We start from the raw sequence: 57,671 nt of genomic DNA, 5'->3' as shown, positions 1-57,671 counted from the left end.
CGGCTGGCCGTTCCGGTGCCGGTATTCGAGTACGTGAACAGAAAGGCGGGCGTTGTAAATTCTTTCCCCGGTGCCAGTGTATAGGCTGAGGCATACGGATTGATACCCGCCGTCATGCGCAGGTTATGAAGCGGATCTACCTCGAAAGCAATCTGATAATTACCCGACCAGGCCAGCGTACCCGCCATCACCTCGCCCTGAGTCTCCTGCGCGGGTTGATTCAGCGCCACCAGAAACGACGGGGGCTGAAACAGATCGGCGCGGGTCCCCAGCTTCGTATCCAGTATCTTGATTCCCTCCGTAAGCGGTACTGCGCTGGGGTTCATTTCGTTGGCCCAGTCACCGTGGAAGTGCGTCAGGTAGTAATTCTGGGCTGGTATGTACAAGTTAGCCGATGCGTACTTGTGCAGCGTAACGTTCTTTTTTTCGGTATGCCGAATGGTCGACCACTGCTCAATAACATCTTCGTTTTGATAGGCTTTGTAATACAGCGTCACCTCAAATGGGTACTGCGGGTCTTTCAGGTAAACCGTTGTCAGCACTGCCCCCTCCCCTGCCGGTTTAGCCTCATGCCGCACATACCGGAGGTCGAGCGACGGGTTCCCATCGGCGTGGGTGACCTGAATGGCGGGTTCCAGCAGGTTGCGGCTTCCGGCGGGCGTATAGACGGAATTGTAAATGCCGGTGTAATCTTCGCCCCGTTTGCCATTGCCCGGAATCCGGGCATACTCATCCGGGCGACCGAGCCGTTGCCCAAAGTGGACGATGGTTGGATTCTGATCGCTGTCTACCCGGATGACCAATGCCGTTTTCTTAGTTTCAATGGCAATGTGCCTGTCATTCGTTTTTGGCTGAGCAACAGCCAATGATACGCTGGCAACAGTCAGCAACAATAGGATATAATTATTCATGAAACGCACCGTCAGATTGAGCGGCAAATGTATCAAGAAACAAGTAAGCTGATTACACCAGCATAAAATACCGGCGTAATCAGCTTAAACACGTTTCTAATGGGCAATCAGGGTTTTTGATTGGGAGGAGTCGCTTCCAGTTCGGGCAGTCGGGCGTTGTGCATTACTTTGATAAGCCACTGACCATTAGTCTCTTTCGTCACCGTCCAGTTCAGCAAAAATTTCAGCAACGGAGACGCTTTACCATCGGGGGTTACACCGCCCGTAACTTCCGACCGCACATCCACGACAGCCACATCAGGTTTGATGAAACGAACGGTGCTGTCCACTATTTCCTGAACGCCATTTTTGTACATGACCGTTAGCACCGGCACATGAAATTCTTCAATTTTCGCCCGACCATGTGCCGATGTACCGCGCCAATTGGTGAAGTCGGCATCCTCGGCGAACACAGCCCCAAACGCCTTTGCATCATGCGCGTTGAAAGCCTTGTTAAACGCGGTGATTACGCCCCGAACAGCGGCTTCATCGGTTGGCGTTTGGGCATTGACATTTGCCAGCCAGACTACTGACAGAAGGGAGATGGCTACTAATTTTTTCATAAACTACTGACAATACGTTAATTAAAAGCAATTTAGGAAGGCTATTATCAATCAGGTTTAAGGGGCGGGCCTACGACCCGCGTTCCGTGTTTTTCAGCCAGGGTTCGCAGGCTTTCTATACTCTGATCGGTTAATTGGCCAAATGCACGTAAGTACTCCTCTATTGTTCTGGCGGGCTGGTGCATAATCGTCAGGTGGGCGGTACCCTCGCTGGTTTTCACGAAGGCGTGGGGAGTGCCCTGAGGCACCAGCAGTGAGTCGCCCGCTTTCAGCCGCATGGTTTCGTCGCCCGCCTGAAATTTGAATTCACCCTCTCTCACAAAGAACCATTCGTCGGTGTCCGTGTGAAGGTGCAGGGGCGGGCCAGCTTTGAGGGACCGGGTTGTATCAAAAATGACGCAACGCCCCTCCGTATCTTTGCCCGACACCTTCACCTGAAAGGTAGCATCCGGAAGTTGGAAAGGCTGATTAGTACGATCCTGGCCAGCCCGAACCAGAATTCCTTTTTTAGGAATTTTCTGATCTGGTGAACGGCCGTCAGTCAGTGGTGGCAGGGCAAAAGCGAACAGGGGGGCAACAATGGGTAGCTGTAAAAATGAGCGTCGTTGCATGGTTGTTTAAAGATTTTAAAGTCAATGGTTAAATCTACAAGACTGCTTAGAGCGGTCTTTCATTGCTTTAGTTATCGGTATAAATTTTCACAGTGGGCAGCTACGCCTTGAACGTATAGTGTGCAAAGGCCCGCGCAACAATGGTTACACGGGCCTCTTTCTACATAAACTCCATTACTAACGTATTCAATGCCTCAGCTACGTCATTGCTTCTTCTCCGGTAGCAGCACTAACCGGATGTAGTTGCTGCCGAAATACGTATTAGCCGCTTCCTTCGTACTCTCCGGGGTTACTTTCTTTAGCAAGTCGGCTTCGCGCAGGACCTCGGTTGGGTCGTCGCCGTTGTAGTACTGACTTTGCAGGTAGCCGAGCCAGAACTGATTATCTTTGAGTTGCAGTTCGGTTTCGCGTCCGGTTTCGGCTTTGAACTTGGCGATGTCGCCCGGCAAGGCTCCCTTTTGTTTGAGATCACCGATTAACTCCTGCGTTTTGGCAATGAGTTTTTCGACGTTCTCGGGCGCACAGCCAAAGCCGATGCGGAAGGTGTAGCGCGGCACGGGAAATTTGCTGTATGCCCCGCTGGCCGACACGCCATAAACACTGCTTTCTTCCTCACGCAGTTTCTCAATGAGCTTAATTTCGAGCACTTCGGACAGCGCGTCGATTTGGGTCGTCGTTTCGGGCGACCACTTCAGATCGCCACTGTACACTAATTGCACTGATGCCTTCGGATCAAGCCCCCGGTACACCGTCTTGCTCACCTGGCCCGTTGGGGCACGGATACCGAGGTCAACGAACTTCTCTTTCTTATCCGTCGCGGGCAACCCACCAAGATACTTTTCGGCCAGCGGCTTCAGCGTTGCCTCCGTGAAATTGCCAACGAAATAAAACGTAAAATCGCCCGCGTTGGCAAACCGTTCCTGGTAAATGGCCACCGCCCGGTCTAAGTCGATCTTGTCCAGATCAGCGGGTTTGAGAGGCTGCCGACGTGGGTTGTTATTGCCGAGCGTTACGGCGACCGTGTCCTGAAACACGCGCTGGGGCGTCGGCGTGTCAATCTGGTTCTGCAACGCGCTCCGCTGATTCGAGAGCGCACCGGCCACCACGTCGGCGTCTTTGCGGGGCTGCGTGAAATAGCTGTAAAGCAGTTGCAGGGCCGTTTCGAGATCCTTGGGAGCCGCGCTGCCGTTGATGCCTTCGCTTAACTCGCTTACGTACGGATTCACGTTCACCTGCTTACCCGACAAAAATTTGCCGAGCTGAACCTGGCTGTAAGCGCCAGTGCCCCCCAATGCGACCAGCGATGACGAAAACCGTGCCGACTGAAAGTCTTTCAAGTTATAGAGCGACGTGCCGCCGAAGCTACTGCCCGCGAACAGAATCTGGTCGTTCTTGAAATTGGTTGGCTTCAGCACCACTCGAACGCCATTACGAAGCGTCCATTCCGTTACGCCTATTTCTTTGATCTCCCGCTCATTAGCCACCGGCGACGGCGTTGGCGGGGTTGACACTAAAGGCGCATCGAGGGTTTTATCTTCGTAAGCGGTCAGGCCTTTTCCCGTATTGTCTACGTAGCCAATAATCTGCTCGACAGTCGGCAGTTTGGCTTTGTCTTTTTCGGGAGCCATCACAATTACCGCCCGGTTTTCGTTGCGAATGAACTGATCTACGAGCGCGTTTACCTCTTCCAGCGTGATGCCCGCCTGCTGTTTTTTCAGAAAGTCGAAGTAAAAGTCGATGCTCGTGTACGGGTCTTTGTCGGTGAAGTTCTGCACATACTCGTTCACGAAGTTGGCCGACCGGGTTTTGTCGCGCTCACTGTAGCTCTGCTCCACATTCGTGTAAAACTCCTGCTTGGCGCGGGCCAGTTCGGTGGGTGTGAAGCCGAATTGCTTTACGCGGGCATTCTCGTCCAGCACGGCCCGAATGGCCCGCTCCACATTGCCTTCTTTGGCTACGGCAATGGACGTGAAGGCATCCAGATTACCCAGAAAATCGCTGTAGTTGCTGTAACCTCCTAAAAACGGCGGATTAGCCTGCTGCGTCAGTTCCTGAATCCGGTTGCCAAGCATTGTGTTGAACAGACCGCGCTTGATGCTCTCACGCAGGTCGTTCAGCGTTCGCTCCTTTATTTCGGGACGCTTGTAAATCACCTGCACTACCGTGTTGGGCTGCTCAGGATCGGTCACGATAATGACTTTAGTGTCTTTATGGGCTGGAATATCGAACTCCGCACGGGGCTTTGCGTTTTTTACGGCTGGAATGCGTCCGAATTTTTCGCGGATCGTGCTTTCTACCGCGTTTACGTTAAAATCGCCAACGGCAATTACCGCCATCAGGTCGGGCCGATACCAGTCTTTGTAAAACTGCCGCAACGTTTCGGGCGTAAAGGTTTTCAGTACGTCCTCCGTGCCGATGGGCAGGCGGCTGGCGTAGGTCGAATTGTTCAGCAGCACCGGAAAGTAGGCATCCCGCATCCTCTGACCGGCTCCGCGTCCCAGCCGCCGTTCTTCCAGCACAACGCCCCGCTCCTTCTCAATCTCGGCCGGGTCGATGGTCGCGTTGTGCGCCCAGTCTTCCAGAATTTGAAACGACCGCTCAAATAGCCGAGCCGAATCCGTCGGGACGGGGAGTTGATACACTGTCTCATCGAAACCCGTATAGGCGTTCAGGTCAGCCCCGAAGCGAACCCCCGCCGATTGCAGGAAGTTGACAAGTTCGTTTTTGGGGAAATTCTTCGTGCCATTAAATTCCATGTGCTCCATGAAGTGGGCCAGTCCCTGCTGTTTGTCGGTTTCCAACACCGACCCCGCCCGGATTACTAAGCGCAGTTCGGCGCGATTCTTCGGCTCCGTATTCTTGCGAATGTAGTACGTCAGGCCGTTAGCCAACTTACCCACTTTCACGTCGGGGTCGAGCGGAATAGGTTGGCTGAGATTAACCGGAGCAGTCTGTGAAGACACAGATCGGGGCGTTGGCTTAGACGGGCCATTTTTTGTTTGTTTAGGAGTGGCAGCGGGTTGCGCCAGCGCCAGCGAAGTACTGAGCAGCAAACTCAGCGCGAGGGGGAAACGTGACATTCGGTCGTTTGGATTACAGTTTCGCAACGTACTATCCCGATAATAACGCCGTGTTGGGCCGAAACGTTTGACGCGAACCCGCCAGTACATTCACCGCTTCCAGACCAGCAACACGCCCACGATTACCGACGCCAGCACCGACAGCCAGCAAATCACAGTAACCCACCGCATCGGGATCTCCCACATGGGCGCTTGGAGCGTTTTTGTTTCGTCATCGGCTTCGACAACGCCATAAAAATTTCGGGTGCAGAAATCAGTCCAGCCGTCGTAGTCAGCAAAGCGGGCGAGACAATCCAGTACATACGGCGATGGGGCAACCGACAAATGCCAGAACGTTTGCAGGTCACAGGCGTCTATGCGCTCACCGGTGTGCACCAGTACGTGCTGACTTAAATCAGCAAAATCCCGCAGCCGCCAGTGTTTCGACGGCCCCCAGTTCAGGATACGTTCGATTTGCTGTTTGAGGTCGCTGGTATATTGGGTCACACCCCAATATACCAATTTTCCCCCATATCGCGCAAGCAGTGAGCCGTCTATTGAACACCCGTCTCGTCCAGTTGAGCGACCCGTAGTTCATGCTTCGGGGCATCGCAGGTGGAGCACGTGTAGTCTATCGGCAGATCGGCAAACGCGGTTCCTGCCGCAACACCGTGCCGGGCATCGCCGTATTGCTCGTCATAAACCGTAAAGCAATGCGGGCACTGGTGCACCGTACCCAGTTCGCTCGGAGTCGACTCCGGTTTTTCGGTCTCCACCCGAACGGTTTCGACACGTTCCAGCAGCCGCCGGGCGTTAAATTTGCGGCACAGCCGATTCAATTGATTGGGCAAGTGCAATTTAAATAACCCTTTTTCGAACAGGTGATACGAGCGGCTGTTTGGATTGAAATTTTCGGTGAAGAAAATATCGTAGACGCTAAACAACGCTAACTGACCAATCCTGAGCAACGGGCGTTGCCGGACCAGTACCGAGCAAAACACCGGATCGCCGGACCGCTCCGATTCAGGGCGCGTCTGAATGCCGAAACACAAGCCGAACGTGCGGGTATCGTTTTTCTCGAAATACCGCAGGACGTAGTTTTTAAGGTGCGTTCCGTCGTCGTTGTTGTCTTCAGTTTGCCAGGCTAATTCGTTAGCCGCGTGGCGAACGTTGATGTTATGCTTGCCCAGCACATACGACCAGGCCGCCCGGTCTTTTTCCTCAATACCTTTGATGATGAGCGACTTCCAGGCGGTAACGCACAACTCACCAATGCGGGTTTTCAGACACAGGGCGCAAACATCCAGCAGAAATGCTATTGAAAATTGTTCGTCCCGGCGATAAAGACCCAGCCACGACCGCTGTCCATACCGGTTAAACCCTTCGTAGTAGGGCAACGAAAATTCGGGCAGGTCGACTTCCTGTGCAGCGGGTTGCGTAATGAACGTCTGGCCCGACGTAACGGCTCTGTACAGCGATTCGTCGTCGTGAGGGTCTCGGCCGTATCCACGGGGGCCGTCGCCACGGTGTTCCAGCATAGCCTCTTCAACAGCTTTGGCAAGTCGGCCAACATCGTTGGTATAAATTAACACGGGCCACCGGAACAGCGTATTCGTTTGTTTTGGGCGAACGTACAAATACCAGAAGTGCGGCTCGGGCGAGGCAATGAAGTTGAGGTTTCCGGTGAAAAACGGCGTGAAACTCTGGTTTGAATCGGACAGATTAACCTTCAACCGGGGTTCATAATCGAACTGGTCGAGAACGGTGTGGTACTCGCTTTCGCGCAGCCACGCCCCCGTCCGAAACACGTCTTCACCGCCATACGAACTGATAATGTTCGGGTACTGCTCCGTGTTAACCTCGTAGGCAATTGACTGCTGTTTAAGGTCCTTCTCCAAAAACCGCATCTCCTCATAATGCACTGTCATCAGTAACTGCTGCCGCGATCCAAACCGAACGTACCGAACACGCGCTTTATGGGCCAGTTCCAGCACCATCTGCAACGCGCCGGGCGCTACAATACCGCCGGGCAGATTGACTTTCAGGGTATAATAGTCGCGCATGACTTAAAGAGTGAAAGGGCGAATGAGTGAAAGAGTGAATCGCACCAGCGGATTGGAGTGAAAAAGCAGTTTACTGGGCGACTCTTTCGCTCATTCGCTCTTTCACGCTTTCAAGAATACTCCGTACTTCGGGGCGGCACGAACCACAACCCGTTCCGGCCCCGGTTTTCTCGCAAAGTTGTTTAAAATCAGTGCATCCGGCCTGAATGGCCCGCTCTAAGTTCCCCTGACCAACGGTGTTACACGAGCAGACCAACTTACCTTCTAAGGGATCAACCGTTTTGCTGGCCCGCAGGAGCTGAAGCCGCTTTTCGGATAGCTCAGTGCCATTGGCAATCAGGTCGCGGAACTCCGCAAATTCGTTCTTATCGCCAATTAAGATAGCCCCCACGAGTTTGTCGCCCTGCACGATACACTTTTTGTAATACCGTTTCGACTTATCGACAAAGATGATCTCCTCGTAGTCACTGCCGTCGTTGGCGGGAACTTCAGTCAGGCCCATGCTGCACAGGTGCAGGCCTTCCATTTTAAGGAGACTGATGGCTAAACTACCCCGGTACGGCCCGGAGATGTCACCAGCCATGAAATGGGCGGCCACTTCGGCCTGTTGCTCAGCGGCCAGCGTAATGCCCCACATCTGACCGTTCCACTGGGCCACTTCGCCAGCCGCAAAAATGGCAGGGTCGGAGGTTTGCAGGTAGTCATTTACCACCACGCCCCGATTGCAGGTAAGCCCGGCGTCGTGAGCAAGTTCAACGTTGGGCACGGTACCGATGGCAATAACGACGGCCTGGCAGGCGATTTTTTGTCCTGAATTCAACTGAACGCCCTCAATCCGGTTGGTGCCTATGAAGGTTTGCACCTCCTCATTAAAATACACTTCAATACCCCGGTCCAGTAGTTCCAGGTACAATAGTTCGCTGGCTAACGGGTCGAGTTGGCGTTCCATGAACCGGCCCACCCGCTGAATGACCGTTACCCGAACGCCAATTTGCCGTAAGGATGCCGCCAGTTCCAGTCCCAACAAACCCCCACCAACAAGTACGGCGTGTGGGGCATCGTGCTGAAGAAACGGCAGGAGCGAATCGGCATCGAGCCGTGACCGCATGTTGAATATACCCGGCAACTGAGGTATGCCTTTGGGCATAAATGCCCGGCTCCCCGTGCCAAGCAGAATTTTATCGTAGCCGTGTTCAACCCCGTTGGTATCCGTCACCACCTTCGCCCTGCGGTCGATATGCGCGATACCTATCCCTTTGTGAACGAGAATATTGGCTTCTTCAAATTGTTCTTCGCGCAGCTTTACCAGTTGCTCCCACGACTGCGCCCCGCTGATGTAATCAGGCAGCAGCACCCGATTGTAGAATGGATAAATTTCTTTGGAAAAAACATGAATCTCATCATCGGCATTTAAAACGCGATAGGCGTTAATAAAGCCTAACCCTGCCGAACCAGCGCCGATGATAATGATTTTCTCGACCGGTTTGCGGTAGGGTAGAACCTCAACCGCCGAAAACTTGAAATCCGGTTCCTTGGAGCGCGGGTCAACGAGGGCGTTGGTCAGGTTGTTGGCCCGGTTTAGGCTGCTGGTCAGAATTTTTCCCCAGTGCATTGGCAGAAAGCACAAACCGGGCCTCACATCGGTGGTGAGTTGTGCTTTCACGCGTACCTCTCCCCGCCGACCGCGTACTTCGACTAATTGCCCATCCTGAATACTGCGGGCGCGGGCATCGTCGGGGTGAATTTGCAGAAATGGCTGCGGGCTGTGCTGATTGAGTTTGGCAACCCGACCCGTTTTGGTCATGGTGTGCCATTGGTCACGGATGCGGCCGGTGGTCAGTACCAGCGGAAAGTCAGCGTCGGTTGGTTCAGACGTGTTTTCGTCCGGCAGCGCGTGAATCTGAGCGCGGCCATTGGGCGTGTAAAACCGATGATCCGTAAATAGCCGCTTTGTTCCCATTACAGATCCGTCACTGCTGGCTGTTAACGGCTCCCTGTTCGCTGCAAATGGCCACTGTATCGTTCGATTTCTTTTCAGCAGTTCATAGCTTACGCCCGTAATATCGACGTTCGTTCCAGCCGTAGTTTGGGCGTATTCATCGTAAATCTGTGAGGCATTGGTGTAGTTGAACGCGTCACCGAAACCCATCTTCTGCGCAAATCGCCAGATAATTTCCACGTCGGGCAGGGCCTCGCCGGGGGCTTCGAGCACGTTGGGCAAGTATGCAATCCGGCGTTCGGCGTTGGTCATGGTCCCCTCTTTTTCGAGCCAGGCAGCAGCGGGCAGCACCACATCGGCAAATTGCACCGTGTCGGCCCGGTTCGATACATCCTGCACAACCACAAACCGGGCGTTTTTCAACGCTTTTTCGGTCGCGTTAACATCCGGCATACTCACCAGCGGATTGGTGTTGATAATCCAGATGGCTTTCAAACGGTCATCGGCCAGCGCATCGAACATTTCGGTAGCGGTCAGGCCGGGTTTATGGGCAATCTTGACCGGGCCGTTCCAGAACGCTTCAACTTCGGCACGGTGAGTCGCATTGGTCACGTCGCGGTGGGCGGGCAGCGCGTTGGCTAATCCGCCCACCTCGCGGCCACCCATCGCGTTGGGTTGCCCCGTGAGCGAAAACGGGCCACTACCCGGTTTACCAATTTGCCCCGTAATCAAGTGTAGGTTAATCAGCGACAGGTTTTTATTGACGCCAATCGCCGACTGATTCAGGCCCATCGTCCAGAGGGACAGAAACCCTTTCGCGCGGCCAATCCAATCGGCCGTTTGCCGAATGTCCTCCGGCGGGATGCCACATAGGTCGGCGGCTTCGGCAATCGTGCGCTGCATCACCTGCTCGCAGTAAGCCGTGAATCCGTCAGCGTGGTTTGTGATGAAGGCAACGTCGATGGCGCCGTTCTCGATCAGCAGTCGACCAATGGCGTTATTGAGTACAATGTCGGTGCCGGGCCGGATGGGCAAATGCAAGTCTGAGGAGCGGGCGGTATCGGTCCGGCGGGGATCAACACAAATGATTTTAACGTGCGGGTTAGCCGCTTTGTGCGCTTCGATCCGTCGCCAGAGAATAGGATGGCACCAGGCCGGGTTGGCACCCTGCACCAGAAAAACGTCGGCTTCCTCAATGTCGTCGTAACAAACCGGTACTGAATCCTCCCCCAGCGAGAGTTTGTAGCCCACCACCGCCGAACTCATGCACAGTCGGGAGTTGGTGTCGATGTTATTGGAGCCGATAAACCCTTTGATCAGCTTATTGACCAAATAATATTCTTCGGTCAGGCACTGCCCCGACACGTAAAACGCAACCGAATCGGGACCGTACTTTTGAATAAACGTCTTGAAAACGGCGGCTGTGCGCTCCAGCGCAGCATCCCAACTAACCCGCTGCATGGGCATGTTCCGGTTGAGCCGCATCTGCGGGTAGAGCAGCCGGTCCGACTGATCCATGACTGTATAATGCAGATTCATCCCCTTTGAGCAAAGCATTCCCCGACTCGACGGATGCTGCGTGTCACCGGCAACGGTCAATCGACCATTCGGCTCCTGTTTGACCACGATTCCACAGCCAACACCACAATAACAGCAAGTCGTTTGATGAGTCATAAGTTGAAGGGAATTATGAATGATAAATGATGAATGAGTTGCGTTGTATATTCATCATTTATCATTCATAATTAATTACGCGGTTTGCAATTCGGCTTCGCTGGCTTCTATGACAACGGCCCTGTTGAAATTTACCAGGAACAGCAGCACGGCAACAACCGCCACGATACCGCCGATGTAGAAAAAGGCCTGACTGTAGCTGATCGACTCTGCTTTAAAGAGGAAGCCCATCAACATGCCGCCGACGTTACCGCCCGCCCCCACAACGCCCGAAATGACGCCCACCGCTTTAGGATTGACAAACGGCGTGATCGCATACGTAGTACCGTTCGACATTTTCAGGAACAGCGCAAAGACCAGCATCGACATAATGGCCATTGGCAGACTACCCGCCTGCGCAAACAGCATGATACCAAAACCTTCCATCAACAGCATACCCGCCAGCAGAATGCCTTTGCCCCGCATTCCGTACTTATTACCCACTTTGTCGGCCACGATACCGCCGAGTGCACGGGCAAAAATGTTCATGAAACCAAACAGCATCGCCCAGAAGCCTGCTTCGGTCTGCTCCATTTTGAAGTTATCGAAGAAATATAACGCAGCCACGCCATCGAAGGTGATTTCCATTCCGAAGCAGCAGGCATAGGCGAGTGCTAATGCCCACACCCGAATATCGGCGCAGGCTTTCCAAAAACTTACTTTCTCCCCCGTCACCACCGAACGTTCGGTGTCGTAGTTGCCGGTTGGGGTGTCTTTCGTAAAGCGAAAATAGACGTACGCCATAATAAGCATCAGCACACCCGGCACCACCATAGCCATCCGCCAGGCTTCGGGTTTCGTGTAGCCGAAACCCACGATAGCCGCCATAATGAGCGGCATGGCCAACTGCGTAATGCCACCGCCAAGATTGCCCCAGCCACCAGCTACAGCGTTGGCAGTACCTTTGATTTTCGGCGCAAACATAATCGACGTGTGAAACTGGGTAATCACGAACGACGCCCCGATAATGCCAATGGCCAGCCGAAACAGCAGAAACGTGGTGTAGTCGTGGGCCAGCCCAACGAGCATTACCGGCAGCGAACCAATCGCCAGCAGGGCCGTGTAGGTTTTGCGCGGTCCCCACGTGTCGCACAGCCGACCGATAATCAGCCGGGCCAGAATGGTGGCCGAAACAGCCGCAATGATGGTGTTTCCAACCTCTGATTTGCTCAGGCCAAGGTCGGCACGAATGGCGGGCATGAGCGGAGCCAGCCCGAACCAGCCGAAAAAGCAAACGAAAAAAGTGAGCCAGGTGATGTGAAACGTCCGCATCTGAATACCCTTAAAGCTGAGTACGTTAAGACGTTCGAGTGGTTTATTGGCGGTTAAGTTCATGGTTGTACGCGTTTAAAAATGAGTAAAGAGACAGGATAGTCAGTTAGGGCTATTTAGCAGCGAAGAAATCAGGACGGATGTTAATCATGAGGTAAGACCAGGTACCAATTTTATCCCGCTGATTCATGGTGCCCTGTTTGGCGTATTCTAAGCTGTTCGTGCCGTTCATGATGGCATAGCCAAATTCAACGCTGGTAAATTTGTTGAGCGCGTATGTGGCGATGAAGTCATATTCCATTCCCAGTTTGGCATTTAACCGCGCCCCAGCCGGTGCATCGGGCATCCGGTTATAGGTTGGTGCAGCGAGGGCGAAATAATGAATATCGAAGGTGGTAGTCAGGCGCGTTCGGGCGTATTTGAATTTCAGAAACGCATCCCGCAGGCCCCCGGCAGGTGACCCCGTTCCGACGTAGAAATAATCCATGTAGCCCCAATGCCGGTGTGGTGTGCCATAGAGCGGATCGAACCGGTTGGTTTCGCCCGCCTTGATGGTCGTTGCATCATTGCCCGATAGCACCTCGTAGCCAGGACCAACGCTCAGCAACCCTTTCTGGAACATAACGTTACCGCCGTAGTGGTACGCCTTTTTGATGGCCAGCCCGTCCCGGTCTTTACCGCCCTGCCCGTAAGCGAAAGCCTGCCACTGTACTTTACCCAATTTAGCCGAACCATTACCAATCTGACCCACCAGCATGGCACCATACGTTTTGCGGGAATTTGTACCGGCAACATCGTAACGTCTCCCATATACGTAACCCGCCGTAGTGCTACCGAGCGAGTCACTCCGGTATTTCTGAAAATCGTCCTTGAAGAACAGCGCCGAGAATTTAGTCTGGCCAAATTTGTGGGCCAAATATGCCATCTGAAACGATTTAAACTGCTGATTCTGACCATTCGTACCCAGTGGAGTGGCCAGGATTGGCGCACCGCCTTTGCCGACCGTCGGCAGAAAACCACCCGGCACCGCCAGCGTCACGTTCCTGGTCGAAAGGGCCGATGCGGGTGCGTTGCCGGGCGTGTAATTATCACCTACCACGCCAAATGCGTCGGTGTTTTGGTTGAAGCCCACACCCAAATCGAGTGCCCAGCCCATATGCTGCCCTTTGAGCAGAGCGGCATCGAACCGGCGGCCCTGCTGAAGCCAGTCGAGGTTTCCCAGCAGCCGGACATCATCGTAAACCAATTCCTGCCGCCCGATTTTGAGCGATAGATTCTGAATTGGTTTGAATTTAAGAGTCGTGTCGGCCCGGTTGGCGAGCGTAATGTCGGCCCAGGCTTCGTGAACCATGAGCTTAGCCCCATCGGCATTATTGATAGTAGCCGCATCCTGCCCCCACACGCGCACGTCCTGAATGGCCGTTTGGAACATGATGCGGTCCCACTTGTAGCCGAACGTGAGTCGGGTGCGCTGCGACGTGAAGAACGCGGCTGGCGCTCCTTTCGGAGCCAGGTTACCATGTCCATTGCGCAGCTCAGTGCGGGTGCGTAACTGGCCGGTCAATGAAAATTGTGCCCGCACTGAGCAATACGTTACTATCAGTAAACCACCTGTGAGCAGGAGATATTTAGCATATACTTTCATCAGTTAAGTGATCAATAGGGTGGAAAATGAGTGGCTTCGGCACAGGAAGCCTGTTTTACCCGGCAGCGGGTAAATGGGAAGTAACAACCTGAAGGAGACGAATGTCAGGCGTGGTTAGCGTGGGTCCGAGCGACCCACTACCACCCGAAGGAGAGACAGCAGATTTGCTTTATCTGTTTTTTTTCATTTTCTTTGAATCGTTTGTGTTTTTCGCATAAACAAACCCTGTTTAGCCGATCCAAAGGTGCCCCCACACCGGATCGGCTTTTTTGTGCCCCCTACCCCTGACGGGGAGATCAGCAAGCCATTGACACACTGCGCAGGCACTCCGCCACGTAGGACGGGTGCAGGGCAACGACCTCGCCGATAATCAGCACAGCGGGCGCCCCCACGCCCTGCTCGGCCACCAACTGCGGTATATTCCAGACCTGACCAACTACACACTGCTCATCGGCCCGCGTCCCGTTCTGCACGACGGCCATCGGTACGTGGCTCCGCCCGGCCTGACTATATAACGCGCATATCTCGCTCACTTTATTCAAACCCATCAGTACCACCACGGTCGCCTTCGACTGAACTGCCAGCCGCAGATCGTCGGAGAGTTCGCCCGTGCGGGTGGTGCCGGTAATCACCCAGAAGCTCTCGCTGACGCCCCGGCACGTAACTGGAATTCCCTGCGACGCCGGTACGGCGATGCTGCTCGACACGCCCGGAACAACCTCGCACCGAATGCCGTATTGCCGAACGTACGTACACTCCTCAAACCCACGCCCAAACACATAGGGGTCACCTCCTTTGAGCCGAACTACGTGGCCGTGTCCCTGCGCCAGTTGAACGATCAGGGCGTTGATCTCCTGTTGCGGAAACGACGGTTGTCCTGCCCGTTTACCCACATACATTTTTAGCGCACGCTCGGGTGCAAACTCCAATAAGGTATGATTGGCAAGGTCGTCGTACAAAACAACGGCGGCCTGCTGAAGCGCCCTGATTCCTTTTAAGGTAATCAATTCGTCGTCGCCGGGACCCGCCCCCACGAGTGTTAGCTTTGGCTTCATCGGACTATTCGGTTAATAATTAAATAGTGGTATTGTACTATTTATAGCTACATACCGCATTTTGCTATCTTGCTTCAAAAGTATAGACTATATTCGTACAAACAAGCATTTTTCGAAAATATATCTTTCAAATTATGCTTATTACAGAATATTAAGATAGTAATTTACAGAATCACCTCTTATTTTTGACAAGTCTTATATGGGAGGAATAAGGCTAATTTCTTGAATTAATACAATGATTAAACAGGGTTTTCATAATGCTATAGTTACAATTAACTATGAATACAAACACAAATCAACGTGTCGTCGTCATTGGCAACGGCATGGTAGGCTACAAGTTCTGTGAGAAATTGATAGCGAAAGAAAAGAGTGAACGACGATTCACGCTTACGGTTTTTGGGGAAGAGCCGCGCGTAGCCTACGACCGCGTTCACCTAAGTTCTTATTTCGACGGCAAAACTGCCGACGACCTGACGCTGGCTCCCGTTGAATGGTATGCCGACAACGGCATTGACCTGTACCTCACCGATCCGGTGGTGGACATTGACCGCGAGCGAAAACAAGTTCGTTCGCATCATGGAATCGTTGTGCCTTACGATTATTTAGTATTGGCTACGGGGTCGGGCGCGTTCGTGCCGCCGGTGGCTGGTGTCGAAAAAGACGGGGTGTTCGTTTACCGCACCATCGAAGACCTTGACCTGATTCTATCGTACGCGCGTAAAATCCGGAACGGTTCCAAATCACGGGGAGCCGTACTGGGTGGGGGTCTGCTGGGCCTGGAAGCCGCCAAAGCGCTGCTCGACCTGGGGTTGGACGAAGCGCACGTCGTGGAGTTTGCCCCCCGGCTGATGCCCCGGCAAATTGACGACGCGGGTTCGGGTGTGTTGCAACGCCAGTTAGAGTCGCTGGGGCTGAACATTCACCTGTCCAAAAGCACCCAAGAAATCACCGGCGACGAAGCAATTACCGGGATGCAGTTTGCCGATGGCTCGCGGCTGGATGTGGACATGCTGGTGATTTCAGCCGGGATTCGCCCGCGCGATGAGTTGGCCAAATCGTCTGGTCTGGACACGCACCCGCGCGGGGGCATTCTCGTTGACAATTCCCTGCAAACCTCCGACCCGGCCATTTTTGCCATTGGCGAGTGTGCCGTGGCCCACCACATGATTTATGGGCTGGTGGCTCCCGGCTACGAAATGGCCGACGTCGTGGCCTCCCGCCTGATGGGCGACGAGAAGGAGTTTAAACCCTACGACATGTCCACAAAGCTCAAACTGATTGGCACCGACGTTGGCTCTTTCGGCGATCCGTTTGCCAGTGAAGCGGATGACCGCACCCCAGCTTGTCGGACTATCGTGTATGAGAACCGGGCCAAGGGCGTTTACAAGCGAATCAACGTGTCGGCGGATGGTAAAGAACTGCTGGGCGGGATACTGGTGGGCGATGCGGATCAGTACAACATGCTGCTGCAAACCTGCAAGAATAAGACTATTCTGCCCCCCGACCCCGAAGACCTTATCTTAGGGTCGCGCGGGGGCGAAGAAGCCGGTGCTGGCATTATGAGCCTGCCCGACGACGCGCTGATCTGCTCCTGCGAAGCCATTACCAAAGCTATGCTCTGCCACGAGATCGGCGAAAACGGGCATACGACGGTCGATGCGCTCAAGAAAGCAACTAAGGCCTGCACGGGCTGCGGGGGTTGTACGCCGATGGTGAAAGACCTGATTCAGGCCGTTCAGAAGCAACAGGGCGTGTACGTGCGCAACATTCTCTGCGAACATTTCGATTACACCCGTCAGGAACTGTTTGACTTAGTCAAAATTAACGGCCTGAAAACGTACGGCCTCGTGCTGAATCAGTTCGGGCACGGCGATGGCTGCGAAGTATGTAAACCGGCGGTAGCGTCGATTCTCGCCGGCCTTTGGAACGAGAATATTCTGGCCAAAGACCGGGCACCAATTCAGGACTCGAACGACCGCTTTCTGGCCAACATTCAGCGGGGTGGTACGTATTCGGTGATGCCGCGCGTGGCTGGTGGCGAAATATCGCCTGCCAAACTGATCGTGCTGGGTCAGGTAGCCCAAAAATATGGGCTATACACCAAGATTACGGGTGGCCAGCGGATTGATCTGTTTGGTGCGCACGTCGGTGATTTACCCAAAATTTGGGAGGAGTTGATCGACGCTGGTTTCGAGAGTGGTCATGCCTACGGCAAATCGCTGCGGACGGTGAAAAGCTGCGTCGGCACAACCTGGTGCCGGTATGGGGTGCAAGACTCCGTCACGTTCGCGATTGAGTTGGAAAACCGCTACAAAGGGCTGCGGTCGCCCCACAAGCTCAAATCGGGCGTGTCGGGTTGTACACGCGAATGCGCCGAAGCGCAGAGTAAGGATTTTGGTATTATCGCCACCGAGAAGGGCTGGAACGTGTACGTGTGCGGCAACGGCGGCACCAAACCCCAGCATGCTCAGCTATTAGCGGCCGATGTCGACAAAGAAACCTGCGTCAAATTGCTCGACCGGTTCCTGATGTTCTACGTTAAAACCGCCGATCCACTAACCCGCACGGCAACCTGGCTGAACAAGATGGAAGGCGGCATGACCTACCTCAAGGCCGTTGTTATTGACGACGTGCTGGGAATTGGCGCTGAACTGGAACGAGAAATGCAGCTCATTGTCGACACCTACGCCTGCGAGTGGAAAGAAGTTGTGGATAACCCCGAACTCCGCAAGCGGTTCACACACTTCGTGAATGCGCCCGAAATCAAAGACCCCACCGTCCAGTTTGAACCCCTGCGCGATCAGGTCCGCGCGAAGGAATGGGTTTGAGACAGTCTACGGCTACCCCACCCGCTCCCCTCCCTTTTCTTCAAGGGCGGTCCGCCGTTGAAGAAAAGGGAGGGGAGCGGGTGGGGCCGTTCTTTAGCCCCACAACGGCGTGCGCCGAGTCTTAGCCCCTCCCCTTTCTTTAAGGGGAGGGGGTGGGGTAGAATAATAACCAATTAACGCAATACAACCAATGGAATCTATACTCGTAGAACACCAAAACATGACCTGGCGCGCAGCCTGCCGGGTCGATGATATTCCCGAAGACGGTGGTGCCTGTGCCCTGATTGACGGACGGCAGATCGCTATTTTCAATTTTGCCCGCCGGGGTGAGTGGTACGCAACGGACAACCAGTGCCCGCACCGCCAGCAGATGGCCCTCGCGCGGGGTATGATTGGCAGCCAGGGCGATGAGCCAAAGGTGGCCTGCCCGTTTCATAAAAAAACATTCTCGCTCAAAACCGGGCAGTGTCTGAACGACGACGGATACCAGATTACTACTTTCCCCATTAAAATAGCAGACGGAATGGTGTACATTGGAGTATGATGAACCAACTTGATGAGCAGGTAGCCCGCCGATTAACCCGATTTTACGTAATGGCCCTCACGGTCATTGCCGTATTGTCGATCAGTGGGCTGCTTCTCATCCGGCAAACCATCAGTACGCACTACGACGACAGCCGGGTGGTTAATGTGGCGGGGCGGCAGCGGATGCTCAGTCAGCGACTGACGAAGCTGGCCCTGCTGCGCATTGGGGGGCTATCGGCAGCCGATACGGTTTCATTCGACTCATTGCTGCATTCCTGGAGCCAGAGCCATATTCAGTTCCGAAATGGCACGTTGCGGATGGAAAAAGTATATACCGTTCGGAAAAGTAGTCGGTTAGATAGCATGTTTACCCGCATTGAACCCGTGTTCCAATCTATTTATACCGGTTTTACGCGCGTAAATAGGCAGGAAACGACGCTTGCCGACAAGAAAGACGCGCTTCAAGATATTCTTCGGAATGAGTTTTCGTATCTCCAGCAGATGAATGACATTGTCTTTCAGGTTGATACGGAGAGCTTTGAACGGGTAAAATCGCTGGAACGCATCGAATGGTTGCTCACGCTGGCAACGCTTTTTACGGTGCTCATTGAGGGGTTGTTCATCTTCCGGCCCGTGGTCAGGCATACGAAGCAGGTGATTCGCAGGCTGGCCCGGTCACAAAAGGCCCTGCAACTGGCGAACAACCACCAGGAAATTGCCAACCGGGAGTTGGAAGCCACCAATGAGAACTTAGCCGCATCGAATCGAAAACTTGTTGACACCCAGCAGGATTTGCTCCAAACAACCGAAGAAAAGTATCAACTCCAACTAACGGAAGACAACGTACGGTCGGCAGCGTTGCTGGAAGGGCAGGAAGAAGAACGGCGACGGTTTGCCCGTGAGCTGCACGATGGCATCGGCCAGATGCTGACCGGACTGAAACTACACGCTGAGAAGTTAAAATCCGGCTCGTTTGCCGATGAGAAACAACGGCTGCGGTTTGCTGAACTCTGCGACCTGATTGCCGACACCATTCAAACGACCCGGCAGGTAGCCTACAACCTTATGCCGTCGACGCTGAGTGATTTTGGCCTGGGCGCTACCCTCCAGTTACTGGCCGAGCAGACGACCCGGTCGGCGGGTATTCCAGTTGTTTTTAGCGGTCCCCGCGAAGCCCAGCGATTAAGCCCCGCCATGGAAATTGGCTTGTACCGTATTGCGCAGGAAGCGCTCCATAACGCCGTCAAATACGCCGATGCTCAGGCCATAAGCATTACCCTAAAGCAGAGTAGCCATAAACTATCGCTGTCAGTAGACGATGATGGGAAAGGTTTCTCGCTGAAAACCACCCACCACAATCAGAATCCGTTGCCGGTAGTAAGTGGTCTCGACAACATGCGGACCCGTGCGCGGTTGCTCAACGGTCGCCTAACGATTCGGTCGAAACCCACGAAAGGCACAACCATTCAGGTAAGTATCCAGTTGTCAGATAACGCGCAATAGCCATGTCAATACAGATTCTTGTTGCCGACGACCATTCTGTGGTGAGAAAAGGAATTCGGATGTTGCTGGAGGATGAAGCCGATATGCACATCATGGGTGAAGCCGCTGATGGTGACGAAGCGATTGCGTTGCTTTCCAACCTGCAGCCCGACGTTTTGCTACTGGACATAACCATGCCCCGTATGTCGGGGATTGACGCGCTGAAAGTAGTGTCGGAACAATACCCATCGGTACATACGCTGATGTTCAGTATGCACAACAACCCGGACTACATCCTGAAAGCCGTGCAGAACGGGGCTGCCGGATACTTGCTGAAGGATACCAACCAGGAAGAAATACTACGGGCGGTACGGGCCGTGGCCAGCGGAGAATTGTACTACCCGCCCACTGTTTCTTCGGTTATTATCCGGCATTTCGTTTCATCCAACACCAACCAGCAGAAGGCCGAGCCAGCACCCGGCCCCAAAGCACCGGTATCGATCTGGAACCGAATAACCGCGCGGGAGACCCAGATCCTGACCTGCCTGATCGAGGGCATGAGCAGTGCCGAAATCGCCAGCCAGTTCGGAATCAGTCCCAATACCGTAGCCAATCAACGAGCGAGCATTATCCGCAAAGCAGGCGTAAAAAACACGGTTGATCTAATTCGGATGGCGCTGGAAGACAGAAACCGGTAAACGTTACACCTTAATGATAACGTTCTTCCGGTACATGAGCCACAAAACCACAAACCAGATCAGTACGAACGTCAGCGCCCCGGCGAGCGACGCGTTTCGGGGATCGGTGAAGGGCGGGGCAATGAGCGTCTGATACAAATATTCTTTCAACCCCACCGGCGACCCCCCAGCCCCGGCCACTTTCAGCAAACTCATCACACGGGGAATCAATCCCGACAGAAAAAAAACCGTAATGGCATTTACGCCAAATGCCACGAACGGTAGTACACCACGCCGGTAGTGGCGCACATCAATGAGCCAGTAGCAAAGGGCCAGTCCGAGCATGGCTAAGCCGCCCGCCAGCAGGACGTATGACGAGGTCCAAAGGGCTTTGTTGATTGGGAAGAATCCGTTCCAGATCAATCCACCGAACACCAGCAGGCAACCCACCGTGAACAGCCAGGCCGCTTTATCCGCACCAGGTCGGTTGCTCCGCAGCCACGTTCCGGTTAGTAGTCCCAGCATGCCCGTACCAATGGCCGGAAGTGTGCTGAGCAATCCTTCGGGGTCCCACACTTTAGCCGGTTTGTAGACGTGCGCGGGCGTCAAAATTGTTCGGTCGAGCCAGGCTGCGAAGTTGGTGGTTGGTTCGAGATTCGCGTAGCCGACGCCCGGCACCGGTACGACCGTCATCAATAACCAATAACCCACCAGCAGCCCGGATAGGATGTAGAGTTGCTGACGGGGTGTCGTTTTTAGAAAAAGCAGCGAACAGGCCAGATACACCAGTGCAATGCGTTGCAACACACCCTGAATCCGCACTATGCCGATGTCAAATTTGGGAAAGAGATTCAGGAACAGTCCCAGCAGAAACAGCGTCAGGCTACGCTTAAGAATTTTACCGATAGCGCCTTGCTGAGTTCCTGCACCCAGCGCGAACGTGATGGAAACGCCAACGATGAACAGGAAGGACGGGAAAATCAGGTCGGTGGGTGTCCAGCCGTTCCAGGGTGCGTGTTCGAGGGGCGCGTAGATATGGCCCCAGTCGCCGGGGTTATTGACCAGTATCATACCCGCCACGGTCAGGCCGCGAAAGGCATCGAGGGAAAGCAGTCGACCGGGCATCAAGGGCTTCAGTCCGTCCTGAGCAGGAGCAGAAACAGATTGCATACAATTGAGATTGAGCAATCGCGAAGGTACAATAATCTTTTCTCCCTACTCGAACTCACGCTCATCCAAACACTTTCACCAGCTTTTTCTCCAGATCCTTCTCCAGTTTGGCTAAACCCTCGGCGTTCGGCAGGTACGTCAACGCCCGGTGATGGCGCAGATCGAACGGAATATCGTTCACCGACTGCGTAATTGGAATAACGAGTTTGCCGAGAGTATGGGCTACACCCGTTTCGTAAAACACGTTTGGATTCCGGTCGGTGAAGTCGGTGATAACGGCGCGGGACGTGAAAATCAGCTCAAACACGTCCTGAATCAAAATGCTGTTATCCCAGATGTCATCGGCCCGGCGGCACTCGATCCGCAATTTGGCACACACTGTTCGGATGGCCGCGTACGTACCCGAAAACTTGCTCTCGAACGGCATCATTACCGACAGCACGTTGGTTTCGACCGGCTTATCGGGCACCCGGAACACGTCGGGCGCGAACGTAACGACGCGTTCGGGCTGCCGGGTCTGCACAGTTGAGATAAACTCCCGAATCGGCTTGATCGGGTTCGCCTTCTTTGCTTCGACAAAACGCTCGATTTCAAGCAGATTACTGTTGCTTTCGCTGATTAACTTCGACAACACCTGCAGGCTGTTGCCTTCGTAGTCATCATCGTCGAAGTCCAGACTGCGCAACAGGCGGGGATGATCCTCAATTAGCTCAAGACTGTCGGTTAAGTAGCCAATCTTGATCCAATCGGACTTGGTAAAATGCTCCCGGACGAATTCGTGGAGGAGAAAAAGCCGGGCAGTTCGTAGTTTATCCTGTTTAGTCATTCCGTTGACGAGGTGATGCTGGAAAAGCGCTTGTGTCGCTTTATAGTATAAGTATCATATAGCGACACAATTATATTCATATTTTATATTATAATAAATAGGGTTGCTAAAATTTATTGATACGCTCTTTTGTAAACTTCGTTGCTCATCTTCTCCGTCTGTCAATGGGCATAGGCCGAAACATTAGCCCGTGCGAGCGGTTCTTGCTATACACAATAAAGTTATTGATTCAACGATCCTAACGAATATGGCACACGCCCATCCGCAAGCAATGCTGCAAAGCACCCTCCAAACAATGGCACAACGTGACGTCGCGTTTGCTACTGGCACTGACGTAATAAAAGACTGGATTTCGGCCCTCAAGAACGTCGATGAAGCGGAGCCGGTGGCTAAGCAGTTGAGCGCTTTATACGACGAATTGATAAATCCTCAGCCCGACGCCGTTCGCGTGAAACAACTCCTCAACACCATTGCTGGTCACACGCAAACCCTGAGCCGCAGCCTCGACGGAACGGCGGCTGACGACCTTGGGCAATTAGCCGATTCGCTACGCTCGTTTGCTACCGATCTTGACCGGGGCAGCAGTGACGATGACCTGACCGCAAACCAACCCGACAGCACACCGATATACGCTAACGTCGGAGACCGAGCACAGGTAATGTTCAATGATACATTGGAAGTTCTTGGTGGTGGCGCAGCCCTGACAACGCCCGAAGCGGGCGTACTTATGGTAGAAGACTGGATTACGGTCGTTCGTTCTGACCCGAGTACACAGTGGATTGAGGCTCCACTGACGCAGCTCCGCGACGCGCTAAACGTAGGTGATATGCGCACGACCGAGCGGCTCATGCGCGATTTGGCCGGGCAGGCGCAGGATTACGCCAACAACTCTGAGGGACCCTTCAGCAAGGACCTGACCAATCTGGCCACGGCTCTAATCAGCTTTGCCCAGCCACTCTCTTAAAGAATGCAGAATGAATAATGGCGCTGCCAACTCGCAAACGAGTCCGGCAGCGCCATTATTCATTCTGCATTAACCATTCTACATTCTTTACCCCTTCCACCGGACGAAGGCTTCCATCGCTTCGTACTCAGCTAAGCCGAGCCGGTTATAAAGAGCGGCCGTAGCCCGGTTACGCTCTTCGGCCCGTTGCCAAAACTCCCGCGAATCGGTTCCCTGGTACACAACTCCGTCCTTCTGTGACTGGTGTTTGAAGATTCCCAGCCGCTTTTTCATTACCTGATCGGGTGACATCGGCACGGCCATTTCAATTTCGTGAATGTCCCACTCGGCCCAGGCACCCCGGTAAAGCCATACCCAGCAATCTTTCATAAAGTTTTTGTGACGCAAGCGCCGAACGGCTTCAAGCACGGCGTCTAAACATACCTTGTGCGTACCGTGTGGGTCAGCCAGATCACCGGCGGCATAAATCTGGTGCGGCTTAACTTCTTCAATCAGCGCCATCGTGATCTTGATGTCGGCCTCACTCAGCGGTTTTTTGGCAACCGTACCCGTTTCGTAAAACGGCATGTTCAGGAAGTGCGCGTGATCGACGGGAACGCCCACAAACCGACAGGTCGATTTGGCTTCACCCATCCGAATCAGGCCCTTCACGTAGCGCACCTCGGCGGTATCCATTTCGGAGTCTTTCTTCTCGCGCAAGGATACGGCCGCATCCCGGAAAATTCGGGTCGCTTCGGGGCTTTCGATGCCAAACTTCGTGTTGAAATCCACAACGTAATCCGCAAACCGCAGCGCTTCGTCATCGGCTACGGCAATGTTGCCGGATGTCTGGTAGCCAACGTGAACCTCGTGCCCCTGATCGCGAAGCCGCTGGAACGTGCCCCCCATCGAAATGATGTCATCATCGGGGTGCGGACTGAAAATCAGGCAGCGTTTCTGGGCAGGCAGGGCGCGTTCGGGCCGATTAGTGTCGTCGGCGTTGGGTTTGCCCCCTGGCCAGCCCGTGATCGTATGCTGTAGCTGGTTGAATACGTCGATGTTGATGTCGTAGGCCTGACCGTACTGTGCCAGCAGGTCGCTCATTCCATTATCGTTGTAGTCGCGGTCGGTCAGTTTCAGAATTGGCTTACCCAGCGTCAGTGACAGATAGGTGACGGCCTTCTTCTTCATTTTATTGTCCCACACCACCGAATCCACCAGCCAGGGCGTTTTCATGCGGGTCAACTCGGAGGCAGCCGCTTCGTCGATCACGAAGAGCGCATTCGGATGGGTTTGCAGATACGAAGCGGGATTTAATTCTGTCACCAGCCCCTCCACCGCTCCGCGAATAACGGGGGCTTTTCGCTCTCCCCAGGCCAGCAGCACCACGCGCCGGGCACCCAAAATACTGGAAACGCCCATCGTGATCGCTTTACGCGGGGTTTTGGGAAGTCCGCCAAAGTCGACCGACGCAGCCGCCCGCGTGGAGTTGTCGAGCATCATCAGGCGGGTATGCGAGTTAATGAGCGAACCCGGCTCATTGAAGCCAATGTGCCCATTACCGCCGATGCCCAGCAATTGGAAATCCAGTCCACCGGCTGCTTCGATTTCGGCTTCGTACTGTTTCGAAAACTCGCCTACTTTGTCCACCCGAACGGTGCCGTCGGGCACGTGGTAATTACCCGCCAGAATATCTACATGATCGAACAACTGCTCCCGCATAAACCGCCAGTAACTCTGTAACGAGTCCGATTCCATGGGGTAATATTCGTCTAAGTTGAACGAAACAACATTTCGGAAACTCAGATCCTCTTCGCGGTGCATTCGAATCAGTTCGGCATACACTGTTTTGGGCGACGAACCCGTAGCCAGGCCTAATATGCAGGGTTTACCCTCGCTTTGCTTTTGCCGGATCAGGTCGGCAATTTCGTGCGCCACAGCCCGCGACGCATCTTTGGCATCGGCGTAAATGTGCGTCGGAATTTTTTCATACGTGATGGCCGACTGAATGGGGCCACCCATGGTTGGTGCGCCTGGCACCTGCCCGTCCGGGTTATCGAGTAGTGGAGACTCCGTAATCATGCGTTGTGCGGAGAGTTGGTAAGACAGCGCAAATATCGGAGTTTTTAAAAGATTTTAGGAAAGTAAAGGCATATGTGTGTCGGTGTTTTCGTTGATCGTAGGGCACACCTGCACACTTATACTCCAACACACTTATAAACTACCTTCTCGCCATCCGGTCGGCTTCGGTGGCCGTTTCGAGCGAGCGCAACCCGTTTTCTTCCGTAATAATCCGGTGCGTATCGGGGTATTTAATGGCGCTGACCTGATCGCGGAACATCAGCCGCAGCAGTTCGCTGTACAAATGCTGCTTCTCCTGCTCAAATCCAAACTTGATTTCAAGTTGCTGGTAGGCATTAAATTCTTTGTGACGACCGCGCAGGGGCAGGTCCTTGCCCGAAATATTGGCCGTTACGTTTAACTGTGCACCCGGAAATAGCGTCATGAGTTCGCGGGTCGTTTCCTCGTCAGCCACGCACCGGAGCACCATTCGCGTCGGTACCCATTCGTGAAGCGTGACATCGCCCCGCTCGAAGACTAAGCGCATTTCCTGCCGGTCCATACGCCCGGTTTGGGTGAAGCCGTGATAGAAGTTGACGAGTTTACGACCAGTTTCATCATCACCGTATTCGACCGTCGCCTGCACCTGATCTTCCACATCGTTGCTGTTCGGACGCTTACTGAGTTGAGCCGCTTTTACCGTGCCGTCGCCAAACCAGCCCGCGAACATATCGAAGAAGTGAACACCGTGTTCAATGAAAATACCCCCGCTTTTAGTTCGGTCCCAAAACCAGTGTTCGGGCGAAAGGCCTTCGTCACCAGCGTAATTCTCGAAATAACCGTGTAGGAAATCGCCAAGCAAGTTTTTGTCAATGAGGTGTTTGATACGAGCGAACATCGGATTGTACCGCTGCATCAGGTTCGTCACCATCAGCAGGCCCTTTTCCTTCGCCAACGCCAGCATTTCTGCCCCTTCGTCGGGGTTCATGGCCAGCGGTTTTTCGCAGATCACGTGTTTGCCCGCATTCAGCGCCAGCATCGACTGCTCGTAGTGCATGAAGGGGGGCGTGGCAATGTAGATAATATCGACGTCGGGATGGTTGACCAGTTCGTCGAGACTACCAAGAATGTCAGCTCCGAATCGTTTGGCCGTGCGGTGGGCTTCGTCGCGGCTTGACCCCGCAATGGCCACTAATTTTACGTTTGGGTGCTGAACAAATTGTTGAACGGCAAACAGCCCAAAGCCGCCCATGCCGATAACCCCAATCCCAAGTTCGCGTTCTTTTGGTGTGTGTTCTGCCGCTGAGCGGTCAGTCGTTACGCGGTCCGTCGTTCCGGTTGTTTCCATATTTTGTGTGTAGTAGTCAATGGAACAACCGTGCGGCAATCGATTATGTTAGCTGGCGAGTCCTTGTCCGCTCAGTATCCCCGCTTTTTCAGCCACTCCGCCACGGCGGGACCCGTTCCGAACGGCCACGGCTTTAGCTTACTGACCGGCTCAATTTTGATGGCCTGCAACTCGGTTTCGTCCATAACAATCGTACCCGACGCCCGAACGTGGTAGGTGAAAATAATCTCGTTGCGCTGGTAGAACGTATATATGCCCAGAAACTCCACAATGCGGGCGTCGGTCAGGCCGATTTCCTCGTGGATTTCGCGCAGGATGGCGTCGGCGGGTTCTTCGTCTTTTTCCAAGAAGCCCGTCACGATGCCAAACCAGTCCGCGGGCCAGCCAATATTCTGGGTTAATACGACCGTATCATCGTCATACTCCACAATGGCCCCCACCACCGGCAGCGGATTATCGTAGAAAATGTAGCCACAGGGCTTTGAGCAAATAAGCCGCTCGCGGCCGCTGGCTTTGCCGGGTACTAACGGACTGGCGCATTGTGGACAAAAATTCATTTGGGGCATGGCCGATACTACGTTTTATGTTCCGAAGGTAGTGCGCGGGCGTTTGTGATTTTTCGTTTTAACCGCCTAACTTTCCCCTGTGTACTCCGCGTCTAACCGGCAGGTACATTATTATGCTCCTGAAACTAATAGGACTGTTGCATTGATTTACTAATACATTCCCGTCTTTATCGTTATTACAGCCACTGATAAGGGCCTTCATTCATGAAAGAGATTACCCGCATTCTGGAGGTTTACGAACAGGTTGACTTCGCCGAACGCAAAGCCGCGCTGGCTACCGTCGTTTGGGTTGAAGGGTCGTCGTATCGGCGGCCGGGCGCACGGATGCTCATCACCGACGATGGCCGCTGGGAAGGTGCCATTAGTGGCGGCTGTCTGGAAGGCGACGCGCTGCGCAAGGCCCGGCAGGTAATGCGTGACCGCTCGCCAATTGTGGTCACGTACGATACGATGGACGACGACGCCAACAGTTTCGGCGTAGGCCTGGGCTGCAACGGCATCATCGACGTATTGATTGAACCCATCGACCCCGCTGACGTACAAAACCCAGTTGAGCTGTTGCGCGAATTCGTGCAGCAGCGTGATGTGCGGGTGCTGGCCACCGTTTTGAAAGCCGACGATTCCACTCGCCTGACACCCGGCACCCGGTTCGTGCTGACCGAACAGGGCAACAATGCACCGGATTGGCTTTTTAACGAGATGCAGGCTGTACTCAACACGGGCAATCCGGCGACAAAATCGTTTTTATCGGCAACTGGCACTGCGGATGTATTCCTCGAACGCATCGACCCCGGTATTGAGCTAATTATTTTTGGGGCGGGTTATGACGTTGTGCCGGTGGCGAAATTAGCCCGTGAACTTGGCTGGCAGGTGACCGTAACGGACGATTGCGTGGCGCATCTCTCGCCCAAACGCTTTCCGGCAGCCACATGCGTACTGTTCGCCGACCGGGCCGCCGTAATCGACCAACTCACAATCACCGAACGCACATCCGCCGTGCTGATGTCGCACAATTTCAACTACGACCGGGCGGTGCTACAGGCGCTGCTCGCTACCGATGTACCCTACATTGGCATGCTCGGTCCGCGCAAACGTTTCGATAGGATGCGGGATGAGTTTGAGAAAACGGGTCATTTCTTCCCCGACGCTACCTTCAACCGCGTTCACTCGCCCATTGGCTTAGACCTCGGGGCCGAAACACCCGACGAAATTGCCCTGTCGATCATCGCCGAGGTGAAAACATTTTTCACTAAACGCTCCGGCGGCTTTTTGAAAGACAAGTCCGGTCCCATTCATGAGCGGCTTCCCGGGCGGAACACACTACATCAACCCGATCCGGTCGATACCGGCGTCTGATCCATGCGTGTAGCCACGATTATTCTGGCCGCTGGTAGTTCCACCCGCCTGGGTGAACCAAAGCAGTTATTACGTCAGAATGGCACAACCTTAGTCCGACGCATGACCGATATCGCGTTGTCGCTGCGGGCCGGGCCGGTTGTTGTCGTGCTGGGCGCGAACCAAGAGAAAGTGGAGACGGAATTAGTTGGTTTGCCCGTGATTATGCCGGTGAACACCGATTGGAAGGAAGGTCTCGCGTCTTCGTTGCGGGTTGGTTTGGCCGCTCTTCCCAACGAACCCATCAACGCGTTCCTGATTCTCCTGACCGACCAGCCCCACGTAACGGCTGAGTTACTCCGGCAACTCGTCGACACAGCGCAGGAAAGCGGACGGGGCATCGTGGCCAGCCGATACCGTGCCGGTATCGCTCCGGCGCACCGGCCGGAGCGGGCAGTCCGACCAGACGAACCGGCTCATCTGGGGGTACCAGCTCTGTTTGCCATTCGCTACAAAACTGAATTTATGGCGTTCACCGGTGATGTTGGTGCCCGGAAGTTAATTCGCCAATACCCTGACGACTGCACTGAGGTGGCCTTTCCACTGGGCGCTGTCGATCTGGACACTCCGCACGATGTTGAGCAGTGGCAATTATCGACCCGTTCGCGTCCCCCCGGATAAATCCGTGGGCTAATAGCTGGGCCACGCGCTGCTTACTGTTGGCTGTTCGCTGCTGACTGTTACGTACCTTTGTGGCATGGCCAGATTGGTAGCAATTGATTACGGAGCGAAGCGCACGGGCGTTGCCGTTACCGACCCACTTCAACTGATTGCGACGGCGCTGGAAACGGTTGCTTCCCACGAGATGCTGAAGTTTTTGAAAGCCTACGTAGCGCGGGAACCGGTCGAAGCGTTTATTGTTGGACTGCCGAAGGGATTAGATGGAAACGACACCGACAACACGCCCCGCGTCCGCAAGTTCGTAACCCATTTGCAGAACGCTTTACCCGATATTCCGGTTTACTGGCATGACGAACGCTTCACGTCCGTAATGGCGCTGCAAGCGATGATCGCAAATGGCAGCACCAAGAAAGACCGGCGGGTGAAGGGCAATATCGACAAAGTCAGTGCCGCCATTATTTTACAGTCATACATGGAAAGCAGAAGAGAATGATGAACGATGAATGATAAATGATTTCAGACCAGATCATTCATTATTCATCATTCATCGTTCATCATTCAAATTATGATTCTCCCAATTATTGCCTACGGCGACCCGGTTCTGCGAAAGCGGGCCAAAGACATTGAACCCGGCAGCATCGACGTAAGAGCGTTGAGCGAAAGCATGTACGAGACGATGTATGCCGCATCGGGTGTGGGGCTGGCGGCTCCGCAGATTGGTCAGAGCATCCGAATGTTTGTAGTCGATGGCGAGCCACTCAACGAAGACGAACCCGAGGAAGACATAGATCCCGGTCTGGTTGGCTTTAAAAAGGTATTTATCAATCCTGAAATCATTGAAGAAGCGGGCGACGACTGGGGCTTTGAAGAAGGATGCCTGAGCATTCCGGGCATCCGGGGCGAGGTAGTCCGGCCCGAAATCATTGTCATTCGCTATTTCGACACCGACTGGGTTGAGCACCAGGAAGAGTACGAAGGAATGGCCGCCCGCATTATCCAGCACGAATACGATCACCTCGACGGTAAACTCTTCACCGACTACCTCCCCACTCTCCGCCGTCAGCTCATCAAAAAGAAGCTGTCCGACATTACCAAGGGCAAAACCGATGCCGAGTATCGGATGAAGTTTCACGCGAAGTAATGCACCTCACCCTCATCCAACCCAGGCTGTACTGGCACGACCCCGTAGCGAACCGGGCCATGCTGGAGGAACGCATCTTTGCCGTGCCTGAACCAACAGATCTGATTGTGCTGCCCGAAATGTTTACGACGGGTTTCACGATGGATGCCCCCGCCGTAGCCGAACCCATGAACCTGACCACATTCCGGTGGCTGAAACAGATGGCGGCCCAGACAAAAGCCGTTGTCACGGGCAGCTACGTCGTGCGGGAAGGCAACGCGTTTTACAACCGGCTGATATGGATGCAGCCCGACGGCGAATTCGACGTGTACGACAAACGGCACCTGTTCCGCATGGCGGGCGAAGACGCTGTTTACACGGCTGGAACGCGCCGGATCGTTAAAGCATGGAAAGGCTGGCGCGTTTGCCCGCTTACCTGCTACGACCTTCGTTTCCCCGTCTGGAGCAGAAACGGCCAGACCAATCCCTCCAATTTTGACTATGATTTGCTGCTCTACGTTGCCAACTGGCCCGCGCCCCGGCGTAACGCGTGGAACATACTGTTGCAAGCCCGCGCCATAGAAAATTTGAGTTATGTGGTGGGTGTGAATCGGGTTGGGGAAGATAGCAACCAAAACGCATACAGTGGCGATTCTGCCGTGATTGACTATAAAGGCGACGTTCTGTTTCGGCAGGCCGACGCGGAGATGGTGCATCAGCAAACACTATCGTTAGACGACTTACGGGCTTTTCGGGAGCGGTTTCCGGCGAATTTAGACGCCGACGAATTCACAATTACGTAGTCTGGTAGCCTACGATAATTTCATTTGCGTCCTGTTGTTGAAATCCGCAATTTGCCGCCCGTTCCTAACGATTCACCCCCGTTCTACCCATGCAATTTACCGAGCAGGACCAGGCTCAGATTCTGGCACAGGGCATTTCTCCCGATCAGATCGACCAGCAGATAAAGCATTTCGTACAGGGGTTTCCGTACCTCAATGTCATCAAAGCAGCCACCATTGGCGATGGCATTGTGCGCGTTCCCGACGAGCAGTTAGTGAACTACATACGCCGGTTCGATGAAGCGGCTCACGAGCGCGACTTGGTCAAATTCGTACCGGCGTCGGGAGCCGCTACCCGGATGTTTAAATCGCTGTTTGCCGCGCTCGACGGCAAATTCGACAAAAGTACCGACGACGTGTTCGCCCGTCTGACCGATTTTGCTTTCTACGATGATTTAAAGGCGGCAATGGCGGCAAAAGACGCGGACCTCGACGCGGCCATAGCAGCTAATGACCGCGCCACGGTGCTCCGGTTCTTGCTGACGGAAGATGGTCTTGATTACGGGAGTTTGCCCAAAGGATTGCTCAAATTTCACCGCTACGTTGATGGCCCCCGGACGCCCGTTGAAGAGCATTTGGTGGAAGGAGCCGCCTACGCCAACTCCGACGGCACCGTGCGCATTCATTTCACGGTGTCGCCGGAACATCGGGAGCGGTTTGAAGCCTTGATTGAGCACGAAAAAGCCGATTATGAAGCGTGGCTCGGCGTTACGTTCGACGTAAGCTTTTCGGAGCAGAAGAAATCTACCGATACCATCTCGGTAGATATGAACAACGCACCCTTCCGTAACACCGACGGTGGATCGCTATTATTCCGCCCGGCCGGGCACGGGGCACTCATCGAAAACCTGAATGACATCGACGCGGACCTTGTCTTTATCAAAAATATTGACAACGTTGTACCCGATGAAATTAAGGAAACAACCGTCACCTACAAGAAAGTGCTGGCTGCCGTGCTGCTCGACGCGCAGCAGCAGATAACACGGTTGCAGGGTTTGCTGGAGGGACAATCGGACGATGTGAGCGATGGGTATCTGACCGAAGCGGACGAGCTGATGCGCCGGACGCTGTTTACGCTGCCACCCGATGGCTTTGAAAACCTATCGAAGGGCGAAAGGCTGGCGTATTTCCGTCGGAAATTAGACCGGCCGGTGCGGGCTTGCGGCATGGTACCAAACGTTGGCGAGCCGGGGGGCGGTCCGTTTTGGGCCAGAAATCAGGATGGATCCGTATCGTTGCAAGTGGTGGAGTCGGCTCAGATTGATTTAACGAACCAAGCACAAAAAGCTATTTTCGACGAGGCTACGCACTTCAACCCGGTGGATCTGGTCTGTGGACTGAAAGATCGCCACGGGCGCAAATACGACCTACCCACTTTTCGCGATCCGCAAACGGGCTTCATCACAGCTAAATCGAAGGATGGCAAAGACTTGAAAGCGCAGGAGTTGCCGGGCCTCTGGAATGGTGCCATGGCCGACTGGAACACAATTTTTGTTGAGGTCCCGCTGATTACGTTCAACCCGGTCAAAACGGTAAACGATTTGCTACGAAAGGAACATCAACCGGAATAAGTCAGTCGGAGAGTCAGTAAGTCGAAGAGTCGGTAAGTGGCTGACGCGAGTGGTGCTCTCGCGTCAGCCACTTACCGACTCTTCGACTTACTGACTCTCCGACTCTTTTTTACGCCGTCATGCGGCTCACCGTCGACTCCACCAATTCGGCAGCTTTGGAGCCGATGGGGATTTCCTTCGTTTCGAGCGACGATGGATTCTGGAAGGTCAGCAGGGTCGTATTTTCGTAGACGCCGAGGTTCGCGTCCCGTACGCGTTCCATGATGGGTTTCAGCATACAGGTAACCTCGTCGTTGCAATCGTCGCACTTGACATAAAAGTTGAATGACACGCAGGGCGTTGGTGCAATTGGACCGTCGATGACCCGTAATACCTGCGCCAAATTGACCCGGCCCGGATCGACCCGTAGTAAGTATCCCCCACCTTTCCCCTTTTGGCTTTGTAGAATACCGTGGTTGCGAAGCTCCAGCAGAATAGCCTCCAAAAATTTCTTTGGAATATTTTCTTTTGCCGAGATGTAAGAAATCAGCACAGGACCCTTTCCGTACTCTTCGGTTAGAACCTTCAGGGCTTTGATGGCGTATTTTGCTTTTTTGGAGATCATTATTACGGTGAATTGGGATTTAGATTAGTGTAGTGATTTAGATTAGTATAGTTGAGAAAACTTCAGGCAGGCTATACGCATACTAAAGGAACTAAATTACTGATCTCCTGATAATCAGCAAAATTTCCAAAAATATTTCACCCGAAATACGATAAACGGTTGCATACGTTTGATTCATGAAACCCAAGTTGCTTTACGGGTTACCAGTGGATAAGGCTATGTATGATTAAAGTTCATAGACTTACTTCCGTATTAGACGCTGGTTTTTATATTAAGTAACACAATTTATTTTATAGCAATGTTCATGCCCGACTTCGGCATGTTTCGCGCTCGCTGTTTTGCTTGTGTGGAGAAGAAGAAACTTGTACATATGATGAGCGTTCTCGTTGTAACGCGCGATCAGCTCTTTATCGCTTCCTGTGTTGAGCGGAGTTGTTAGTTGCAGCCGGGCGTCAGGCGGCATTTTCTGCTGATAATTTGGCTAACCACATTAAGCACGTTTCGCTGCTCTTAATTAGCTACGTACGTAGGTTGATTATTGAGCAAGAAAAAAGCCGGAGCAAAGCTCCGGCCCTTTCGTGCGACACCAATATGAAATTTAATTGTATTCTCTTTCAGACAACCGAATTAACGGCTGTAATTGGTATTCTGCGGATCAAAGTTGGTCCAACCCGCCAGCCAGTTATCCGTTCCGTTGAACGCCCCCCGGTAGGGAGCAGCCGTGAAGAATGGATCAGCTAATTTACCACCCGTAATTGCGCCGGTAGCAACCAGCAGCGACGAACCCGTAGGCGGCAAGAAATTAGGAGTTGCCAGGTTAAACGTTTGTGCATTGAGCAGAGCCGCTACATCCCCAGAAGCCACAACCGTATTGTTCTTTCCAGCCGTGTTGAAGAACGCCGTAGCCTGTTCGTTGGTGATACCACTTGTCCCCAAAACGGCGGTCAGTGAGTTAGCAACTGTGATACCACCCAGGTCAAGCCGACCGGCCGTTGTCTGCGCCAGCGTACCTGTAGCCGGACCTTCCAAACGAAGACCTTCCGGCCAGCCGCTGAACACCGAATTGTAGATGCTAATGGCGGTATTCCGACGCAGGTGCATCGCCGACTGATACGCACCGCTACCACCTGTCGTGTTGGTGGTATTTGGTGCGCTTTGGAAGGCAAAACCACTTACGTTGGCGAAAATAGGCTGCGTGTAAGGCAAACCGTTGTTAGCGGCCAATGGTCCTTGAGCGGCCGTATTTTCGCCCGAATTGAAGTTATCTGACTCGAAACAGTTTGATCTCGATTGGTCAGCCGCGTTTGGATCACGAAGCGAAACCGCAAACTGAACTTTACCGATAAAACCGTGGTCCGTATCAAAATCATCGTCGAAACCACGGTAAGCTACTAAGTATTTAGCATTCACCGTGCCCCCAAACCACTCGTACGAATCGTCACCACTGTACGACACTTGAATGTGGTCGATTGTCGTACCCGAGCCAACGCCGTATAACGTTAAGCCGTTGACCTCGCTGTTAGCCATCGCACTCAGGGCAATACCTGCAAACTCGATACGTACGTACTGCAACACACCCGAATTATCAGTTGGCTCATTAAATGTACCATACGTACCTTCAATACCACCCTCAATCGGTGTTGCACTGGGCCGGTTGGTTGGTGCTCTGCCGATCAGCACAAGACCACCCCAGTTGCCGTATGCTCGCTGACCAGCGGCCGCGTTTGACGTAAAGACAATCGGCTGAGTTGCCGTGCCCCGAGCTTCAATCCGGGCACCCGGTTGAACGATCAGCGTACCGCCACGAGCCTGGCCGGATGGGTCCGTACCAGCCGCGCCACCCCTGATTACTGTGCCAGGCTGAATAGTCAACACCGCTCCCGTACGCACGTAGATGAACCCACGAATCAGATAAACTTTGTCAGCTGTCCAATTGGTGTTTGCTGTAATACTGGTAACTACCTCCTCAATCGGCTTGTCAGCCGCGCTGAACGAGCCACTAAACTGAGCCGTTTGGCCATTGGCAACAACTGAAATGGTAGTACCGGGGTTTTGTGGCACTGTTACTACTAATTGCGTCGACGTTGCAGAAACAACCTGTGCAGGCACCGTACCAAAGGTGACACTGTTGCTGGCGGGGGTTGTGTTAAAGTTGGTACCCGTGATAACAATCGTTGAGCCGACCGGTGCCGATGTCGGGTTGATGCTTGTAATTGTCGTTACCGGGGCAGGTTGTTCAGTTTCGTTTTTACAAGCCGATACGACTGCGAACAGACCCACTATGAGAAGCAGGAGATAAGGCCAGCGTTTGATGAAATTCATAAACAGATTGGATTTGGTTTAACGTTTATTAGCTTATTTAACTTATCAGGGTATTATTAATTAAGGAACTATGATGCGTCGGCCGAAGGTATACACGCCAGTCAAAGTAATATATTGACCTCGCCGGAACACCCGCACATTCTGGTCAGCGGTGGCGTTTTGCGACGTAACATCGCTACCAATTTTGCTGTCGTCATTGTAATCCTGCGCGAAGCGAACCGGCGCGTTCAAAATATCCTGGATGCCCAATCGAACCTCAAATTGCTTTTTGAAGGTCCGGGCAACGTTCAAGTCAATCACGTTTCGAGGCAGCTCATACACGGTAGGCTGGTTCTGATTACCCACGGCAAAGATGCGCGGCCCAGCAACATTGTAGAGAATGTTAGCCTGCCAACCCGACTCCAAGTTTGCGTAGTAAGCACCGGCGTTGATCAGGTAGGGCGACTGACTGGCTAATGCCCGCTCCGAGGCCTGAATGTTAGTCAGGTCATACTGGCCGATCCGTCCGCTCAAATCCGGTCCAGTAACAGACTGGCCTAAATTGATCCGACTGTTGATAATTGACGCGTTACCGACTAACTGTAAATTTTGCAGGAAGATGCTGGACGACGTAGCGAAGCTTTTACGGAATTCAATTTCCACCCCATAGTTACGGGCCGACTGTGCATTAATAAACGTGTACCCCAAGCCATTAGCAGTCGGCAACAGGAATGTTTCGATTGGATTCTTAAATTGCTTGAAAAAGCCCGTCACTGAAATTACTTCATTAGGAGTCGGGTAAAACTCGTATTTGGCATCTATGTTTTGAATGGTTGCGGTTGTCAGGGACGGATTACCACGCACGTCGGCCAGTAGGTTAAAGTCAAAGTAGGTAAACGGGGCTAACTCCCGAAGTTCTGGCCGGTTCACGGTGGCAGAGTAAGCTAACCGGATGTTTTGCCGCTCATTCAGTTTGTAAATAAGGTTAAGTGATGGCAATGGGCTGAACAAGCTCCGGTCCACCAAATCTGTCGGCACCAAATTAATGTCAGAACGCAGCGTTTGGTTGTTGAACTCTCCCCGGAAACCCAGCGTCACGTTTACGCGGGAACCAAGATTAACGTCGCCCTGCACATAAGCGGCTCCGTATGTGTTAATACCCCGATATGAATCTAAGTCTTTCGTTCCGTCGAGCAGTGAGAAACCACCGGGCTGACCCGTTATGTTCCCCAGGCTGAAGATGGTGTTGATCGGTTGACCCGTGATAGAAGCTTGTACATTACCAACCCGCTCGTAGCCGTAGAAACGCGCCGAATACCCCCGGTTACGTTGCTCACCATAAAAACCTGCTTTGACCCGATTTGGCTCACGATCAGTTGGGTTACCAAACGTGTGCTCGTAGTTACCGATCAGCGACACTACGTTCTCGTTAAGGGTCGAGTAGAACCGGCCATTGTCAATTGGATTAGGCTGGTTTGGGATAACTGCCGAGAACGGGGCCAATTGTCCGTCCGGTCCGGTTGACCCGCTCACACGCTGGAACCGTGCCCGCTTCCAGTCTGGCTCCCAACGACCCGAATAACTGTAAGCACCAATCCAGTTGAATTTGGACAGTTCGCTGAACGAATGTTCGCCTGATACCTGCGTACTGACAATACTACGGTTTTCAAACCGCTCCGAAAACGCCTGAACGTCAACGCCATCAACCACACGCTGACCTAACCGGTTGAGCGTTTCAGTCGTGCTCAGGAGGTTAAACAGCGTTTTCCATTCCAGCGTAAAGCGGGGGGTGAAACGCAGCGTCCAGTTATGCAAAACGCCCAAACGCGTCTGACGTTGATAGTTGGCGTCGTCATACCGCTCGAACACGTCGTTGGCTAATGCTCCGTTCTGGTAAATACTGAGGTCGACATCAGCGTATTGATTCGTCAGGCTGTAATTGATACTGGTGAGGTTGCTAACACGTGTATTACCTACATCGAACCGACGACCGAGGTTGACGGCTAAACGCAGATCGGGGGCAACCGATATCTGGCGAAGTCCCCACGAATTTGGCAGTTGACGGGCGTAAGCGGCCCGTTGGGCTGCACTCAGCGCGTTAAAATCGTTGGCTCGGGCGGGGAAGCTGGTTGGAATTTGCTGATCTTTGTTCCACAAACCTACCGCACTCAAACCGCCCCGGTCGTGAGTCTGTACACTACGAAAGGTCGTGTTGGGCCGGTAGCCGATTGTGAAACCGGCATCAGTAAAATTCTGCTCAGGCCGACGTTTCGTGTAGATCTTGATAACACCACCCGCAAAATCACCCGGTAGCTCAGCCGAGCCAGATTTGAAGACAATCATCCGGTCGAGTATGTTACTTGGCACAATGTCGAACGAGAATGAGCGGGATTCTACTTCTGTTGATGGTGTAATGACGTCATTAATCAATACAGAGTTGTAACGCGTACCCAGTCCCCGAATCAATACAAAGCGGTTATCCACAATACTAATACCCGGTACCCGGCGGATGGCCGCTGCGGCATCGCGGTCTTGGGATTTCTGAATTTGCTGGGCTGAAATACCCACCGCCATGGGTTTGAGCTGCTTGATCTCGGTGATTACGGCAATTTCAGTATTAGTCGCCCGGTTAGCCCGCACAACCACTTCTTGCAAGGACTTGCCTTCTTCGTCCAGCTCGGTATCAATGGCGGTCGTGTTGCCCGACTCGACCCGAACGTTTGGAATGGTCTTCGTCTGGTAAGAAACGTAGGAGATAACGACGTTCTGTGTTCCGGCGGGTACGTTGGCGAGCGTGAAAGCGCCTTCAATGTCGGTGGTGGTACCGAGTTGAGTACCGCCTATCTGGACGGTGCAACCGATGAGAGCCTCTTTGGTTTTACCGTCTTTGATAATGCCCCGGACGGTGCCGGTTTGTGCCAGAAGGGCAAAGGGAAGCAGAGAGAATAGAGTAAGTAATACGTTCCGTTTCATATTGGATTAGTTGGTATCGCTTTCGCACCGCAAAGCTACCAGCCCAATATTACGCCAACGTTACCCAAGTGTTACGCCTGGATTATATTTAGACACAACGATAACATCCTATAAATCAATATGTTAACTCTACTAAATAAATGCCAATGATAATTCTGTGCATAACTTATGTATCTACTTTTTCTACCGTTTAATTAGCGCTTGCAGCTACTTTATTCGGTAATGCCATTTGAGGTTCCAATTGCACTTATCGGGTCTTCCTGCCAGAAACCATTGACGAAATTGTACAGAATCTGGTTTCCCCGCTTCAGGAGGAAGGTAGGAATCTGGCCCAGAAGCAGGGGACGGGCGGGAAGTTTACCATCGTAAAGCAGATGTACCGGTTGCGAAGGGTAGCTCTCTTTTTTAGATCTTTTGACCTTGAATACTGTTACTCCTTCGTTGCGTAGAGCCGCTAAATCCAACCGGCGCAGGTCTGCCACCGAGTCGATCATAGTAGTGTGAACGCGGGCAGCGGATAAGGTCAAACCGGTGGCGTCGATTTCTTCCAGACCGTGAAACGTTGATAGGTCGCCAATGTCTTCGACGACACTTTTATACCGGAACGTCCGGGCCGAGTCTGTGTTGACCTCCTGCCGGTTAATACCAATGTCCAGCACAACGGGCTTGCCGTTCCGCACAACCGTCGCGTTCCGAATCAGCACGTCGAACAGAGCGCGGCCATTTTCGGGAATAGCCTGATACTCGGCAATACGCTCCTGTTTATACGATTCATCGGCAAGAGCGATCAGAGCGGTTAGAATGGCGACGAAATTCAGCCGACGGATTGTCATTTTCTCTGCGTCGCCCGCGTAGCCACCCGATTCGATCAGAATCAGCGTGGTTCCCCACTTCTGAATGTTGTCGCCAAAGGCCCGTGGTTCAAACTCGTCGTCATAGCGGGCTATTTGCCCCGGCACGAACTGTTGCAGCACCCGGTTCATGCCCACTATAAGCTGCATGGACCGCTGCCGCACCTCGTTCACGCTCCGGGCGGGGTCATAGGCCGTGGCTAAAAACGAAATTACTGCCTGTTTACTAGTTCTGCCTACGTTATAAAGTGGATTTTGGTCGTGCAGGTTGAAACCCACGAGTGGTTTTAGCGTCTGCTGTAGGTTTTTGAGCAATCGACCTTCGGGGGTTTGGAGCCGGAGGGCATCGCGGTTCATGTCGATGTCGGTGGCGGTTCGGCGCTGAAACCGCTCGGCCCCGTCGGGGTTGAGCATCGGCACAGCGTAGAGCGTTGTACTGGCCAGAATCACCTGCCGCAGGCTGTCGAACCCGTCGTTTTCGGTTTTCAGAAAGTTGAATAGGTCGAACAGCGCCATTGTGGCGGTCGCTTCGTTACCGTGCATCTGGCTCCAGAGCAGAATTTTGGCCGGTCCTGTTCCGGCTGTCACCTGATAAATAGCCCGCTTTTCCTGCGACTCGCCCACCTGACTGACGGACAGCGGTCCCTGCCCGTTCAGGCTGTCCAATAGCGGAACAATGTCGCGGTGCTTGAACCGGCGGTGCGTAAACGCCTGCTCTTCATACGTACGGTGCGCATCGTGCAGCCGACGCGCCATCTCCTGTGCCTGAGTCATCGAAAAAAAGAGAGACACGAATACTATTGATGCAAGTTGCCCGATTCGTGTTTTCATCTGCTTACATTTTTTGTCCAAGAATTAACCCAACTGCCGAAGCGAGTAAGCACAATACTACGTTCAGGCCAATGTTGAGAAGTGCGGCTCCGGTGTGGCCGTTTTGCAGCAACGCAAGCGTGTCATAGCTAAAGCTGGAAAACGTGCTTAGTCCACCACAAAAACCCACCCCCATCAGTAACCGCGTTTCCTCGCCCATTGTCCTGCCCAGTGCCCACCCCATCACAACGCCCAGCAAGGCGCTGGCTGCCACATTGACGAGCAGAATAGCGGTCGGAAATGGCGTCCTTATAAGTGTAGCGGGCAGAAACCGTCCGATGTGATAACGCAGCAAACTGCCCACGCCCCCACCCATAAAAACCAGCAGATACGCTTTCATGCGGGCAATAATAGCGAAAAAGACGGTACTACAGAGCCGTTGGTCGCTCCTGTTCGGCCGGGGTGCTGTCTTTTTCGCTATCATTGCCAAACAGCCATTGATTCGATGGTATAAAGAAGCAAAACCAGTATATTATTCCAGCTCCATGGCTCAAAATCAACTTAAGAAACTGTTGGGCGTTGGCTTCGGCGTGGCGGTCACCATTGGCGGCACCATCGGCACCGGCATTTTGCGAAAACCCGGCCCCATTGCGCAGGACCTGGGCAACCCGGTGCTCATCATCGCCGTTTGGTTAGCCGTTGGGCTGTATGCGCTGGTGGGGGCACTCTCGGTAATTGAGTTAGGGACCATGTTACCCACGGTTGGAGCGTGGTACGTGTATGTCCGGCGAGCGTTTGGTAACTACGTGGGCTTCATCATCGGCATCAGCAGTTGGCTCGGCAGCGTGTCGGCTATGGCTTTTGGAGCTGCCGTTATGAGCGAATACATCGGCTTGCTGGTTCCTGCCCTGATCGACTATCAAAAGGGGGTTGCCATCAGCATTCTGCTGGCATTTGTGGGTTTCCACTGGCTTGGCGTTCGCTCGGCCAGCCGGGCGCAGGAGATAATGAGTGTGCTGAAAGCCGTGGGGCTGCTGGCGTTTGTCCTTGTTTGCTTCACGGCATCACCCGAGAAAACAGCGTTGGTGTCGCCCGCCGACGTCCGTCCGTTGGCCGAGGGAGGCATGTGGCTGGGTATATTAGCCGCGCTGCAATCTGTCTTTTATACGTATGACGGCTGGCAAACGGCAGCTTACTTTACCGAAGAGGACGTTGACCCAAGCCGCAACCTGCCCCGCTCCATGATTAGCGGTGTTTCGCTGATCATCGGCATTTATATCCTGGTTAACCTGGCGTTGCTCTACGTCCTGCCCGTGCAGACGCTGGCGGGTTCCAAACTTCCGGCCTCCGATGCCGTGCAGTTGCTCTTCGGGGCGCGCGGGGCACAGATTGTGACGTTTCTGCTGATGATTTCGATCATGGGCATCATCAACGCCCAGATCATGTTCAATCCCCGCGTAATCTTCGCGATGGCCCGCGACGGGCTGTTTTTCAAGTTCGCTACGGTAGTCAACGCGGGCGGCACCCCCGCCTATGCCACCTTGCTGACGGCGGTTGCGTCTATTGGTATGATTCTGACCAATACGTACAGCCAACTCTCCGACATCGCCACGTTTTTCTTCGTGCTCTGCTACGCAGCGAGTTTCGCAGCCCTGATCCGGCTTCGCCAAACTGAACCTGACCTCCCCCGGCCGGTGCGGGCGTGGGGCTATCCATTTACCACCTGGACGTTACTACTGATATCGCTGGCATTTTTAGCGGGCGTTGTCATCGGTGACTTTTCGAGCAGCCTTTACGCCATTGGATTCATTGCGGTGAGTTACCCGGTGTATTTGCTCATAAAAAAGTGAGTAGCGACTACTGGAAAGTCAAGATTTAGTTCATGCAATCGTCCCAATTAATTTCAATTATTTCTTTATTTCAGAAAAATAACTTTCATTTGACTTATCTACTGATAAAATATACCTATCAGCGGAAAAGGCTATATATCAAGCGTATAGCTCCTCCACAATTCACCCTTATTCCACCTCTCTCATGAAAAAGATTTTTACCACCCTGCTGTTCTTTCTGTCTCTTATTTCGGCTTTCAGCCAAAAGGCACCTTCCAACGAACCAGGTTCCAAAGAACCACCCCAAGCCGACACAACAGATATACGTGTATTGTCAATGCCTGCCGGGTTTATTCCTGCCGGTAACTCTACAAAAGCCATTCCGTTGGGTAGTTCAATGATTGCCAAGGAAGAAGGCCTTAATGAGTCGAATAACACAGCGGCTACGGCCATGCCACTGGGTTCTACTTCGGTGAGGCTACGTGGGAATCTTTTTCCAAATGGCGATATTGATTTCTATTCGTTTACGGCAAACGCGGGTGATCGCGTTCATGCGGCTGTGATGACGGCGTTCAGTGCGGGTAGTTCGACCGATAGCCAGCTCAGTCTGATTGCGTCAGATGGCACCACGGTGCTTGAATTTGATGACGATAATGGTTCGTTTGCCGCGCTTTCATCATCCATTGCCGGGGCTATTATTCCTGCGTCGGGTACGTACTACCTGAAAATAAATGACTTTACGGCCGCGACAACCAGCATACGGTCGTATGATCTGTACCTGAAGGTGCAAAGTGGTAGCCCTACGCCTGAAGTGGAAGGCAACGATACCCCCGCAACGGCTAATGATGCACCGGCCAGTGGCTGGATCAGCGGGTCGAGGAACCCGGCCGCAGCCACCGAACAGGACTGGTTTGCCTTAAACTTAGTGGCTGGCGAGACGGTGTTCCTGAGTCTGGATTTAGACCCGGAGCGGGATGGCGTTACCTGGAACGGCCGCTTGGGGTTTGCCCAGTTTGGCGATGCTGCTAATCAGATAGTGGTCGTGAATGATGCCGGAGCTACTGAAACACCTAATCCGACCATCCCGTCGGAAGCCTTCTTTTTTACCGTTAAAGAAACCGGAACGTATTACCTGTTTGTCGATTCAGCCACCCCAGCCACCGGCGGGCCAACGGCCACCTACACGCTTTCGGCTGCCAAACTCGATGCCATTCCCGGCTACGCGAATTACGCATCGGCAGATGTCCCAAAAACAATCGGTCCAGGCACGGGTAGTGTAACGTCGACCATCACGATTCCTGACACCAAACTAATCAAAGACTTAGCCGTACGCATTACGCTCAATCATGCCCTGATGGCGGATATAGACGCGATGCTCACCACGCCGGAAGGGAACCAGATTGCCTTGTTTACCGATATAGGCGCTACGGCAGCCGGTGGGGAAATCCAGATGGATGTACGGTTTGATGATTATAATGCGATACCACCGAGTTTCGTGGTGTTAAAACCCGTTGGACTAATGCCGGAGCTTGGTTCTAAACTGGACCAGTTGAAAGGCATGAAAACCAACGGAACCTGGACATTGACCCTGTACGATGATGGGGCCAATGCGTCCGGTGGAACACTTACCGCCTGGTCGCTGGACGTGCTGGAAGATACGACCCCGGCAAGCCTGTCTACCGCCACAACCATCTACAGCCAGAATTTTGAAAGCAGTGACGGTGGTTTTACGCACTCCGGCGCGGCCGACGAGTGGGCGCGGGGAACGCCTAATACCCCGGCGACTCCTGGGATTGCAGCTTTTACAACGGCTAACAGTGGGGTGAACTGCTGGAAAACTGATTTGACCGGGACGTACGAGATAAACAGTAATCAACTGTTGGAATCAGCAGACATTGACCTGACCGGTGTAACGTCCAATACCATTACGTTGAGCTGGGCTATGAAGTACCAGATGGAGAGTGCCACTTTCGACAATCTGGATGTGTACGTTGAGGAAGTGGGCGGCAGCGGTACGACACAAAACGTATTCACTTGGTTAGGTGCCACCCAAAACGTAGTGCTGGGCAATCCGACCGTAAACGTGGGGATGGCATCGGGTTGGGGGACTTATTTCGCGGACATCAGTGCGTTCAAAGGAAAAACCGTCAGAATCAAGATAAGACTCCGCTCCGACAATAGCGTTCAACTGGCAGGAGTTGCTATTGACGACGTCGCTATATACGCAGCCTGCACCACACCCACTGTTCCGGTATTAGCCGCAACGAATCAAACGACAATCTGCACGGGTAGTGTCACATCGCTGTCGGCCACGTGCAGCGTGGGAACGGTGAACTGGTATGATGCTGCGGGCACTGGGTTGCTGTTTACCGGCTCGCCCTTTACGACGACTGCGCTCACGGCCAACACCATCTACAACGTTCGGTGTGAGAATGGACCGTCGTGTCTGAGTCCTTTCGTTCAGACCACTATTACCGTTGATCCCCAAACCGTAGGCGGCACCGTCGCGGGCAGCACGACCGTATGCGCGGGAACCAACAGCACCACGCTGACCCTATCGGGCAATGTAGGAACCGTTCAGAAGTGGCAGTCGGCACCCAGCGCTGATTTCAGTAGCCCGACCGACATTGCCAACACCACTACGAGCCTGACGTTAAGTAACTTATCCCAAACCACGTACTACCGCGCCGTGGTCAAAAGTGGCGCGTGCAGCGTTGCCAATTCGGGTACTGCCGTCGTCACGGTTGATGCCTTAATCACAGCCACTATCAGCGGAGCCTCAACGGTGTGTTCAGGCCAGTCCACGGTGCTCACCGCATCGGGCGGCAGCAGCTTCCTGTGGAGCACGGGCGAAACGACGGCCACCATCTCGGCCACGGCGGGTACTTACTCGGTGACGGTGAGTTCGGGCAGTTGCTCGGCTACGGCTACGGCCACTGTGACGGGTGTCGCCAATCCCATTGCCACCATCGTTGGCACCCTGACCGTTTCTCCGGGCGGCAGCACAACACTGACCGCATCGGGGGGAACCAGTTTCACCTGGTCAACGGGCGAGACAACGGCCAGTATCTCGGCCACGGCGGGTCCCTACTCGGTGACCGTTGCCAACAGCAGTGGCTGCACCAGCACCACCAGCGTCACGGTGACAACAGTCAGCCCGGCTAACCAGCCACCCGTTGCCACGTCCAATGCCAACCAAACGGCTACGGTGGGCGTGGCCTTCACGTACACCGTCAACGCCTTCTCCGACGAGACGCCCAACTCGCTGAGCTACACCGCCAGCATCAGTCCCACGAACGGCTTCAACTTCGATCCGGCTACGCGTATCATATCCGGTACACCCAGTATGTCGGGGGTATCGAGTGTAACGGTGACGGCCACCGATCCGGGCAGTCTGTCGGCCAGTACGACATTTACCATCACGGTGAATCCGGCAGTGGTGACACCTACGGCCCCCTTCGCCATCACGGGCGTGACGACCATCGACTGTACGCCGGTGGCCAATCGGATCAACATCAATTTTAACCCCCGCTATGCAGGCCTGAATGGGCAGCCGATCAGCTTCTCGGTGGTCAATGAATTGTCACCGACGACGGCTCCCGGACCCTATACGCTGCAGCTTTACTCTGACAACCCGACCATTATCCTGAAGGCGGTTCAGAGCGGGACGGCAGGGGAAACCAGCTTTAGCTATAACTGGTTAGCGGCCTGCAACAGTCTGAGCATGGTGACCCCCAACAACACGGCTCCTACGGTAGCAAATGCCATCCCGCCCCAGAGTGCAACCGTGGGGCAAGGCTTTAGCTACCCCGTCCCGGCCAACACCTTTACCGATGCCGAAACGCCCAATCAGTTGACCTTATCGGCCAACGGGTTGCCGCCGGGCCTGACTTTCAGTGGCAGCACCATCAGCGGGACGCCCTCGACAACGGTGGGATCGCCTTTCTCGGTGACGATAACGGCCACTGATCCGGGCAGTTTGTCGGTCGCTACGAGCTTCACCATTACGGTGAGTCCAGCGGCCTCAATGACCCCCACGGGAGCCTTCAGTATCACAGGCGTAACGACCATCGACTGTACACCGGTGGCTAATCGTATCAACATCAACTTCACCCCCCGGTATGCGGGTCTGAATGGTCAGCCGATCAGCTTCTCGGTAGTCAACGAGTTGTCGCCGACGACGGCTCCGGGTCCTTACTCGCTCAGCCTGTACCCCGATAACCCGGTTATTACCCTCAAAGCGGTTCAGAGCGGTACGGTAGGGGAAGCCAGCTTTAGCTATAACTGGTTAGCGGCCTGCAACAGCCTAAGCATGGTGACGCCCAACAACACGGCCCCGACGGTGGCCAACGCCATCCCGCCCCAGAGTGCAACGGTAGGCCAAGGCTTCAGCTACCCCATTCCGGCCAACACTTTCACCGATGCCGAAACGCCTAACCAGTTGACCTTATCGGCCAACGGGTTGCCGCCGGGCCTGACCTTCAGCGGCAGCACCATCAGCGGGACGCCCTCGACAACGGTGGGATCGTCTTTCTCGGTGACGGTAACGGCCACTGATCCGGGCAGTTTGTCGGTAGCCACAAGCTTTGCCATCACGGTGAGTCCAGGAACCTCCATGACCAGCACCGCTCCCTTCGCTATCACGGGCGTAGCGACAGTGAGTTGCACGGTGATTAGCGCGGGGCAGCGGCAGGTGAGCTTTACGCCCCAATACGCGGGCACTACGGGCCAGCCGATCAGTTTCTCGGTGGTCAACGAATTGTCGCCAACAACGGCACCGGGACCTTACACGCTACGGCTCTATACCGACAATCCGGTCATCAACCTCAAAGCGACGCAGAGCGGGACAGCCGGTGAAGTTAGTTTTGCCTACAACTGGCTGACAGCCTGCAACAGCGGCAGTGGAGCGAGGGTCGGGGTTGAGCCAGTGGCTACACTAAGCGTTCGCGTGCTGGGTAACCCGACTCAAAACGGGCAGCTATCCGTAGAGGTAACGGGCACGGCCGGTCAGCCGTTGCGGCTGACCCTGACCGACTTGCGTGGGCAAGTCATCGGCTCGCATCAGGTGGAGCAGGCAACGTCGGTTGAGCGGCATAGCTTCCAGATTGGCCGACAGTCGGCGGGAATACTGTTGCTGCGGGCCAGTACCCCGACTCAGGTGCAGACGGTGAAAGTGCTGAAAACAGAGTAAACCAAAACCTGAAAACGAACGGCCACCGGCGTACTAATAGCCCTTAGCTGCTCGTCGTTTACCGAAGACCCCACTATCTTCTAATCCGATGATTAGAAGATAGTGGGGTCTTCTCGTTTAGAACCGCTCATGAATTTGCCGGAGCAACTCCGTCGTCTGCCGACGCACGGCGGCCACTGACCCCGTAAAATTATTGTTCATAACGCTGAAATAGAGCGTTTTACCCCGTTTAGTCACGATATAGCCGCTCAGGTTGTAGACCCCACTTAGCGAACCGGATTTGGCGAAAATATAAGGCTTACCTGTCATCGCCAGTCCCCGTAACGTACCTGACTGACCAGCCGCCGGGAGCAACGCAAACAGCCGTTGCTGCGGCACAATAGCCGCAATCTTCGTTAACAGGTCGATCAGGACGTTGGGCGTGAAGAGATTGTACCGCGATAACCCCGACCCGTCCACCCATTTTGCCGAAGCGGCCGGGTAGCGCAGCACCGAGTCGGCCATCCGACGTAACTCGGCCACCGGATGAAGCCGAGCCGAGCCGGGCGATATCAGACCGCGCTCAGCCGACACCATGAACAGAACCTGCTCGGCAAACTGGTTATCGCTCACGTGCAACATCCGTTTATAAAGCGAGTCGGTTGGCGAACCGCGCAACACCCGGACCGACGTGGGGGTGGACTGGTTGATAATTTCGACGGGACGGTGCAACGTATCGGCCAGCAACTGAGCCGTTAGGTGGGCTGACCATCGGAACGGCACGTCCTGACGGGTAATTGTGCCACGGGCGGGGCGCACAAACTGATTACTGAATTCGGCACGACGAATATCCTTCACTGGCTCCGCATCGGGCGCTGTTTGTAGGCTGTCCTTGAACCGATACGGGCTACTGTGTCCATCCGTAAACCGGACAACGTTCCCATAAATCGGCATCGGCGCTAATTCAGATGAGTAGTCATCATTATAATCGTCCCACGCCCAGCCCGGCCCATAGCGCGGGCCATCGTAATTAGCCGGGGAGAAAAACAATCGTTCAGGTCGGCTGCGCAGAAAAGATAGTGCGCTTGTGTCGGGCAGGTCGGGATGGAGCAGGAGCGGGTTACCCGTTCCCCAGAAAATCAGCGAATCGGGCTGAGCCACGCCTGGCCGGACGATATAAAGCAACGTCGGCAGCGAGTCGGGCAGGGTCAGTAGACCGGCGTAAAACGTAAACAGTTTTGTGTTCGACGCCGGGGTGAACGGCCGGTTGGCGTTGTGCTGAATTAGGTATTTGCCTGTGGCCGGATCATACAGTGCAACCCCGGCAGCATGGTTGGCATAGATGGAATTCGTGCGCAGGTCGCGGGCAATGCGCCGGGCTGGCGAACAACTAACTAATAAGCACCCGACTACAACAGCAAGAAAGAGGTGTTTCACGAAGAAGGTGTTTAAGTACGTGAGTGACTAAGTGCGTAAGTACCCTATAAACTTACACACTTAGTCACTCACGCACTCGAACACCCACCCATACTCACCGCGCAATAACGATCTTTTGCGTCATCACAGCATCACCCGCTTTCAGCCGGACGAAATACAAACCCGCCGGTAGCTGACTCAGGTCAAGTTGCTGGCTAAACGTCGTACCGCCCACTTTAACGGTCGATTGCCGGAGCGCCTGACCGGTGGGTCCGGTGACGGTTAATGCCGCTTCGGCAATCGGTCTGTTGAGATCGGCTTCAACTCGAATCAGGCCCGTACTAACCGGATTTGGATAGACCGTGAATCGACCGGCGCTCACTGGTTCGCTGGCGAGTATTGGCGGTGGGGGTGGCACCTGTATTTCCAGGTTATCAATGGCCCAGCCCCAACCATTCACTAATTGATCGGCAAAGAGCCGGAACCGAATCAAGATCGTTTGCCCCGCCCGAAAATTTCCCGTTTCTAACAACGATACGGTCCGCCGTTTGTAGAGCGATGGCGTTCCCACCGCCGTTGAATTCTGCTCGTTCGACTGGCCCGGCGCAAAACTACGGTTGAACGTCGTCAGCCAGTCGCTTTGAGCGCTGGAACTGTAACCGTCGAGCAGTGGCCGCCAGGTTCGCCCGTTGTTGCTGGAGCCTTCTACAATCACGTAATCAAAGAAACCTTCATCACCAAACCGGCTTCCCTGCTCATTCGGCTCCACCAGCACAATCTCATCGTAGCGCATGACTGCACTGTCGGGATCAGCCTTGAGCGTGATTGGCGCCAGCAGCACGTATTCATAGTTGCTTTGAAACTGGTAGCTGCTGCCACTGCGATAGGGGTGCTCTGAATGGACCGCCGGATTAGAAAAACTGGCCGGTGTGGTTACGCTGAAACCGTAACTAACAAAATCAGTGGAGGCTGTGGTACCCTGAAAGTTATTAGCATACTGGTTGCGCGGGGCTTGCGGGGCCACGACCGTTAAGTCATAAAAGCCCGTTGCGGGGTTAACGGTTTGGTTTCTGGCCCGCGACGAATCCCGCGCCACAATTCGGTATGTCAGTTTGTCACCCACTTTGAGCGAGTTCGCCGGGAGAATAATCTGGTTCACATACACACTATCGTACAAAATACCGTCAATGGGACTCCGGCTGTAGCGCAGCGGCAAGGCGGGCTGAGCTTGTCCGTTAAGTTGATACTCTACATAGGCCGTGTCGATACCCGTTGGCCGGTTGTCCGAAATACGGACGTAAATCGGCAAACTATCAGCCACGGCGGTCGTGAAAATGAAGTTCTTCGGCGGGCTGTAGCGAACGGTTGGTGGGACGTTGTCCGGTCCAACCAGAACGCGGTGATAAGACTGCTGACCGGCGGGCAGTTTACCGGGGTTCGTAAACGCCCGGCCCGACGCATCCTGCGCCTGAAAATAATACCAGATGTCGCCCTGCGCCTGAGCAGCCGGGAGTGTGTATCGGTACTCGTCGGTGGTGCCAACCCGGGCGGGCGTAACCGCCGTAACCGTCGAATCGGTGGCCATGGGCGGACCTTTGCGGTAGAACAGCCGCACCGACCCATTCGCGATGGTTGTGTCGCTGATGACGTGGGTACTGAACACCAAATCCCTGATATCTTCGCTGCTTTCCAGCGGCTCGTGCAGCACCGACGTTGTTTTCCATTCCATGTCCAGCAGCGCGTTCAATACCAGCGGCCCCGGCGAGTGAATAGCTTCGGCATTGGCCAACTGGGGCGTCATCAGTGAATTAGGGTCTCGGGCGGGGTAGGTATTTTCGTCAAGGTGATACAGACTCGATCCCCGGTCAAAGGTGGATGGCGCGTAGAGCTTGGCGCGTTGACCCGTATTGCGTCTCAGGATCGGCCCGTTGAAGAACAGGTTATTGCCCGTGAATTGCCGAAACAGGAGCGTCGAGTTGTCGGGAAAAGCGTCCGTCGACGACACTAAGCGCTGCCCCTGATTATTCTCAATGAAATGGTCGTACACCCCCGGGAAACCATTCGACAGGTATTGGCCGACGTTCCCGTTTTCGGGCGCAGTGAAGTACCCGATGAAGCCCAGGCCGTGGCATATCTCGTGCAACACAACGGAAACCAGGTCCGTTTGTCCGGCGGGTGGATTGGCATCTAAGCCGTAATACCAATTGTTGTTACGATTAAAATCAGCCTCTATATCTGGTTCGCCCGGATTGTTGAGCTGCCGCCGGGCAATTTTTTCGGCCAGCGCAATCGGATAAATGCCGTTTGCTTTCTGAGTGCCATCGGAGCCGACCTCTATCGTGGTCGGTCCGGCGGAACCCAGAACACCCCGGTCCTGCTGACTCCAGTTGGCCTGAATGCGGATGGGCACCGACGACACAATGATGTTTGCCCAGATGTCGACGGCGTATTGAAAAGCGGTTTGTGCCTCGGGCGAAAAACCGGAATAAGTGACAACAATCTGCGCTGTAGGCGCTTGCCGCGCCCTGGGATTTTGGCGTCCCCTCAAAAAAGCGTCGGGCGGCAGAATCCGGGTGAACACGTCCCGCTCAGTCTTGTAGCATATGGTTTTTTGAGGAGGCAGAACCGCGTGCAGTTGCCGGGCCAGTTGGCCGTAAGCCCCCGTGGGAGCCGATGGCGTCGATTTAACCGTTCCAGTTGGGGAAATAGGTTGGCCCTGCACCAGCAGGGGCAGCGTAAGTCCGGCTGCGATACGCCACACCAGCGCAAGCCCGGCCCGGATTGGCCGGGTCAGTCCAGGCCGGTCCAATCCGGGCCGGGCCGATAAATTCCGATAAAGCATGTAGATTTCGTAAACTTGGGTCAATACTTAACGTACGTTTAGTTGGGGCGGGGCGTTGCAGGCAACTGAACGATAACAAGTGGTTAATTTCAATTAGTTACCTCCCGTGTGGGCGTCGCTCAGGCCGGTTCTTCGGTGCGTTTCAGCACCAACGACACAGAGTTCAGGCAGTACCGCATTCCGGTTGGCTTCGGCCCATCATTGAACACATGACCAAGGTGCGCGTCGCAGACATTGCACAGTACTTCAACACGAAACATGCCGTGGCTGTAATCTTTCTCCTGGCGAATGCGATCTTCCTCAAGGGGTTCGGTGAAACTGGGCCAGCCCGTTCCCGACTCGAACTTAGTTGTCGACTCGAACAGCTCAGTGCCGCAGCACACGCAGGCGTATAAACCGGGATCGTGCGCTTCGCAGTACTCGCCTGAAAAAGCCCGCTCCGTGCCTTTACCACGAGCCACCCTGTATTGTTCCGGCGTCAACTGCTGCCGCCACTCCTCATCGGTTTTAATAACTTTCTGAATCATACTCATTCGGATAATTGTTGGATGCAACACTATAAACGTAAAACGGATAGTCGCCCGATTTGTGTTTTTCGAGTTGTAAATTCGCACAAAGAAATGAGTTTTTAGTTTGTGCGGTTCCCCGCCGGGATTTGTAGTTGGCTGACCCATTCTTTTGCTCTTGCGTCAGCCAACTACAAATCCCGGCGGGGAACCGCACAAACTAAAAATCACTAACTGAAAAGACCCTTTGACCGTCCGCCAGATTTTACAGCAGTTTTGGGGATATGACGCCTTCCGGCCCATGCAGGAAGACGTGGTCAATACTGTGCTGGCCCGGCAGGATGCGCTCGTGCTGATGCCCACCGGCGGGGGTAAATCCATCTGTTTCCAGATACCCGCTCTGGCCATGAAAGGCGTTTGCATCGTTGTTACGCCCCTCATTGCGCTCATGAAGGATCAGGTTGAGCAACTGCGTCGGCGGGGCATTCCGGCAGCGGCCATCTACTCGGGCATGAACTACCGCGAGATCGACACCACGCTCGACAACTGCATCTACGGCAATACTAAATTCCTGTATCTCTCACCCGAACGGCTCCGCACCGAACTTGTTATCGAACGCGCCAAGTTAATGACCGTTTGTCTGCTGGCCGTGGACGAAGCGCACTGCGTTTCGGCCTGGGGTTATGATTTCCGACCGCCTTACCTGCAAATTGCTGAGTTCCGCGCTCTAATTCCCGAAACGCCGGTTATTGCCCTGACGGCTTCGGCCACGCCCGAGGTGCAGACCGATATTCTGGACAAACTGGCGATGCGTTCGCCTGAGGTGTTTCGGCAGACATTCGCCCGCCCGAACCTGTCGTATTCGGTCAGGCTGGACGAAAATAAAGAAGACCGGCTATTGCGTATTTTGGAGCGCGTGCCGGGTTCTGCCATCGTTTACGTCCGAAGCCGCAAACAAACGCAACAGGTAGCGCAGATGCTCATCCGGCAGAATATTTCCGCCGATTTTTACCACGCGGGCCTGACGAATGAGCAACGATCCGCCAAACAGGACGCCTGGATTCAGAATAAAACGCGGGTAGTGGTGGCGACAAACGCCTTTGGGATGGGTATCGACAAACCCGACGTCCGCGTGGTAGTTCACCTCGACGTACCCGATTCATTGGAAGCCTATTACCAGGAAGCAGGCCGGGCCGGGCGCGACGGGCAGAAAGCGTACGCCGTAATGCTCTACACGACCGGTGATCTGGAGAATCTGCGGTTCCGTACCGAGCAGCTTTACCAACCCGTGGCCATGCTGCGCCGGGTGTATCAGGCCATTGCCAACTACACGGCCGTGCCGCTGGGCGGGGGCGAATTCAGCAGCTACGACTTCGACCTGAGCGCGTTTACGACGACGTTTAGTTTGCCCCCGCAGGAAACGCATTACGCGCTGAAGCAACTGCAATTAGAGGCCTTCATTCAACTGAGCGAGAACTATTACAGCCCATCTAAACTGACACTGACGATGGACAATCGGCAACTGTACGAGTTTCAGGTGCTGAATCCGCGCTTCGATTCGTTCCTTAAGCTGATTCTTCGGATGTATGGGGGTGAGGTGTTCAGCGAGTTTATCACCATTTCGGAAACGGCGCTGGCGCGGGCTTTTAAGATCGACCAGAGCGAGGTGGTGACGCTGCTGGAGCAGTTGCATCAGCGGACGGTCATCATCTACGAAAAGCAGAAAGACAAACCCCAGCTTACCTATCTGACGCCCCGCCACGACGCTCCCTCACTGCCCATCAACGTCGCCGAACTGAACCGGCGCAAGGAACTGGCGATGCGCAAGGTGCAGGCCGCCACTCTGTACACTGAACACCCAACGCAGTGCCGAACCCGCCTGTTGCAGGCTTATTTCGGAGAAAAGCCCGGTGATCGTTGCGGCATCTGCGACAACTGCCTCAAAAAAAAGAAGGCTGCTGAAGGATCGATGCCTTCGCCCGAAGTGCGGGAGCAGGTACGCGACTATGTGGCTCTGGCTAACGGCCCCGGCGTATCGCCCAAGCAACTATCCTACCACTTCGCCCAAACCGACGCCGATGCACTTGCTCAGACCGTGAAGCAAATGCTGGCCGAGGAAGAAATCAAGTACAACAAAAACGGGAACCTGACGCTGAATCAAGTATGAAACCAATGGTTGACGTAGCAATTATCGGTGCCGGATTCGCTGGACTAGGCGCGGCCGTGCGGCTACAGCAGCGGGGCGACACCTCGTTTGTTGTTTTTGAGCGGGCCGCCGAAGTGGGTGGCACGTGGCGCGATAATGTGTATCCCGGCTGCGCCTGCGACGTTCCCTCTCACCTGTATTCGCTCTCCTTTGCGCCCAATGCGAACTGGTCGCGCATGTATTCGGCGCAGCCTGAAATTCTGGCGTATTTGAAAAACGTCGTCGAAACGCGCAGTTTGAACGATCACATCCGCTACAATTCGGAGATTATACGGGTTGAGTTTTCGGAGCAACACGGCTACTGGACGCTCACCGACCGGACCGACCGACAAACCACAGCCCGCGTGGTGTTGGCGGGCATTGGCCCGCTCAACCACCCAAGCTTACCAAAAATCGCCGGGCTGGAGCGGTTCGGGGGGCGGCAGTTCCATTCGGGTAACTGGGACAGCAGCTATGACCTGATGGGCAAGCGCGTGGCCATTATTGGTACGGGTGCTTCGGCCATTCAAATCGTACCCGCCATTGCCCCGGTCGTGCAACAACTCACCGTGTTTCAGCGCACGGCTCCCTGGGTGGCTCCCCGGCTCGATTTCGCCATGTCGCCCCGGCGGCAACGGCTGTTTCGGCGGGTGCCCCTGCTGCGCCGGGCTTACCGGTCGTTCATCTACTGGCTGAACGAATTCAAAGGGCTATCTTTCTTTGGTAACGAGACACTCAATAAATTTGGCACTCAGGTATCGCTGCGGCATATCAACACGCAAATTCAGGATCCCGAACTCCGGCGTAAGGTAACACCAGACTACAAACTTGGCTGCAAGCGCGTTTTAGTGTCGGACGATTATTACCCGGCGCTAACCCAACCCAATGTGGCGTTAGTGACCGATGGCATTGCCGAAGTCAAGGAGCATAGTATCGTAGACAAGACGGGGGTTGAGCGGCCGGTGGACGCCCTTATTTTCGGCACCGGTTTCGTGGCGGCCGATATCTTTCGGGAACTGAATATTGTGGGTTTGGGGGGCCGCGACCTATTAGCGGAGTGGCGCGTGACGGGCGCTCAAGCTCACTATGGCATGACAGTTTCGGGTTACCCCAATTTGTTGTTTCTGCTGGGGCCAAACTCGGGTCTGGGCCACAACTCCATTATCCACATGATTGAGTCGCAGTTGACATACGTGATGAGCTACCTCGACTGGCTCAAGCGGGCCAGCCCGAACGCTTACATCGACCTCAAACCTGAAGCCCAGCAAACTTACAACGAGGACATTCAGCAAAAACTACAGACCACCGTCTGGGCATCGGGTTGCCAGAGTTGGTATCAGAACGCCGAAGGCCGCAACACTACCCTCTGGCCGGGCCTGACGGTTACCTACCGCCGAGCCACCCGACGCGTGAACCCCACTGAGTACACGCTGCGGCAACCCAACCAAGTTTCTACTTTTGAACCGGTGACTGATTAAACAGAACCTATCGAACCAAGAAGGCCACTGAGACTAATCTCAGTGGCCTTCTTGACTTAGTAGCGGGAGCTGGACTCGAACCAGCGACCTTTGGGTTATGAGCCCAACGAGCTACCAACTGCTCCATCCCGCGGTGTTTGGACTGCAAAAGTACGGCGACTTTTTAGAAATGCAAACACGGATGCGAAAAAGTTTTAGGAGACGATGGAAACGTTTTCACAAACGCGCCGGTTGTTTTGAAAGCCACTGGCAATCAGCCAGTGGGATCACCTACGTATGACTACAGAAGGAAGCATCGAATTTCCGGCCGATCATAAGGCCGGCTTCGTCAGTATTGTTGGTAAGCCCAACGTCGGCAAATCCACCCTGATGAACCAGCTCGTGGGCGAGCGGCTGTCCATTATCACGGCCAAAGCCCAGACTACCCGTCACCGCATTATGGGTATTCTGAACGGAACCCATAACGGCCAGGAATTTCAACTCGTTTACTCCGACACGCCCGGCATCATAAAGCCCGTTTATAAGCTCCATGAGTCGATGATGAGCTTTGTGCGCGGCTCCATCGAAGACGCCGACGTAGTGCTGTTTGTGACGGATATTTTTGAGCAACACGACGAAAACGACGTGATCGAGCGGCTGCAAAAATCCGAAGTGCCGGTTTTGTTGCTTATTAATAAGATTGACCAGGCCACACAGGAGCAGGTTGAGGAGAAAATGGCCTACTGGAAGGAGAAGTTTAACGCACAAGAAATCATACCCATCTCGGCGCTGAACGGCTTCAACATAGACCGGGTATTCGAGGAACTCATCAGCCGTCTGCCGCAGCACCCGCCTTATTTCCCCAAAGATGAACTGACTGACAAACCCGAGCGGTTTTTCGCGTCTGAAATTATCCGGGAGAAAATTTTTCTGAATTATAAAGCCGAAGTGCCGTATAGCAGCGAAGTTGTGGTAACGGGATTTAAGGAGAAGGACGACATCATCGTTATTCAGGCCGAAATTCTGGTCGAGCGGCCAACGCAGCGGGCGATTCTGCTCGGCGAAGGCGGCAAAATGATTAAAAAAACGGGCATTATGGCTCGCATGGAACTCGAACGGTTCTTCGGCAAAAAAGTATATCTCGAACAATTCGTCAAAGTAGAACCCGACTGGCGCCAGAAAGAGCGGATGCTCAAACGGCTGGGGTATGACGAATAATAGTTGGCAAGTCGTTGAGTCAGCCAATCAGTCAGTTTGCTGATGCGGTACTAACTCACCGACTGATTAACTAACCAACTCACCGACTTTATAAAATGGCAAACATAGTTGCAATCGTTGGCCGCCCGAATGTGGGCAAATCCACGCTGTTTAACCGGTTGACGGAACAGCGGCAGGCCATTATGGATAATCAGTCCGGCGTTACGCGCGACCGGCATTACGGCACTGCCGAGTGGAACACGCATTATTTTACCGTCATCGACACGGGCGGTTACGTCGTCGGGTCCGAAGACGTGTTTGAGGAATCGATCCGCGATCAGGTTGAAATTGCCATTCAGGAATCGACCGTACTGCTGTTCGTGGTCGACACGCAGACCGGCATCATGGGCTTGGATGAGGACTTTGCTAATGTCCTGCGCCGGTCCAACAAGCCGGTGTTTGTGGTAGCCAACAAAGCTGAGACGGCCGAACGGTCACACAGCGCGGCCGAATTCTACGGGCTTGGTTTGGGAGACCCCTACCCTATCTCGTCTATGACCGGCACCGGCACGGGCGATTTGCTCGACGAAGTAATCAAACACTTCCCGAGTGAAGGCATTGAAAACCCTGACGCGGGCATTCCAAAGATTGCGATTTTGGGGCGGCCAAACGTGGGCAAATCGTC

At 54.0% G+C, this 57,671-nt stretch carries 40 protein-coding genes and 1 tRNA gene (2 of these 41 cut by a window edge); 17 read left to right on the top strand and 24 right to left on the bottom strand.

Going from position 1 to position 57,671, the window contains the following annotated elements:
• The 10 genes from ACYVHB_RS04940 to cobA form a co-directional block, all read right to left on the bottom strand.
• Nucleotides 1-911, bottom strand: partial view of an alpha-galactosidase gene (locus tag ACYVHB_RS04940; protein ID WP_461050192.1) — the beginning only. It extends 1,285 nt beyond the left edge of the window; only the first 911 of its 2,196 coding nucleotides appear in the window; the start codon lies at nt 909-911; the stop codon falls past the left edge of the window.
• Nucleotides 912-1,018: 107 nt separating this feature from the next.
• Complete coding sequence (locus ACYVHB_RS04935) at nt 1,019-1,513, bottom strand: SgcJ/EcaC family oxidoreductase (RefSeq protein WP_461050190.1); 495 nt, start codon at nt 1,511-1,513, stop codon at nt 1,019-1,021.
• A gap of 47 nt (nt 1,514-1,560) precedes the next feature.
• Nucleotides 1,561-2,124, bottom strand: coding sequence for a cupin domain-containing protein (locus ACYVHB_RS04930; protein WP_461050188.1), 564 nt, complete (start codon nt 2,122-2,124; stop codon nt 1,561-1,563).
• A gap of 203 nt (nt 2,125-2,327) precedes the next feature.
• Nucleotides 2,328-5,204: a M16 family metallopeptidase gene (locus ACYVHB_RS04925; protein WP_461050186.1), complete on the bottom strand. Its 2,877-nt coding sequence runs from the start codon at nt 5,202-5,204 to the stop codon at nt 2,328-2,330.
• A 90-nt stretch (nt 5,205-5,294) separates the two neighbouring features.
• Nucleotides 5,295-5,690 carry a hypothetical protein gene (locus ACYVHB_RS04920; RefSeq protein WP_461050185.1) on the bottom strand — a complete coding sequence of 132 codons (396 nt, stop codon included), beginning with the start codon at nt 5,688-5,690 and terminating at the stop codon, nt 5,295-5,297.
• A 47-nt stretch (nt 5,691-5,737) separates the two neighbouring features.
• Nucleotides 5,738-7,246: a rubredoxin gene (locus tag ACYVHB_RS04915; RefSeq protein WP_461050183.1), complete on the bottom strand. Its 1,509-nt coding sequence runs from the start codon at nt 7,244-7,246 to the stop codon at nt 5,738-5,740.
• 70 nt (nt 7,247-7,316) lie between these two features.
• On the bottom strand, nt 7,317-10,859 hold the full coding sequence (locus ACYVHB_RS04910; protein WP_461050181.1) for a molybdopterin-dependent oxidoreductase: 3,543 nt from the start codon (nt 10,857-10,859) through the stop codon (nt 7,317-7,319).
• Between the two features lie 75 nt (nt 10,860-10,934).
• Nucleotides 10,935-12,233 carry a NarK family nitrate/nitrite MFS transporter gene (locus tag ACYVHB_RS04905; RefSeq protein WP_461050179.1) on the bottom strand — a complete coding sequence of 433 codons (1,299 nt, stop codon included), beginning with the start codon at nt 12,231-12,233 and terminating at the stop codon, nt 10,935-10,937.
• A 49-nt stretch (nt 12,234-12,282) separates the two neighbouring features.
• Nucleotides 12,283-13,815 (bottom strand): alginate export family protein, encoded by a 1,533-nt coding sequence (locus ACYVHB_RS04900; protein ID WP_461050177.1) that lies wholly within the window; start codon nt 13,813-13,815, stop codon nt 12,283-12,285.
• A 296-nt stretch (nt 13,816-14,111) separates the two neighbouring features.
• Complete coding sequence (cobA, locus tag ACYVHB_RS04895) at nt 14,112-14,870, bottom strand: uroporphyrinogen-III C-methyltransferase (protein ID WP_461050176.1); 759 nt, start codon at nt 14,868-14,870, stop codon at nt 14,112-14,114.
• Nucleotides 14,871-15,148: 278 nt separating this feature from the next.
• Here cobA and nirB point away from each other — a divergent pair, with 278 nt between their 5' ends.
• From nirB to ACYVHB_RS04875, 4 genes are all read left to right on the top strand, one after another.
• Nucleotides 15,149-17,698 carry a nitrite reductase large subunit NirB gene (gene nirB, locus ACYVHB_RS04890; protein WP_461050175.1) on the top strand — a complete coding sequence of 850 codons (2,550 nt, stop codon included), beginning with the start codon at nt 15,149-15,151 and terminating at the stop codon, nt 17,696-17,698.
• A gap of 190 nt (nt 17,699-17,888) precedes the next feature.
• A complete protein-coding gene (gene nirD / locus ACYVHB_RS04885) occupies nt 17,889-18,242 on the top strand; it encodes a nitrite reductase small subunit NirD (RefSeq protein ID WP_461050173.1) in 354 nt (117 codons plus the stop codon).
• Complete coding sequence (locus tag ACYVHB_RS04880) at nt 18,242-19,726, top strand: sensor histidine kinase (protein WP_461051011.1); 1,485 nt, start codon at nt 18,242-18,244, stop codon at nt 19,724-19,726. Before nirD ends, ACYVHB_RS04880 begins: the two co-directional genes overlap by 1 nt.
• Before the next feature lie 2 nt (nt 19,727-19,728).
• Nucleotides 19,729-20,403: a response regulator transcription factor gene (locus ACYVHB_RS04875; RefSeq protein WP_461050171.1), complete on the top strand. Its 675-nt coding sequence runs from the start codon at nt 19,729-19,731 to the stop codon at nt 20,401-20,403.
• A 3-nt stretch (nt 20,404-20,406) separates the two neighbouring features.
• On the opposite strand, the gene ACYVHB_RS04870 is transcribed toward ACYVHB_RS04875, so the two are convergent.
• Nucleotides 20,407-21,552 carry an acyltransferase family protein gene (locus ACYVHB_RS04870; protein ID WP_461050170.1) on the bottom strand — a complete coding sequence of 382 codons (1,146 nt, stop codon included), beginning with the start codon at nt 21,550-21,552 and terminating at the stop codon, nt 20,407-20,409.
• 61 nt (nt 21,553-21,613) lie between these two features.
• Entirely contained in the window at nt 21,614-22,378 is a 765-nt protein-coding gene (locus ACYVHB_RS04865) for a hypothetical protein (RefSeq protein WP_461050168.1), read from the bottom strand.
• A 295-nt stretch (nt 22,379-22,673) separates the two neighbouring features.
• On the opposite strand from ACYVHB_RS04865, the gene ACYVHB_RS04860 reads away from it, so the two are divergent.
• On the top strand, nt 22,674-23,342 hold the full coding sequence (locus ACYVHB_RS04860; RefSeq protein ID WP_461050166.1) for a hypothetical protein: 669 nt from the start codon (nt 22,674-22,676) through the stop codon (nt 23,340-23,342).
• A gap of 87 nt (nt 23,343-23,429) precedes the next feature.
• Here the strand turns inward: ACYVHB_RS04860 and nagB are convergent, their stop codons facing one another.
• From nagB to ACYVHB_RS04845, 3 genes are all read right to left on the bottom strand, one after another.
• The gene (gene nagB / locus ACYVHB_RS04855) at nt 23,430-25,403 is read right to left on the bottom strand and encodes a glucosamine-6-phosphate deaminase (protein WP_461050164.1); all 1,974 of its coding nucleotides are present in this window, start codon (nt 25,401-25,403) and stop codon (nt 23,430-23,432) included.
• Between the two features lie 139 nt (nt 25,404-25,542).
• On the bottom strand, nt 25,543-26,730 hold the full coding sequence (locus ACYVHB_RS04850; RefSeq protein ID WP_461050161.1) for a Gfo/Idh/MocA family protein: 1,188 nt from the start codon (nt 26,728-26,730) through the stop codon (nt 25,543-25,545).
• Between the two features lie 71 nt (nt 26,731-26,801).
• On the bottom strand, nt 26,802-27,296 hold the full coding sequence (locus ACYVHB_RS04845; protein WP_461050159.1) for an NUDIX domain-containing protein: 495 nt from the start codon (nt 27,294-27,296) through the stop codon (nt 26,802-26,804).
• A 204-nt stretch (nt 27,297-27,500) separates the two neighbouring features.
• On the opposite strand from ACYVHB_RS04845, the gene ACYVHB_RS04840 reads away from it, so the two are divergent.
• The 6 genes from ACYVHB_RS04840 to ACYVHB_RS04815 all read left to right on the top strand — a co-directional run bounded on the left by ACYVHB_RS04840 (nt 27,501) and on the right by ACYVHB_RS04815 (nt 32,845).
• The gene (locus ACYVHB_RS04840; protein ID WP_461050157.1) at nt 27,501-28,652 is read left to right on the top strand and encodes an XdhC family protein; all 1,152 of its coding nucleotides are present in this window, start codon (nt 27,501-27,503) and stop codon (nt 28,650-28,652) included.
• 3 nt (nt 28,653-28,655) lie between these two features.
• Nucleotides 28,656-29,312, top strand: a complete 657-nt coding sequence (locus ACYVHB_RS04835; RefSeq protein ID WP_461050155.1) for a nucleotidyltransferase family protein — start codon at nt 28,656-28,658, stop codon at nt 29,310-29,312.
• Between the two features lie 76 nt (nt 29,313-29,388).
• Nucleotides 29,389-29,805 (top strand): Holliday junction resolvase RuvX, encoded by a 417-nt coding sequence (ruvX, locus tag ACYVHB_RS04830; protein ID WP_461050153.1) that lies wholly within the window; start codon nt 29,389-29,391, stop codon nt 29,803-29,805.
• Between the two features lie 72 nt (nt 29,806-29,877).
• A complete protein-coding gene (gene def / locus ACYVHB_RS04825) occupies nt 29,878-30,453 on the top strand; it encodes a peptide deformylase (protein WP_461050151.1) in 576 nt (191 codons plus the stop codon).
• Nucleotides 30,453-31,235: an amidohydrolase gene (locus ACYVHB_RS04820; RefSeq protein WP_461050149.1), complete on the top strand. Its 783-nt coding sequence runs from the start codon at nt 30,453-30,455 to the stop codon at nt 31,233-31,235. The genes def and ACYVHB_RS04820 overlap by 1 nt, the downstream gene beginning before the upstream one ends.
• 89 nt (nt 31,236-31,324) lie before the next feature.
• Nucleotides 31,325-32,845, top strand: coding sequence for a DUF4301 family protein (locus ACYVHB_RS04815; RefSeq protein WP_461050147.1), 1,521 nt, complete (start codon nt 31,325-31,327; stop codon nt 32,843-32,845).
• A 109-nt stretch (nt 32,846-32,954) separates the two neighbouring features.
• On the opposite strand, the gene ACYVHB_RS04810 is transcribed toward ACYVHB_RS04815, so the two are convergent.
• The 5 genes from ACYVHB_RS04810 to crcB all read right to left on the bottom strand — a co-directional run bounded on the left by ACYVHB_RS04810 (nt 32,955) and on the right by crcB (nt 40,868).
• On the bottom strand, nt 32,955-33,449 hold the full coding sequence (locus ACYVHB_RS04810; RefSeq protein ID WP_461050145.1) for an RrF2 family transcriptional regulator: 495 nt from the start codon (nt 33,447-33,449) through the stop codon (nt 32,955-32,957).
• A gap of 627 nt (nt 33,450-34,076) precedes the next feature.
• The gene (locus ACYVHB_RS04805) at nt 34,077-35,771 is read right to left on the bottom strand and encodes an IPT/TIG domain-containing protein (protein WP_461050144.1); all 1,695 of its coding nucleotides are present in this window, start codon (nt 35,769-35,771) and stop codon (nt 34,077-34,079) included.
• Between the two features lie 60 nt (nt 35,772-35,831).
• Nucleotides 35,832-38,723: a TonB-dependent receptor gene (locus ACYVHB_RS04800; protein ID WP_461050142.1), complete on the bottom strand. Its 2,892-nt coding sequence runs from the start codon at nt 38,721-38,723 to the stop codon at nt 35,832-35,834.
• Nucleotides 38,724-38,935: 212 nt separating this feature from the next.
• Nucleotides 38,936-40,405, bottom strand: coding sequence for a M14 family zinc carboxypeptidase (locus ACYVHB_RS04795; RefSeq protein WP_461050140.1), 1,470 nt, complete (start codon nt 40,403-40,405; stop codon nt 38,936-38,938).
• A gap of 4 nt (nt 40,406-40,409) precedes the next feature.
• The gene (crcB, locus tag ACYVHB_RS04790) at nt 40,410-40,868 is read right to left on the bottom strand and encodes a fluoride efflux transporter CrcB (RefSeq protein ID WP_461050138.1); all 459 of its coding nucleotides are present in this window, start codon (nt 40,866-40,868) and stop codon (nt 40,410-40,412) included.
• 61 nt (nt 40,869-40,929) lie between these two features.
• Between crcB and ACYVHB_RS04785 the strand changes: the two genes are divergently transcribed.
• Nucleotides 40,930-42,234 (top strand): APC family permease, encoded by a 1,305-nt coding sequence (locus ACYVHB_RS04785; RefSeq protein WP_461050136.1) that lies wholly within the window; start codon nt 40,930-40,932, stop codon nt 42,232-42,234.
• A gap of 184 nt (nt 42,235-42,418) precedes the next feature.
• Nucleotides 42,419-47,404, top strand: a complete 4,986-nt coding sequence (locus ACYVHB_RS04780) for a putative Ig domain-containing protein (RefSeq protein WP_461050134.1) — start codon at nt 42,419-42,421, stop codon at nt 47,402-47,404.
• A gap of 117 nt (nt 47,405-47,521) precedes the next feature.
• Here the strand turns inward: ACYVHB_RS04780 and ACYVHB_RS04775 are convergent, their stop codons facing one another.
• The 3 genes from ACYVHB_RS04775 to msrB form a co-directional block, all read right to left on the bottom strand.
• Nucleotides 47,522-48,820, bottom strand: coding sequence for a D-alanyl-D-alanine carboxypeptidase/D-alanyl-D-alanine-endopeptidase (locus tag ACYVHB_RS04775; RefSeq protein ID WP_461050132.1), 1,299 nt, complete (start codon nt 48,818-48,820; stop codon nt 47,522-47,524).
• Nucleotides 48,821-48,914: 94 nt separating this feature from the next.
• On the bottom strand, nt 48,915-51,641 hold the full coding sequence (locus ACYVHB_RS04770) for a T9SS type A sorting domain-containing protein (protein ID WP_461050130.1): 2,727 nt from the start codon (nt 51,639-51,641) through the stop codon (nt 48,915-48,917).
• A 119-nt stretch (nt 51,642-51,760) separates the two neighbouring features.
• On the bottom strand, nt 51,761-52,168 hold the full coding sequence (msrB, locus tag ACYVHB_RS04765) for a peptide-methionine (R)-S-oxide reductase MsrB (RefSeq protein ID WP_461050128.1): 408 nt from the start codon (nt 52,166-52,168) through the stop codon (nt 51,761-51,763).
• A gap of 226 nt (nt 52,169-52,394) precedes the next feature.
• Between msrB and ACYVHB_RS04760 the strand changes: the two genes are divergently transcribed.
• Together ACYVHB_RS04760 and ACYVHB_RS04755 are read left to right on the top strand one after the other, a co-directional pair.
• Nucleotides 52,395-54,314 (top strand): RecQ family ATP-dependent DNA helicase, encoded by a 1,920-nt coding sequence (locus tag ACYVHB_RS04760; protein ID WP_461050126.1) that lies wholly within the window; start codon nt 52,395-52,397, stop codon nt 54,312-54,314.
• Nucleotides 54,311-55,810: a flavin-containing monooxygenase gene (locus ACYVHB_RS04755; RefSeq protein ID WP_461050124.1), complete on the top strand. Its 1,500-nt coding sequence runs from the start codon at nt 54,311-54,313 to the stop codon at nt 55,808-55,810. Before ACYVHB_RS04760 ends, ACYVHB_RS04755 begins: the two co-directional genes overlap by 4 nt.
• Nucleotides 55,811-55,870: 60 nt before the next feature.
• Here ACYVHB_RS04755 and ACYVHB_RS04750 read toward each other — a convergent pair.
• Nucleotides 55,871-55,943 (bottom strand) — tRNA-Met (locus tag ACYVHB_RS04750).
• A gap of 143 nt (nt 55,944-56,086) precedes the next feature.
• On the opposite strand from ACYVHB_RS04750, the gene era reads away from it, so the two are divergent.
• On the top strand, nt 56,087-57,007 hold the full coding sequence (gene era, locus ACYVHB_RS04745) for a GTPase Era (RefSeq protein ID WP_461050122.1): 921 nt from the start codon (nt 56,087-56,089) through the stop codon (nt 57,005-57,007).
• A 95-nt stretch (nt 57,008-57,102) separates the two neighbouring features.
• Nucleotides 57,103-57,671 carry the 5' end (the start) of a ribosome biogenesis GTPase Der gene (gene der, locus ACYVHB_RS04740; RefSeq protein ID WP_461050120.1) on the top strand. Its footprint extends 739 nt past the window's final position, so 569 of the gene's 1,308 nt are visible here — the first part of the coding sequence; the start codon lies at nt 57,103-57,105; the stop codon falls past the right edge of the window.

Source organism: Spirosoma arcticum (assembly GCF_054779955.1).
Note: the sequence above shows the minus strand (reverse complement) of the source record. Positions and strands in the feature narration are given on the sequence as shown.

What these genes read in the sequence shown, in the direction of transcription:
- ACYVHB_RS04935 (WP_461050190.1), bottom strand. Translation starts at nt 1,513, where the DNA reads ATGAAAAAATTAGTAGCCATCTCCCTTCTGTCAGTAGTCTGGCTGGCA.
- ACYVHB_RS04905 (WP_461050179.1), bottom strand. Translation starts at nt 12,233, where the DNA reads ATGAACTTAACCGCCAATAAACCACTCGAACGTCTTAACGTACTCAGC.
- cobA (WP_461050176.1), bottom strand. Translation starts at nt 14,870, where the DNA reads ATGAAGCCAAAGCTAACACTCGTGGGGGCGGGTCCCGGCGACGACGAA.
- ACYVHB_RS04925 (WP_461050186.1), bottom strand. Translation starts at nt 5,204, where the DNA reads ATGTCACGTTTCCCCCTCGCGCTGAGTTTGCTGCTCAGTACTTCGCTG.
- crcB (WP_461050138.1), bottom strand. Translation starts at nt 40,868, where the DNA reads ATGATAGCGAAAAAGACAGCACCCCGGCCGAACAGGAGCGACCAACGG.
- nagB (WP_461050164.1), bottom strand. Translation starts at nt 25,403, where the DNA reads ATGATTACGGAGTCTCCACTACTCGATAACCCGGACGGGCAGGTGCCA.
- def (WP_461050151.1), top strand. Translation starts at nt 29,878, where the DNA reads ATGATTCTCCCAATTATTGCCTACGGCGACCCGGTTCTGCGAAAGCGG.
- ACYVHB_RS04875 (WP_461050171.1), top strand. Translation starts at nt 19,729, where the DNA reads ATGTCAATACAGATTCTTGTTGCCGACGACCATTCTGTGGTGAGAAAA.
- ACYVHB_RS04785 (WP_461050136.1), top strand. Translation starts at nt 40,930, where the DNA reads ATGGCTCAAAATCAACTTAAGAAACTGTTGGGCGTTGGCTTCGGCGTG.
- ACYVHB_RS04900 (WP_461050177.1), bottom strand. Translation starts at nt 13,815, where the DNA reads ATGAAAGTATATGCTAAATATCTCCTGCTCACAGGTGGTTTACTGATA.
- ACYVHB_RS04800 (WP_461050142.1), bottom strand. Translation starts at nt 38,723, where the DNA reads ATGAAACGGAACGTATTACTTACTCTATTCTCTCTGCTTCCCTTTGCC.
- ACYVHB_RS04840 (WP_461050157.1), top strand. Translation starts at nt 27,501, where the DNA reads ATGAAAGAGATTACCCGCATTCTGGAGGTTTACGAACAGGTTGACTTC.
- ACYVHB_RS04845 (WP_461050159.1), bottom strand. Translation starts at nt 27,296, where the DNA reads ATGCCCCAAATGAATTTTTGTCCACAATGCGCCAGTCCGTTAGTACCC.
- ACYVHB_RS04860 (WP_461050166.1), top strand. Translation starts at nt 22,674, where the DNA reads ATGGCACAACGTGACGTCGCGTTTGCTACTGGCACTGACGTAATAAAA.
- ACYVHB_RS04810 (WP_461050145.1), bottom strand. Translation starts at nt 33,449, where the DNA reads ATGATCTCCAAAAAAGCAAAATACGCCATCAAAGCCCTGAAGGTTCTA.
- ACYVHB_RS04805 (WP_461050144.1), bottom strand. Translation starts at nt 35,771, where the DNA reads ATGAATTTCATCAAACGCTGGCCTTATCTCCTGCTTCTCATAGTGGGT.
- ACYVHB_RS04865 (WP_461050168.1), bottom strand. Translation starts at nt 22,378, where the DNA reads ATGACTAAACAGGATAAACTACGAACTGCCCGGCTTTTTCTCCTCCAC.
- msrB (WP_461050128.1), bottom strand. Translation starts at nt 52,168, where the DNA reads ATGATTCAGAAAGTTATTAAAACCGATGAGGAGTGGCGGCAGCAGTTG.
- ruvX (WP_461050153.1), top strand. Translation starts at nt 29,389, where the DNA reads ATGGCCAGATTGGTAGCAATTGATTACGGAGCGAAGCGCACGGGCGTT.
- ACYVHB_RS04755 (WP_461050124.1), top strand. Translation starts at nt 54,311, where the DNA reads ATGAAACCAATGGTTGACGTAGCAATTATCGGTGCCGGATTCGCTGGA.
- ACYVHB_RS04770 (WP_461050130.1), bottom strand. Translation starts at nt 51,641, where the DNA reads ATGCTTTATCGGAATTTATCGGCCCGGCCCGGATTGGACCGGCCTGGA.
- ACYVHB_RS04835 (WP_461050155.1), top strand. Translation starts at nt 28,656, where the DNA reads ATGCGTGTAGCCACGATTATTCTGGCCGCTGGTAGTTCCACCCGCCTG.
- ACYVHB_RS04910 (WP_461050181.1), bottom strand. Translation starts at nt 10,859, where the DNA reads ATGACTCATCAAACGACTTGCTGTTATTGTGGTGTTGGCTGTGGAATC.
- nirD (WP_461050173.1), top strand. Translation starts at nt 17,889, where the DNA reads ATGGAATCTATACTCGTAGAACACCAAAACATGACCTGGCGCGCAGCC.
- ACYVHB_RS04815 (WP_461050147.1), top strand. Translation starts at nt 31,325, where the DNA reads ATGCAATTTACCGAGCAGGACCAGGCTCAGATTCTGGCACAGGGCATT.
- ACYVHB_RS04850 (WP_461050161.1), bottom strand. Translation starts at nt 26,730, where the DNA reads ATGGAAACAACCGGAACGACGGACCGCGTAACGACTGACCGCTCAGCG.
- ACYVHB_RS04930 (WP_461050188.1), bottom strand. Translation starts at nt 2,124, where the DNA reads ATGCAACGACGCTCATTTTTACAGCTACCCATTGTTGCCCCCCTGTTC.
- ACYVHB_RS04795 (WP_461050140.1), bottom strand. Translation starts at nt 40,405, where the DNA reads ATGAAAACACGAATCGGGCAACTTGCATCAATAGTATTCGTGTCTCTC.
- ACYVHB_RS04880 (WP_461051011.1), top strand. Translation starts at nt 18,242, where the DNA reads ATGAACCAACTTGATGAGCAGGTAGCCCGCCGATTAACCCGATTTTAC.
- ACYVHB_RS04870 (WP_461050170.1), bottom strand. Translation starts at nt 21,552, where the DNA reads ATGCAATCTGTTTCTGCTCCTGCTCAGGACGGACTGAAGCCCTTGATG.
- ACYVHB_RS04820 (WP_461050149.1), top strand. Translation starts at nt 30,453, where the DNA reads ATGCACCTCACCCTCATCCAACCCAGGCTGTACTGGCACGACCCCGTA.
- ACYVHB_RS04915 (WP_461050183.1), bottom strand. Translation starts at nt 7,246, where the DNA reads ATGCGCGACTATTATACCCTGAAAGTCAATCTGCCCGGCGGTATTGTA.
- ACYVHB_RS04780 (WP_461050134.1), top strand. Translation starts at nt 42,419, where the DNA reads ATGAAAAAGATTTTTACCACCCTGCTGTTCTTTCTGTCTCTTATTTCG.
- nirB (WP_461050175.1), top strand. Translation starts at nt 15,149, where the DNA reads ATGAATACAAACACAAATCAACGTGTCGTCGTCATTGGCAACGGCATG.
- era (WP_461050122.1), top strand. Translation starts at nt 56,087, where the DNA reads ATGACTACAGAAGGAAGCATCGAATTTCCGGCCGATCATAAGGCCGGC.